Below are 56266 nucleotides of genomic sequence, written 5' to 3'. Positions count from 1 at the left end.
AAGTCGAAACTGGCCATGATCACGGCGTTGCCCTCGCTCGCCGTGGAGGTGACGCCGCTGATGCCGTCGACGGTCTTGATCGAGTTCTCGAGCGGTTCGACGACCTGCTTCTCGACCACATCGGGGGAGGCGCCCTGGTAGGGGGCGAGCACCGACACCATCGGGAGTTCGATGGAAGGCAGCAGCTGCTGCTTGAGCTGCGGTATCGCTATCGCTCCGAAGACGATCGCGATGATCGACATCAGCCCTATCAGGGCCCGTTGCGCGAGGCTGAATTTAGCCAGCCAGGACATGGGGTCTCTCTTCTGTGGTGTGCGCGGCAGGTGGACGCGGCGGCTCGGCCGTGGAGAGGCGGGATCGGCCGTCTCCAGCGGATGGGCACAACGGCCCCTCTACACGATCGGCCATGCGCGGGGGCCTGTGCGTAGACCGCAGGTCCAGTTCCCGGTCCGCCGCATACCGCGCCTGGAGTACACGAAAGAGGCCGCTCACTCCACCCTTGGGCGTACCAGGCCCGATTCGTACGCGATTACCACCAATTGGGCCCGGTCGCGGGCGCCGAGTTTCGCCATCGCGCGGTTCACATGTGTCTTCACGGTCAGCGGGCTGACCGCCAGGCGCTCGGCGATCTCGTCGTTGGAGTGGCCGCCCGCGACCAGGACCAGCACCTCGCGCTCGCGGACGGTGAGGGCCCTCAGCCGCTCGGAGTACGCCGCCGCGTCCTCGCTGTCGGCCTCGTTGCCGCCCTGCGCGAGGAAGGTGGCGATCAGGCCCTTGGTCGCCGCGGGCGACAGCAGCGCCTCGCCCGCCGCGGCGATCCGGATGGCGTTGAGCAGCTCGTCCGGCTCCGCGCCCTTGCCGAGGAAGCCGGAGGCCCCGGCACGCAGCGACTGCACCACGTACTCGTCGACCTCGAAGGTCGTCAGCATCACGACATGCACCCCGGCGAGATCCGGGTCGGCGCTGATCAGGCGGGTGGCGGCGAGGCCGTCGGTCCCTGGCATCCGGATGTCCATCAGGACGACATCGGCCCTGGTAGAGCGGGCGAGGGCCACGGCCTGGGCGCCGTCGGCGGCCTCCCCGACGACCTCCATGTCCGGCTCCGAGTCCACCAGCACCCGGAACGCGCTGCGCAGCAGCGCCTGGTCGTCGGCGAGCAGCACTCTGATCGTCATGCGTTCTCCCCCGTACGGGCCATGACCGGCAGTATCGCCTGGGCGCGGAAGCCGCCGCCGTAGCGGGGGCCCGCGGTGAGGGTGCCGCCCAGGGCGGTGACGCGCTCGCGCATCCCGATGAGGCCGTGGCCGCCTCCGTCGGCCGGCTCGGCCGGTTCCGTGCCCGCGCCGTTGTCCAGCACGGTGATCTCGACGGTGGAGCCGACCCGTACGACGCTGACCTCGGCCTTGGCGGCGGAGCCCGCGTGCTTCTGCACGTTGGTCAGGGCCTCCTGGATGATCCGGTACGCGGCGAGGTCCACGGCGGCGGGGAGGGGGGTGGGGCGGTGGTCCGTGCCCTGGGCGGCCGCGAACTCCACCGGCAGTCCCGCGTTACGGAAGGTGTCGAGGAGCCCGTCGAGATGCGCGAGGCCGGGGGCCGGCTCGGTGGGGGCCTCCGGGTCGCCGGACTGGCGGAGCAGCCCGACGGTGGCCCGCAGTTCGTTGAGCGCGGAGCGGCTGGCTTCCCGTACGTGCGCGAGGGCTTCCTTGGCCTGGTCGGGGCGCTTGTCCATGACGTGGGAGGCGACGCCGGCCTGCACGTTGACCAGGGCGATGTGGTGGGCGACGACGTCGTGCAGGTCGCGGGCGATGCGCAGGCGCTCCTCGGCGACGCGGCGGCGGGCCTCTTCCTCGCGGGTGCGTTCCGCGCGCTCCGCGCGTTCCCGTATGGCGTCGATGAAGGCGCGGCGGCTGCGTACGGCGTCGCCGGCGGCGCTCGCCATGCCGGTCCAGGCGAAGATCGCCAGGTTCTCCTGCGCGTACCAGCGCCCGGAGCTGAAGACCATCGCGACCGCGGTGGACACGGTCATGGTGGCGAAACCGACCCGCCAGGTGGTGGGGCGGTCGGTGCGGGCGGCGACGGTGAAGAGCGCGAGGACGAGGCTGAAGACCACCGGGGCGGGCGGATCGCCCGTGATGAGTTCGAGGACGGTCACCGCGCCGACGCAGACGAGTACGGGCACGGGCCTGCGGCGCCGGAAGACGAGCGCGGCCGCGGCGAGCACCATGAACAGGACGCTGAGGCCCCCGGGGGCGCGGCTGCCGAAGGTGGGGCCGCCGGGGCCGCCGTGCGAATCGGCGAACGATCCGACGACCATGCAGCCGAGGACGGCGGCGGCAAGGATGCCGTCGGGTGCGAGCGGATGCGCGCGCGCCCAGCACCGGGCACGGGCGAACGCGGTTCCGAGGGAGGTCACGTCGAGCAACGGTACGGCGTGCGGCGCCCTGGCCGGGTGTGAGAAGTCCCGCGCCGGCCGTGGGCACGGGCCTCCGCGCACGCGCAGGTGCCCCGCACCGGTCGGTGCGGGGCACGTGTGCGTGCGGCTGGAGTGCGCGGACGCGTCACGCCGAGGGGATCAGACCCTCGTCGTTCAGCAACGCGCGGACCTCTTCCAGGGTGGCGCCCGGAGCGGGCAGGATCAGTTCCGACGGCTCCAGGGAGTCGTCGGGGAGCGGCTCGCCGAGCTCGCGCACCTTGGCCAGGAGGGCGTGGAAGGTACGGCGGAAGCCGTCCCCGTCATCGTTCCTGACCTCGGCCAGCAGCTCGTCGTCGAGCGTGTTCAGTTCGGCGAAGTGGCTGTCCGCCAGCTTCACCTGGCCCTCCCCCATGATCCGTACGATCATGACGCGCCCCTACTGCTTGTCGAATTTGTGCCGGCTCGGCGGAGCGTCCTGCTGGTCGGCGGCGCCGCCCTCGATCGCCTGCTGCGGCGAACCGCCCGCGAGCTCCGCCTTCATGCGCTGGAGCTCCAGCTCGACGTCCGTACCGCCGGAGATCCGGTCCAGCTCGGCCGCGATGTCGTCCTTGGCCATCCCGGACTGGTCGTCCAGGGCGCCGGAGGCGAGCAGCTCGTCGATCGCGCCGGCCCTGGCCTGCAGCTGCGCGGTCTTGTCCTCCGCCCGCTGGATCGCCATGCCCACATCGCCCATCTCCTCGGAGATGCCCGAGAAGGCCTCCCCGATCCGGGTCTGCGCCTGCGCGGCGGTGTAGGTGGCCTTGATGGTCTCCTTCTTCGTACGGAAGGCGTCCACCTTGGCCTGGAGGCGCTGCGCGGCGAGCGTGAGCTTCTCCTCCTCGCCCTGCAGCGTGGTGTGCTGTGTCTCCAGGTCGGTGACCTGCTGCTGAAGCGCGGCGCGGCGGGACAGGGCTTCGCGCGCCAGGTCCTCCCGGCCGAGCGCCAGCGCCTTGCGGCCCTGGTCCTCCAGCTTGGTCGACTGGCCCTGCAGCTGGTTCAGCTGCAACTCCAGCCGCTTGCGCGACGTCGCCACGTCGGCGACACCGCGGCGTACCTTCTGTAGCAGTTCGAGCTGCTTCTGGTACGAGTAATCGAGGGTCTCGCGCGGATCCTCGGCCCGGTCAAGGGCCTTGTTCGCCTTCGCGCGGAAGATCATCCCCATACGCTTCATCACACCGCTCATGGGCTTCGCGCGCCCCCTTCTGACGGATCCAGCTCCAGCAACGCAACAGAACCCACAGTACGGGCCCTGCCTCTATTACCGCACTGTTCGAGCGCGGATGCGCTCCTCCCCAAGGACGACTGCGCCCGGCTCCCACTCCCGCGCAGGGAGTAGATGACCATCAGGGAAAGCCGGGACAAAGTCTCCACTGTCCCCGGTGGAGACGCAGGCCGTTGCGGGATCGTTCCCCGCGGGGGTGGGGTCGAACCACGACACCCCGTACCCTTGGCAATTGTGTTCCGTAGCCGCTCCAACGAAGAGAAGGCCCCCGCCACCCAGGTGACGGAGGACCTCTCCACGCAGACCCGCAACCCGCAGGCCCCCAAGGGCCGCCCGACCCCCAAGCGCAGTGAGGCGCAGTCGCAGCGACGCCGCGCCTCCACGACGCCGACCGACCGCAAGACGGCCATGAAGCGCCAGCGCGAGGCCCGTCGCATGGACCTGGCCAAGCAGCGCGAGGCGCTGGCGAGTGGTGACGAGCGCTATCTGCCCGTCCGTGACAAGGGCCCGGTGCGCCGGTTCGTCCGCGATTACGTCGACTCGCGCTTCTGCATGGCGGAGTTCTTCCTGCCGCTCGCGGTGGTGATCCTGATTCTGAGCATGGTCAGGGTCGGCCCGCTGCAGAACATCGCGCTGCTGCTCTGGCTCGGTGTCATCGTGCTGATCGTCATCGACTCGATCGGTCTCTGGTTCCGGCTGAAGAAGCAGCTCGCCGAGCGCTTCCCCGACACCCCCAAGCGGGGCGCCGTGGCCTACGGCCTCATGCGTACGCTCCAGATGCGCCGCCTTCGTCTGCCCAAGCCGCAGGTCAAGCGCGGAGAGCGGCCCTGAGCACTGAGGTATCCGGCTTCGCGGCAGCCTCGGCCAACTGGCTGGCAGGGCTCGGCGGGCTGCGCAACGTGGTCCGGCAGGAACTGGTCGCGCGCCAGCTCGACGAGCAGATAACCGGCCGGTTCCCGGTCGGGAAGCGGCTGCGCGTCCTCGACGTCGGTATGGGGCAGGGCACCCAGGCCCTGCGGCTGGCGCGCGCCGGGCACACGGTGACCGGTCTGGAGTCCGACGCCGCGATGCTGTCGACGGCCCGTGAGGCGCTCGCCACCGAGCCGGCCGGGATACGCGAGCGGGTCCGGCTGATCGAGGGCGACGGCCTGGAGACCGGGGTGCACTTCCTGCCCGGCAGCTTCGACGTGGTCCTCTGCCACGGCGTGCTGATGTACGTCAGAGAGCCGGACGCGATGCTCGCGGGCCTGGCCAGGATGCTGGCGCCCGGCGGCCTGCTGTCCCTGCTCGTACGGAACGCGGACACGCTGGCCCTGCGGCCAGGACTGACCGGGGACTGGGCGGGGGCCATGGACGCCTTCGAGACGGACACCTACACCAACCGGCTGGGTCTGCGGGTGCGCGCGGACCGGCTGGACGCGCTCACCGCCACCCTGGCCGGGATCGCCGCGCCGCTGCACGCCTGGTACGGCGTACGGCTCTTCACGGACGGCGCCGCCGACGACGCGCGGCCGCCGTCCGGGGAGGACCTGGAACGGCTGCTGGCCGCGGAGGACCGGGCGGGACGCACCGATCCGTACCGCAGGGTCGCGGCGCTGCTGCATCTGTGCGGGGTCCGCGGCTGAGCGGGCCGCTCAAGGACCGCTCAAGACCGCTCGATCCCCGTCAGGCACCGGGCCGCACGGCGCGTCCTCACGGGAGTGAGCAGCATAGAAACCGGCGGCAGACCCGACGGCACCCCTGAGACGCCCAAACTGTCCGCCCGCGAGACCTGGCGGGCCCTCTACCGGCATTTCCGGCCGCATCGCAGGATCGTCGCCCTCGGCGCCTTCCTCGCGCTGATCGGAGCGGCGAGCGGACTGGCCCAGCCGCTCGCCGCCAAGGCGCTCGTCGACCGGCTCGGCGAGGACGGTTCGATCACCGGGATCCTGCTGCTGCTCACCGGTCTGGTGGTGCTCGGCACGGCGATCGAGTCGGTCGGCGCGTATCTCCTGGAGCGGACGGCCGAATCCGTCGTCCTGGCCGCCCGCCGCACGCTGATCGGGCGGCTGCTGCGGCTGCGGCTGCCGGAGGTGGAGCGGACCCAGCCGGGCGATCTGATGTCCCGGGTCACCTCGGACACCACCCTGCTGCGCGCGGTGACGACCCAGTCGATCGTCTCGGCGGCCACCGGCGGTCTCGCGTTCCTGGCGACGATCGTGCTGATGGGCCTGATGGACGCGGTGCTGCTCGGTGTCACCCTCGGGGTGATCGTGCTGATCGGCGGCGCCGTCGCCCTGGTGATGCCCAAGATCGCGCAGGCGACGAAGCGCTCCCAGGAGGCGGTCGGCCGGATATCCACCGTGCTGGAGCGGGCCTTCGGCGCGTTCCGTACGGTCAAGGCCTCCGGGGCGGAGGAGCGGGAGACCGCCGTGGTCGAGGCGGCGGCCCAGGAGGCGTGGCGGCACGGCGTCCAGTCCGCGAAGTGGCAGTCGGTGGCCTGGTCCTCGGTCGGACTCGCCGTACAGGTGTCGTTCCTGGCGGTGCTGGGGATCGGCGGGGCGCGGGTGGCCTCGGGGGCCATCTCCGTCTCGACGCTCGTCGCCTTCCTGCTGTTCCTCTTCTATCTGATCGATCCGGTCTCGCGGCTGGTGGAGGCGGCGTCGCAGTACCAGGTGGGGACGGCGGCCATCGCCCGGATCGCGGAGGCGGAGGGGCTGGAGACCGAGACGCTGGAGGCGGTGACGCCGGGGACCGCGGGCAGTGGTCCCGCCTCGGTGGTGTTCGAGGACGTCACCTTCCGCTACCGCGACGATCTTCCGTATGTCCATCACGGCGTCTCCTTCGAGGTGCCCGGCCCCGGCATGACGGCCTTCGTCGGTCCGTCGGGCGCGGGCAAGACGACCGTCTTCGGGCTGGTGGAGCGGTTCTACGAGGCGACCGGCGGCCGGGTCCTGGTCGACGGCAAGGACGTACACGACTGGCCGCTCGCCGACCTGCGAGCCGCCATCGGCTATGTCGAGCAGGATGCGCCGGTGCTGGCGGGGACGCTTCGCGAGAATCTGGTCTTCGCCGCCCCCGGCGCTTCGGAGGAGGCGATCAGGGAGGTCCTCGTACGCGCGCGACTCGACGGCCTCGTGGAGCGGCTGCCGGACGGTCTGGAGACGCTGGTCGGGCACCGCGGCTCCAAGCTGTCGGGCGGGGAGCGGCAGCGGGTGGCCATCGCGCGGGCGCTGCTACGCAAACCCAGGCTGCTGCTGCTGGACGAGGCGACCTCCCAGCTGGACGCGGTCAACGAGATGGCGCTGCGCGATGCGGTCGCGGAGGCGGCGCGGGAGGTGACCGTACTGGTGGTGGCCCACCGGCTGTCGACGGTGACGCTCGCGGACCGGATCGTGGTGATGGACGCGGGCCAGGTGCGGGCGGTGGGCACGCACGACGAGCTGGTGGCGAACGATCCGCTGTACGGGGAGCTCGCGGCCACCCAGTTCCTGGCGGCCGCCCGCTGACCCCCTGATCGGCGGCGCACCGCAGGCACCCCCAGTAGGACAAAAGGGATACTCCGGTCATGGATTCTCTCCGCCGCGGCCCCGCGCGCCGACTGCTGCCGTCCCTGACCGCCGGCGTCTGCGTGGTCGCCCTGGCCGGCGGCTGTTCCGGCAGCGGCGCGCCGGGGTCCGGCACCTTGTCGGCCGGCACCACCCAGGCCGCCGCGCAGCGCTCCACCAACGATCTGCAGACCGACTACGAGACCGTGATCAAGAATGTGCTGCCGTCGGTCGTCCAGATCGACGCCGGGAGCAGTCTGGGCTCGGGCATCGTCTACGACCCGCAGGGCCATATCGTCACCAACGCCCATGTGGTCGGCAAGCAGAAGACGTTCTCGGTCACCGTGGCCACCGGCGACCAGCCGGTGGCGGCCCGGCTGGTCTCCAGCTTCCCGCAGCAGGATCTCGCCGTCATCAAGCTCGACAAGGTCCCCAAGGGGCTGCGGGCCGCGGAGTTCGGCCAGACGTCCAAGGTGGCGGTCGGTCAGATCGTGCTGGCCATGGGCTCTCCGCTGGGCCTGTCGGGCAGTGTCACCCAGGGCATCGTCTCGGCGGTCGGACGGACCGTCAGCGAGGGCCAGGAGGGCGGCGGGACCGGCGCCACCATCGCCAACATGGTGCAGACCTCGGCCGCGATCAATCCGGGCAACAGCGGTGGCGCGCTGGTCAATCTGGACAGCGAGGTGATCGGTATCCCGACGCTGGCCGCGACCGACCCGCAGCTGGGCAACAGCGCGGCGCCCGGCATCGGCTTCGCGATCCCCGTGTCGCTGGTGAAGACCATCGCCGACCAGATCATCAAGAACGGCAAGGTCACCAACTCGGGCCGGGCGGCCCTGGGCATCACCGGCCGTACCGTCCTCGGCGACAACCTCCAGCCGGCCGGTGTCGCGGTCGTCACGGCGACGAAGGGCGGCGCCGCGGCGGGCGCGGGGATCAGGACGGGGGACATCATCACCAAGGTCGGCAGCGCCCGGGTCACCACGATCACCTCGCTGTCCGAGGCCATCGCGTCGGACAGGCCGGGACAGAAGGTCAAGGTGACCTATCTCCGCGACGACGAGACGATGACCGTGGAGGTCAAGCTCGGCGAGATGTAGGACGTACGGACATGAAGGCGCCCGCGGACCCACCGGTCCGCGGGCGCCTTCGCGCGTCCCGTCAGCTCTCGTCGGCCCGCAGGCTCATCGGGCCGTAGATCTTGGTGCTGTCCTCGAACAGCTGGACCTGTTCCGCGCCCCCGTCCAGGAGCTCCTTCCAGGCCTCGCCGATCCAGGACTCGGCGTCCCCCTGCGTGGTGAACTCCTCCGGCTCCACCGCCGGCGGGACCTCCGTCCCGTCGGACTTCTCGAACCGCCACGTCCACGCCATGTGCGCCTCCCGGTTCCCCGCCGAACTGATCAGTTTCCTGCCCGCAGCGTAGCCGGGCGCGCACCGTAAGCGGTGACACGGGAGGATCATCTCCGTGGAACTGACTCTGCTCGGCACCGGCGCCCCCGCCGGGCTCCCCCGCCCCCACTGCCCCTGCGCCGGCTGCGCGACCGCCCGCGGTGAGCTGGCCCGCGCCGCGACCGCGCTGCTGGTGGACGGCGTACTGCTGCTCGACCTGACCCCCGGCGCCCCGCTCGCCGCGGCCCGCGCCGGGCACTCGCTCGCCGGCGTACGGCAGGTGCTGCTCACCCATCCGCACGACGGCCCCGCGGTGGAGCTGCCGGCGGGGCTGCCCCCGGCGGGACGGGTGGCGGACGGACGGGTGCTGACGATGCTCAGCGGGCACCGGGTGCGGGCGGTGGCGATGGACGCGCCGGGTACGGGGTACGAGGTCACGTCACCCGGCGGCGAGCGGCTGCTCTATCTGCCGCCGGGCGGCGCCCCCGCCGGCCTGCGCGACGGGGGCGCCGCCCCGTACGACCTGGTGGCCGCCGATGTCGTCGGGCGGCCCGAAGCGGTGGCCCGGCTGCGGGCGGCCGGCGCGATCGGCCCGGCCACCGATGTCGTCGCCGTCCACCTCGACCACGACGTACCGCCCGGCGCCGAACTGGACCGGCGGCTCGCGGCCGCGGGCGCGCGTGCCGTACCCGACGGGACGACGCTGACGGTCGGCGCGTACCTCCCCGCGCCGCGGGTGCCGCGGCGCACGCTGGTGACGGGCGGGGCGCGCTCGGGCAAGTCCTGGGAGGCCGAACGGCGGCTGGCCACGTTCCCGGGGGTGCTGTACGTGGCGACCGGCGGCAGCCGCGACGGCGACCAGGAGTGGGACGCCCGGGTCCGCGCGCACCGCGAACGCCGGCCCGGCTCCTGGCGCACCACCGAGACCTGCGACCTCGTACCGCTGCTCGCGGACGAGGGGCCGCCGCTGCTGATCGACTGCCTGTCGCTGTGGCTGACGGACGCGATGGACCGGGCCAACGCGTGGGACGACACGGCCTGGGCGGCGGGCGGCGAGAAGGCGCTGCGGGAGCGGACGGCGGAGCTGGTGACGGCGGTACGGCGGACCCGGCGCACGCTGGTGGCGGTGACGAACGAGGTGGGCTCGGGGGTGGTCCCGGCGACGGCCTCGGGACGGCGGTTCCGGGATGAGCTGGGGCGGCTGAACGGGGCGGTGGCGGGGGAGTGCGAGGAGGTACTCCTGGTGGTGACGGGCCAGGCGCTGCGGTTGCGGTGACGGGTGTGTGGGGGCGTGGCGGCGGGGTGCGGGGCCGCTCGTCGTGGTACGGGTGCCGGGGGTTCCGGAGGTCCGTGTCCGGACTGCATGATTTACGGCGCCCTGCGGGCCGGATGAACGGTGCGGCCCGTCGTGCGCCACAAATCACGCTTTACGTCCGGACACGCACCTCCTGCACCCCCGACCCCCTCCCGCCGGCGGCCCCCCGCCAAGCGACTCGTGGGCCTGGGGCCCGGGGGGTCTGTGCGGGCGGTAAGGGGGACGGGTAGGGGTGGTGTCCAGGACGTAAAGCGTGATTTGTGGCGCACGACAACCTGTCACCCGGCATCCGGTCCGCACGTGCCGTAAATCATGCAGTCCAGGACACCACCCCTGCCCGGCCACCGGCGACAACCCGCACCCGAACAACCGGCTCCGCCCAAGACCACCCGCAAACGATACTGTCGCCGGATGAGCTCGTTGAATCTCGATGACTTCTCCGATCTGATCGAGCGCCCCGACAGCGGTATGCGGCGTGACGCCGAGGAGCGCAGGGCGCGGCTGGCCGTGCCGTCCGGGGCTCTCGGACGCCTCGATGAGCTGGGCGAGTGGTTCGCCGCCGCGCAGGGGTCCGTGCCGGTCAAGGCCGTCCGGCAGCCCCGCGTGGTGCTGTTCGCCGGTGATCACGGAGTGGCCGGCCTCGATGTCTCGGGGCGCCCGGCGGGCAGCGCGCACGAGCTGGTCCGTGCCGTGCTGGAGGGCGGGACGCCCGTCGCCGTACTGGCCCGCCGGGCGGATGTGCCGGTACGGATCATCGACGCGGGGCTCGACTGCGATCCCGAGCTGCTGCCCGAGGAGGTCGTACGCCACCGGGTGCGACGCGGCAGCGGGCGTATCGACATCGAGGACGCGCTGACCGCCGAGGAGGCCGAAGAGGCCGTACGGCTCGGCATGCGGATCGCCGACGAGGAGGCGGACTCCGGCACGGACCTCGTCGTCCTCGGGGATCTGAGCGTCGGCGGCACCACCCCCGCGTCCACCCTGATCGCCGCGCTGTGCGGCACGGACGCGTCCGTGGTGACGGGACGCGGCGGCGCCGGTATCGACGACCTGGCGTGGATGCGCAAGTGCGCGGCCGTCCGGGACGCGCTGCGCCGGGCGCGGCCGGTCCTCGGCGATCAGCTGGAGCTGCTGGCGGCCGTGGGTGGCGCGGATCTCGCCGCGATGACGGGCTTTCTGTTGCAGAGCGCGGTACGGCGGATGCCGGTGATCCTGGACGGTGTGGTCTCGGCGGCCTGTGCGCTGGTCGGCCAGCGCGCGGCGTTCCGGGCTCCCGACTGGTGGCTCGCGGGCCAGGTGAGCGGGGAGCCGGCCCAGGCGAAGGCGCTGGACCGGATGGCGCTCACTCCGCTGCTGGACCACGGTGTCACGGTGGGCGAAGGGGCGGGGGCGCTGCTGGCGTTGCCGCTCGTCCAGGCCGCGGCCGCGCTCGCGGCGGAGCTGCCGGAGCGCCAGGAACCGGAGGCGGCCGAGGAGACGGCGGACGCGGAGAGCGTTACGGGCTGATGCGTCGCGGCCGCCGCGACGGGCGGCCGCTTCCACCCGCCATGAGCGCGATGCCCCATATGATCGCGTTTCATGGGAGAAGTCCGTTTGGCTGTCGATCGATTGAGCAAGGGCACCGGCCGCTCGCGGCGCGGTGCGGCGTTCGCCGTCTGGTATCTGCGTGCCGTCGCCTTCATCAATTTCCTGAGCGCCGTCTGGGTCTCTCTCGGACAGGATCTGCGGCGTCACAACACCGACAACTACTTCACTCCGTATCTGCTCACCGCGGGCTTCGCCTCCGGCGCCTTCACGCTCTTCCTGGCGATCACGATGCGCCGCCGCAAACGCGCCGCCTGGATTCTCAACCTCGTCCTCGCCGGGCTCTTCCTGCTGCTGTTCGCCTTCATGATGGTCTTCCCGGAGATCAGGCGGTATCCGCAGAACTGGCTCTCGCTGGCCGTCACCGCGGGGTTCGTCTGCGCGCTGCTGCTGGGCCGGCGGGAGTTCTACGCCAAGGGGGACCGCGCCAACCCGAAGCTCGCCGCGGCCGTGGCGGTCAGCGGACTGCTCGTCACGTCCCTGCTGGCCGCTCTGCTCGTCACCGTCACCAACACCGCGCGGGGCGGCTCGGCCTTTCCCGAGCGCTGGCGCTACGGCGTGATGCGGCTGGTCTCACTGACCGCCGACGGGGCCCGCTCCCCCGGGATCGCCACGCCCGGCTGGGTCAATGTCACCATCAACGTCCTCTCCACCCTGCTGCTGCTCGCGGTGTTGTACGCGGCCTTCCGCTCACGGCGCGCCGTCGACCCGCTCAGCGCGCAGGACGAGGCGAAGCTGCGCGTCCTTCTCGACAGGAACGGCGAGCGCGACTCCCTCGGCTACTTCGCGCTGCGCCGCGAGAAGAGCGTCGTGTGGTCCCCGACCGGGAAGGCGGCCGTCGTCTACCGGGTCGTCGGCGGAGTCTCCCTCGCCTCCGGCGATCCGATCGGCGATCCGGAGGCCTGGCCGGGCGCGATCGGGCCCTGGCTGGCCGAGGCCCGCGAGCACGGCTGGATCCCGGCCGTCATGGGGGCGGGTGAGGAGGCCGGCACGATCTACGCCCGGCACGGCCTCGACGCGCTGGAACTGGGCGACGAGGCGATCGTCGAGACGGCCGAATTCACCCTGGAGGGGCGGGCGATGCGGACCGTGCGCCAGGCCTACAACCGGGTCGCGCGGGCCGGCTACCGGGTCCGGGTCCGGCGCCACGAGGACATTCCCGCCGACGAGATGGCGGAGTTGCTGCGCCGCGCGGACGACTGGCGCGACGGCGCGACCGAGCGCGGCTTCTCGATGGCGCTCGGCCGGCTCGGCGAGCCGGGCGACGGCCGCTGCGTCATGCTCGAATGCCGCAACGGCGGGGATCCCGGAGGCGACGAGGGCGCGGGCGAGTTGCGGGCGGTCCTGAGCTTCGTGCCCTGGGGGCCCAAGGGGCTCTCGCTCGATCTGATGCGCCGTGACCGGAACGCCGAGAACGGGCTGATGGAGTTCATGGTGATCGAACTCCTCCAGCGCGCCGGGGAGATCGGTATCACTCAGGTCTCGCTCAACTTCGCGATGTTCCGGTCGGTCTTCGAACGCGGCTCGAAACTGGGCGCGGGGCCGGTGCTCCGGCTGTGGCGCTCGCTGCTCAGCTTCTTCTCACGCTGGTGGCAGATCGAGTCGCTCTACCGCGCCAACGCCAAGTACCGGCCGATCTGGGAGCCCCGCTTCCTGCTCTTCGAGAAGAGCGCCGACCTGCTGCGCATCGGGCTGGCGGCGGGCCGCGCCGAAGGCTTCCTGGAGGCGCCGGGACTGCCCAGGTGGCTGCACCGCAGAAGGCTGGAGAGCGGGCGATGACCCAGGCGGCCGGGGAGCGCGGGTTCGCCCGCCGCGAAGCGGGAGCGGCGTTCACGGCCGTACGGACGGCGCTGGCCGCGCGGGGCCGGCGGGCGGTTCCCCTGACGCTCGCGGCGGTGTGTCTGACGGCGCTCGTCCAGGTCGTACAGAACCGGCCGTGGGGGTACGGCCCGGTGCAGGAACTCGGCGCCGTACGGGCGGTGGACCCGTTCTGGCAGGTCCTGCTGCGTACCCCGCTGTCGCTGTTCGTCCCGGCGCTCGATCTTCCGGTGTGGGGCGCGCTGGGGCAGATCCTGCTGGTCTTCGGGATCGCGGAGATCTGTCTGGGCCGGTGGCGCACGCTGGTGATCGCGTACGTGGCGACGCTGGCCGGGACGGTGTACGCGCGGATCGGCGTCGCGCTGGGCCCCGGCGCCTTTCTCGGGCTGCCCGCCTCGGACGCCGAGCTCGTCGACACCGGCCCGTCGGCCGCGGTCGTGGGGCTCGCGCTCTATGTGTGCTGGCGCTACCACGCGTGGCGGACGGCCGTGCTGATGATCGCGGCGCTGCTCTGCGAGGTGGTCCTGAAGGACAATCTGGCGGGCCGGGAACATCTGGCGGCGACCGTCGCGGTCCTGGCCGCGTGCGCCGCGCTGTCCGCGGTTCAGCGCGGGGACCGGTCGGGGTCGTCGTCGGGGGTGCCGCCGATCCAGTCCTGAATCCGGCGGCGCGGCCCGGCCCAGCGGGCGTCGCGGCGGTCGGCGCGCAGCGCGGACTTCGCCCGCGCCCTGGGCCGCCCGCGGTAGAAGCGCCGGGCCCACGGGGACTCAGGCCGGCCCAGCCTGAGCGCGCCGACGAGTGCCACGAAGGGCACCAGGGTGCCGACGAGCGCCATGCGGAGCTTCCCCTTGAAGAGCGCGATCAGCACGAAGAGGAAGTTGGCCAGGAGGGTGATGATCGCCGTGGCGCGGTCCTCCTCCTCGTCCGGCGTCAGGGAGTTGACGTCCAGCGGCGAGAACCCGATGAGCACCAGCAGCGCCAGGGCGGCGGCCAGGATCACGACCTCCACGCTCTGCCGGCCCTGTTCGGTCCAGTAGACGTCGTTGAGGTGGAGGATCAGCGCGAACTCGTCGAGCACGAGCCCGGCGCCCAGACCGAAGATCACCGCGCAGACCGAGGCCGTGACGCCGTGTCTGCCGCTGCCGACCGCGCCGAAGCCGCCGATCACGGTCAGCACCACGCCCGGCACCACATGGTGGATGTGCATGCCGCCCGGTGAGATGTTCCGGAACGGGCCCTTCCCGGCCCGGATGAGCCGGGTGACCGTACGGGTCAGCAGAAAGGTCAGCACGAAGGCCGCGAGGGCGAGCAGGGTGGGGAGTTTGCCCGGCTCGACGATGTTCCGGTGGAACCAGTGACCCATGCCACCCGCTTCCGAATGATGAGGTATGCGCAATTTAGCGTTCTTTGCCGCCTGTTCCGCGCCGCCGCCCGGGCTACCCTTCACGCGGTGACCCCCATGGACGGCATACGTTTCGCCTTCGGCACCCTCACCGTGCTCCCGGTCCGCGTGACGCGCTGGGACCGCGAAGCCGCCCGTACGGGAATGCTGTGCGCGCCGCTCGCCGGACTGGTCGTGGGCCTGTGCGCGGCGGCCGCCGGCGGTCTGCTGCTCCTCGCCGGCTCCGCGCCCCTGCTCGCGGCGGTGGCCTCGGTGGCCGTGCCCGCCGTCCTCACCCGCGGTCTGCACCTCGACGGTCTCGCCGATACCGCGGACGGCCTCGGCAGCGGCAAACCGGCCGAAGACGCACTGCGCGTCATGAAGCAGTCGGACATCGGCCCGTTCGGAGTGATCACGCTGCTGCTGGTGCTGCTGGCTCAGATCGCGGCGGTGTCCGAGCTGTACGGAGCGGGCTGGGCGCACGGCGCGGTGGCCGTGGCGGTGGCCGGGGTCACAGCACGGCTCTCGCTCACCCTCGCCTGCCGGACCGGCGTACCACCGGCGCGTCCTGACGGACTGGGAGCGGCCGTCGCGGGCACGGTGCCGGTGCGGGCCGCGGCGCTCGCGACGCTGCTCGTCACGGCCGCCTGCGCGGCGGCCGGCGCGCTCTTCGGGCTCTCCGGCGCCGTCCACCACGCGCTGGCGGTCCTGGCCGCCCTGGGCGGGGCGCAGTTGCTCCTGCGTCACTGCGTACGCCGCTTCCACGGGGTCACCGGCGATGTCTTCGGCGCCCTCGCGGAGACGTCGGCGACCGTGGCGCTGGTCGCGCTGACGCTGGGCTAGAAGGGGGCGCGTCCCCCGGCGGCCGCAAACGTGAAAAAGTCACCCACGGATGTGTGAACCGCCGCCGCTGTAAACGACCGACATTACCGAGCGTAGGCTCATTCCCGCCGCTCCCGGGGCCGGAATACGATGCGGCGGGCACGGTCGGCCCACCCCTCGACCGCCAAGAACCTCAACGGAAGCGAGATTTCACCACCGTGACTGCTCTCACTCTCAGTACTGCCGGCACGGCGACCCTGCGCGCCGACGCGATCGTCGTCGGGGTCGCGAAGGGCGCCAGGGGCCCGGTCGTCGCGCCCGGCGCCGAGGCCGTGGACAAGGCGTTCGGCGGAAAGCTCGCCGCCGTCCTGGAGACTCTCGGCGCCTCGGGCTCCGAGGGCGAGGTGACCAAACTGCCCGCGCCGTCCGGCCTGAAGACCCCCGTCGTCCTCGCGGTCGGGCTCGGCTCCTCCCCGGACAAGAAGGAGGGGTACGACCCCGAGGCCCTGCGCCGCGCCGCCGGCGTCGCCGCGCGTGCGCTGTCCGGCACCAAGAAGGCCGGCTTCGCGCTGCCCGTCGCGACGGCCGAGGACATCGAGGCCGTCGCCGAGGGCGCCCTCCTCGGCGCGTACGCCTTCACCGTGTACCAGGGCGGCGAGAAGACCACCAAGAAGGGCGGCAACGGCCCGAAGCTGCCGCTCGCCGAGATCGCGCTCCTCGGCACCAAGCCGCGTGACAAGGCCCACAAGGCCGCGGCCGACCGCGCCATCGCGCTGACCGAGGAGATCAACCGCGCCCGCGACCTCGTCAACACCCCGCCGAACGACCTCACCCCCGAGGCCTTCGCCGCCGTGGCCACCGCCGCCGGCAAGGAGAACGGCATCAAGGTGCAGGTCCTCGACGAGAAGGCGCTCGCCAAGGGCGGCTACGGCGGCATCCTCGGCGTCGGCCAGGGCTCGGCCAACCCGCCCCGTCTGGTGAAGCTCGCCTACACCCACCCCAAGGCGGAGAAGACCCTCGCCCTCGTGGGCAAGGGCATCACCTACGACTCGGGCGGCATCTCGCTGAAGCCGGCCGGTCACAACGAGACGATGAAGTGCGACATGAGCGGCGCCGCCGCCGTGTTCGCCGCCGTCGTCGCGGCCGCCCGTCTCGGTCTGCCCGTCAACGTCACCGGCTGGCTGGCCCTCGCCGAGAACATGCCGTCCGGCTCGGCCACCCGCCCCGGTGACGTGCTGCGCATGTACAGCGGCAAGACCGTCGAGGTGCTCAACACCGACGCCGAGGGCCGGCTCGTCCTGGCGGACGCGCTGACCCGCGCCTGCGAGGAGGCCCCGGACGCGATCATCGACGTGGCGACCCTGACCGGCGCCATGGTGCTGGCGCTGGGCAACCGCACCTTCGGCATCATGTCGAACGACGACGCGTTCCGTACGTCCCTGCACGAGATCGCCGAGGAGGTCGGCGAGGCGTCCTGGCCGATGCCGCTCCCCGCCGACCTGCGCAAGGGCATGGACTCCCCCACCGCGGACATCGCCAACATGGGCGAGCGGATGGGCGGCGGGCTGGTCGCGGGACTCTTCCTGAAGGAGTTCGTCGGCGAGGGCATCACCTGGGCCCACCTGGACATCGCGGGCCCGGCCTTCCACGAGGGCGCGCCGTACGGCTACACCCCCAAGGGCGGCACCGGCTCGTCGATCCGCACGCTCGTGAAGCTGGCGGAGCGCACCGCGGCCGGCGACCTGGGCTGACCGTCTCCGACGGTGGGGGTGCCGGCGCCCGGTCCCGGCCGGCACCCCCACCCACCCCGGGCCCTGGGGCCCGCGCCGGGCCCCCGTACCCCACCCCCGTACCCCGCCCCCCGCCAGGCCGCGCACCGTGCGAAGATGGGTTCTCGGCAGGACAGGGCCCTCATCACAGGGCCGAAGACATAGCGGCCGAAGACCAGCCGCCGCCCGGTCACCGGACCGCGCCCGGCGCACATGCATGGAGGACGTGACGTGGCGAACGACGCCAGCACCGTTTTCGACCTAGTGATCCTCGGCGGCGGTAGCGGCGGTTACGCCGCGGCGCTGCGCGGAGCGCAGCTGGGCCTGGACGTCGCCCTGATCGAGAAGAACAAGCTCGGCGGCACCTGCCTGCACAACGGCTGCATCCCCACGAAGGCCCTGCTGCACGCCGGCGAGATCGCCGACCAAGCGCGCGAGGCCGACCAGTTCGGTGTCAAGACCACCTTCCAGGGCATCGACATGGCGGGCGTCCACAAGTACAAGGACGACGTCATCTCGGGCCTCTACAAGGGCCTGCAGGGGCTCGTCGCCTCCCGCAAGGTGACGTACATCGAGGGCGAGGGCCGGCTCTCGTCCCCCACCTCCGTCGACGTGAACGGCCAGCGTGTCCAGGGCCGCCACGTCCTTCTGGCGACCGGCTCCGTGCCGAAGTCGCTGCCGGGCCTGGAGATCGACGGCAACCGCATCGTCTCCTCGGACCACGCGCTGAAGCTGGACCGCGTCCCGCAGTCCGCGATCATCCTGGGCGGCGGCGTCATCGGCGTCGAGTTCGCCTCGGCGTGGAAGTCCTTCGGCACCGACGTCACGGTCATCGAGGGCCTCAAGCACCTCGTCCCGGCCGAGGACGAGAACAGCTCCAAGCTCCTGGAGCGCGCCTTCCGCAAGCGCGGGATCAAGTTCAACCTCGGCACGTTCTTCGACAAGGCCGAGTACACGCAGGACGGCGTCCGCGTCACCCTGGCCGACGGCAAGACCTTCGAGGCGGAGGTGCTGCTGGTCGCGATCGGCCGCGGCCCGGTCTCGCAGGGCCTCGGCTACGAGGAGCAGGGCGTCACGCTGAACCGCGGCTATGTCCTCGTCGACGAGTACATGCGCACGAACGTGGAGACCATCTCGGCGGTCGGTGACCTCGTCCCGACCCTCCAGCTCGCGCATGTCGGCTTCGCCGAGGGCATCCTCGTCGCCGAGCGTCTGGCCGGTCTCAAGACCGTGCCGATCGACTACGACGGCGTGCCCCGGGTGACGTACTGCCACCCCGAGGTCGCCTCCGTCGGTATCACCGAGGCCAAGGCCAAGGAGATCTACGGCGCGGACAAGGTCGTCGCTCTCAAGTACAACCTCGCGGGCAACGGCAAGAGCAAGATCCTCAAGACCGCGGGCGAGATCAAGCTCGTCCAGGTCAAGGACGGTGCCGTGGTCGGCGTCCACATGGTCGGTGACCGTATGGGCGAGCAGGTCGGCGAAGCTCAGCTGATCTACAACTGGGAAGCTCTGCCGGCCGAGGTCGCGCAGCTCATCCACGCCCACCCGACCCAGAGCGAGGCGCTCGGCGAGGCCCACCTGGCCCTGGCCGGCAAGCCCCTCCACTCGCACGACTGATGCAGTCCGGGCGCGACGACCACTACCGCACATTCGTTAGGAGCAACTGAAACCATGGCGGTTTCCGTAACCCTGCCGGCGCTCGGCGAGAGCGTCACCGAGGGCACTGTCACCCGCTGGCTGAAGGCCGAGGGGGAGCGCGTCGAGGCCGACGAGCCGCTGCTCGAGGTCTCCACCGACAAGGTCGACACCGAGATCCCGGCTCCGGCCGCCGGTGTGCTGGCCTCCATCAAGGTCGCCGAGGACGAGACCGTCGAGGTCGGCGCCGAGCTGGCCGTCATCGACGACGGTACGGGCGCGCCCGCTGCCGAGCAGGCCCCGGCGCAGGAGGCCCCGCAGCAGCAGGCTCCCGCCCCGGCGCCCGCCGCCACCCCGTCCGCCGAGTCCGCGGCCCCGGCCCCGGCTCCCACCGCCGAGGCGGCGTCCGGCGGCGGTTCCGCCCAGGGCACCGACGTGGTCCTGCCGGCGCTCGGCGAGAGCGTCACCGAGGGCACCGTCACCCGCTGGCTGAAGGAGGTCGGCGAGTCGGTCGAGGAGGACGAGCCGCTGCTCGAGGTCTCCACCGACAAGGTCGACACCGAGATCCCCGCCCCGGCCGCCGGTGTGCTGCTGGAGATCGTGGTCGGCGAGGACGAGACCGCCGAGGTCGGCGCCAAGCTCGCCGTCATCGGTGCCGCCGGCGCCGTTCCGGCCCAGGCTGCCGCCCCGGCCGCTCCCGCGTCCGTCCCGGCGCAGGAGACCCCGAAGGCCGAGGCTCCGAAGGCCGAGGCTCCCGCCCCGCAGGCCCCGAGCGCCCCGGCTCCGCAGAAGCAGACCGCTCCGGCGCCGGACCCGGTTCCGTCGGCTCCCGCCCCGGCGCCGGCCCCCGCGCCCGCTCCGGTCCAGCCCGCCGCCCCGGCCCCGGCTCCCGCCGCGACCTCCGGTGACGACGGTGCGTACGTGACCCCGCTGGTCCGCAAGCTCGCCGCCGAGAACGGTGTCGCGCTGGGCTCGGTCAAGGGCACCGGCGTCGGCGGCCGTATCCGCAAGCAGGACGTCATCGCCGCCGCCGAGGCGGCGGCGGAGGCCGCCAAGGCCGCCGCCGTGCCGGCTCCGGCCGCCGCTCCCGCGGCCGCCGCCCGGGCGCCGAAGCTGGAGACGTCCCCGCTGCGTGGCCAGACCGTCAAGATGACCCGTATGCGCAAGGTCATCGGCGACAACATGATGAAGGCGCTGCACACGCAGGCCCAGCTGACCTCCGTGGTCGAGGTGGACATCACCAAGCTGATGCGGCTGCGGGCCCAGGCCAAGGAGTCCTTCGCCGCCCGTGAGGGCGTCAAGCTCTCCCCGATGCCGTTCTTCGTCAAGGCGGCGGCCCAGGCGCTGAAGGCCCACCCGGTCATCAACGCCCGGATCAACGAGGACGAGGGCACGATCACGTACTTCGACTCGGAGAACATCGGCATCGCCGTGGACTCCGAGAAGGGTCTGATGACCCCGGTCATCAAGGGCGCCGGCGATCTGAACCTCGCCGGTATCTCCAAGAAGACCGCGGAGCTGGCCGGCGCGGTCCGCGCCAGCAAGATCACCCCGGACGACCTGGCCGGTGCGACCTTCACCATCAGCAACACCGGTTCGCGCGGCGCGCTGTTCGACACGATCATCGTGCCTCCGAACCAGGCCGCGATCCTGGGCATCGGTGCCACCGTCAAGCGCCCGGTGGTCATCAACCACCCGGATCTCGGCGAGACCATCGCGATCCGCGACATGACGTACGTCGCGCTCTCCTACGACCACCGGCTGGTGGACGGCGCCGACGCCGCCCGCTACCTGACGGCGGTCAAGGCGATCCTGGAGGCCGGCGAGTTCGAGGTCGAGCTCGGCCTGTGAGGAAGCGGAGCCTCTGAAGCACCCTGTACGGCAACGGCGCCCCCGTCCGGATCTCTCTCCGGGCGGGGGCGCCGCCGTATCGTCTACCCATCGACCGCTGCCCCCGAGGAGCGCTTCATGACCCCGCCCGTCATCCACTCGCTGCGCGAACAGATCCGCGAGCACATCGTGGAGGGGATCGTCAGCGGCCGCTGGAAGCCCGGTGAGCGGATCGTCGAGCGGCGGATCGCGACCGAACTCCAGGTCAGCCAGACCCCCGTGCGCGAGGCGCTGCGCGAGCTGGAGAGCCTGCGGCTGATCGAGTCGGCGCCCAACAAGGGCGTACGGGTGCGGAATCTCTCCGCGGCCGATCTGGAGGAGAGCTATCCGGTACGGGCCGGCCTGGAGCAGATCGCCGCGGAGCTGGCCGCCGAGCGGCTGGCCGTGGACTGCTCCGCGCTCGAACCGCATGTGACCGCGCTGTACGAGGCGGACAGCAGAGCCGACGGCACGGCCCAGGTGCGGCACACGGTGGGCTTCCACCGGGAGCTGGTGCGGGCCGCCGGGAACGGCGTGCTGCTGCACACCTGGGAGGGCCTGGGCATCGAGGTCTTCACCGCCCTGTCGATCCGCTGGCTGGGGACCGTACAGAAGTCGTACGCCGAGGAGCACCAGGACCTGGTCGAGGCGTTCCGCCGGCGGGATCCGCGCATCGGCGCACTGGTGAAGGATCATGTGCTCGGATGTGCGCCGCGTGCCTGATTCGCCCCTTCTGTCATGACGTACCGGCCGTCACTCGGTGCCCTATATCGCGGCACGGAATGCCAATTCCTTGATATCGAGAAGTTTTACCCTTCAACCCTTTGATCGATCATCGATCAGAGCCTTACAGTCAAAGGCGGGCTGCACCCAGCCCATCGCCCTGTCCTGCCAGACAAGGCCTCTTCTCCACCCCCCTCCTGTCCGGAAGGCGGCGATCATGCCCGACCCCGTAGGCAAACTTCCGAGCGAGCTCGATCAGCTCCCGGACCGTGATGCCGAGGAGACCGCCGAGTGGGCGGCCTCGCTCGACGCCGTCACCGAGCACGCAGGACCGCACCGTGCCGCGTACCTGATGCGCCGTACCCTCCAGCACGCCGGATCGGCCGGGGTTCCCGTACCGGCGCTGCTGGAGACCGACTATGTGAACACCATCCCGACCGCCGCCGAGCCCGCCTTCGACGGCGACGAGGCGATGGAGTCCCGGATCACCGCCTGGAACCGCTGGAACGCGGCCGCGATGGTCACGCGCGGCGCCCGCTACGGCGTCGGCGGCCATATCGCCACCTTCGCCTCCGCGGCCTGGCTGTACGAGACCGGCTTCAACCACTTCTTCCGCGGCAAGGAGGGGGACGGCTCCGGCGACCAGCTCTACATCCAGGGCCACGCCTCCCCCGGCATCTACGCCCGCGCCTTCCTCGACGGACGGCTGACCGAGACGGACCTGGACCACTTCCGCCAGGAGGCGGGCGGCAAGGGACTGCCTTCGTACCCGCACCCGCGGCGGCTGCCCTGGCTCTGGGAGTTCCCCACCGTCTCGATGGGCCTCGGCCCGCTCTCCGCGATCTACCAGGCGCGGTTCAACCGCTATCTGACCAACCGCGGCATCAAGGACACCTCCGCCTCGCACGTGTGGGCGTTCCTCGGTGACGGCGAGATGGACGAGCCCGAGTCGACGGCCGCCCTCGCCCTCGCGTCCCGTGAGCGGCTGGACAATCTGACCTTCGTCATCAACTGCAACCTGCAGCGTCTCGACGGTCCCGTCCGCGCCAACTTCAAGATCGTGCAGGAGCTGGAGGCCCAGTTCCGCGGCGCCGGCTGGAATGTCATCAAGTCGCTGTGGGGCTCCGCCTGGGACGAGCTGTTCGCCCTGGACACCACGGGCGCGCTGGTACGCCGGCTGCGCCAGGTCCCCGACGCGCAGTTCCAGACGTACGCGACCCGCGATGTCGCCTATATCCGCGAGCACTTCTTCGGCGCCGAGCCGGCCCTCGCCGAACTGGCGAAGCTGCTGACCGACGCGAAGATCGCCGAGTGTTTCTTCACCTCACGCGGCGGCCACGAGGCCCGCAAGGTGTACGCGGCCTACCGCGCGGCCCTGGCCCACGAGGGCGCCCCGACCGTGATCCTCGCGCAGACCGTGAAGGGCTACACGCTCGGCTCGGGCTTCGAGTCACGCAACGCCAACCACCAGATGAAGAAGCTCTCGGGCGAACAGTTCCGCACCATGCGGGACCTGCTCGGCCTGCCCATCCCGGACGCGAAGCTCGACGACAGTCTGGTGCCGTACGGCCACCCCGGCGCCGACTCCCCCGAGGTGCGCTACCTCCAGGAGCGCCGCGCGGAGCTCGGCGGGCCCGCCCCGGCCCGCCGGGTGCACGCCGTCGCGCTGCCCGACCCGTCCGAGAAGCCGTTCCAGGCGGTCTACAAGGGCTCGGGCAAGCAGTCGGTGGCGACCACCATGGCGTTCGTCCGGCTGATGAAGGACCTGATGCGGGACAAGGAGACCGGCAGGCGCTGGGTTCCGATCGTCCCGGACGAGGCCCGCACCTTCGGTATGGAGGCGCTCTTCCCCTCCGCCGGCATCTACTCGCCGCTCGGCCAGACGTACGACCCGGTCGACCGCGACCAGATCATGTACTACAAGGAAGCCAAGGACGGCCAGATCCTCAACGAGGGGATCACCGAGGCCGGTTCGATGGCGGACTTCATCGCCGCCGCGACGTCGTACGCGACGCACGGCGAGACGATGATCCCGTTCTACATCTTCTACTCGATGTTCGGCTGGCAGCGCACGGGCGACCAGATGTGGCAGCTCGCCGACCAGCTGGGCAAGGGCTTCATCGTCGGCGCCACCGCGGGCCGTACGACCCTGACGGGCGAGGGTCTCCAGCACGCGGACGGCCACTCGCACCTGATCGCGTCCACCAACCCGGCCTCGCTGAACTACGATCCGGCCTTCGCGTACGAGATCGCGGTCATCGTCAAGGACGGCCTGCGCCGGATGTACGGCCCGGACGCGGAGGACGTCTTCTACTACCTGACGGTCTACAACGAGCCGATGCCGCAGCCCGCGATGCCGGAAGGCGTCGAGGAGGGCATCCTCAAGGGCCTGTACCGCTTCAAGGAGGGCACCCCGGCCGCGGCCGACGCCCCCCGCGCGCAGCTGCTGGCGTCCGGTACGGCGATCCACTGGGCCCTGGAGGCGCAGGAACTGCTCGCCGCCGACTGGGGAGTCACCGCCGACGTCTGGTCCGCCACGTCCTGGGGCGAGCTGCGCCGCGACGCGCTGGCGGCCGACGAGGCACTGCTGCGCGGCGAGGAGCGGGTGCCGTACGTGACGCGTGCGCTGTCCGGTGCGCCGGGCCCGGTCCTCGCGGTCAGCGACTGGATGCGCCAGGTCCCCGACCAGATCAGCCAGTGGGTCGAGCAGGACTACTCCTCGCTCGGCACGGACGGCTTCGGGCTGTCCGACACCCGCGAGGCGGCCCGCCGCCACTTCGGGGTCGACGCCCGGTCGATCGTGGTCGCCGCGCTGGCGCAGCTCGCCCGCCGGGGCGAGGTCAAGCCGGAGCGGATCGTCGAGGCCCGCGAGCGCTACGGCCTCTGAGCCGTCGCCTCTGACCCGTCGCCACGGATCCTTCGCCTCGGGATCCTTGGCCTCGGATCCCTTCGACCACTGCCTGTTCGCATCGTGGGAGCCCCTGTCGCCGGACGACAGGGGCTCCCCTGCATGATGGGGGCATGCGCGCTGCCCGGCTGATCAAGATGGTGCTCCTGCTCCAGTCAAGGCCGTCCATGACCGCGGCCGAGCTGGCCCGTGAGCTCGCCGTCTCCGAGCGGACCATCACCCGGGACGCCCAGGCGCTCTCCGAGGCCGGGGTTCCGGTGTACGCGGACCGGGGCAGGTGCGGCGGCTACCGGCTCGTGGGCGGCTATCGCACCCGGCTGACCGGTCTCGCACGCGGCGAGGCCGAGGCGCTGTTCCTCTCCGGAGTGCCGGGCGCCCTGCGCGAGATGGGGCTCGACGATCTCTCGTCCGCGGCCCGGCTGAAGGTGTCCGCGGCGCTGCTGCCGTCCCTGCGGGACGCCTCGGACTCGGCGGCGCAGCGTTTCCATCTGGACGCGCCGGGCTGGTACCAGGAGCCGGAGACGCCCGAGCTGCTGCCGGCGATCGCCGAGGCGGTGTGGGGCGACCGGCTGCTCTCGGCGCGCTATCGGCGCCAGGACACCGAGGTGGAGCGGGAGCTCGCCCCGTACGGTCTGGTGCTCAAGGCGGGGGTCTGGTACCTCTGCGCCGGTGCCCAGGGGGCGTTCCGGGTCTACCGGATCGACCGGTTCACCGCCGCGGAGCCCATGCAGGAACGTTTCGTCCGGGATGAGTCATTCGATCTGCCCGGGTTCTGGGAGGAGCGGGCCGCGCAGTTCGCGCGCTCCCTGCTGCGTACGGAGATCGTGGTGCGGCTCTCGGCGGAGGGCGTCCGGCGGCTGCCGTACGTCGTGGACCGCGCGGCCGCCCGCGAGGCGATCGAGGCGGCGGGCCCGCCGGACGGCCGGGGGCTGCTGACCGTCACCCTGCCGGTGGAGGCGGAGGAGGTCGCGTACACCCAGCTGATCACGCTGGGCCCTGAGGCGGAAGTCCTGGAACCGGCCGCGCTGCGCGGCCGGTTCGCGGAGACGGCGGAACGGATGCGCGCGCTCTACGGGTGACGGCGCGCGTCCGCACGGCGCGCACCCGGGCCCCAATGGCAGGAACTTGGCAGAGCCGGGGCGACCTTCTCCGGCAACCCTCCCCCATTGGCAGGCTGTTGTAGAGTTCGGCTGTGCCTGGAGACAGCGCCTTGACCGACGGACAACGGCGTCCGCGGGATGTGGTGGCGGACGCGCTGCGCGACCACATCTCCGAAGGAGGGCTGCGTGTCGGCGATCGGATTCCCACCCAGGCGGAGCTGAGCGAGCGGTACGGCGTCCCGCGCGGAGCCGTCCGCAGGGCGCTGGAGATCCTGGAGCACGAGGGCCTGATCAAGCGGGCCCAGCAGGGCACCCCGCCGACCGTCGCGCGGACCACCCCTGCCCCGGCCACTCATCCCCAGCAGCCGGCCGGCGCCGCCGCTGTCCCCACGCCACGGCGCCATCCGCCGCGGCCCGCCGGGGTGTTCCTGGGGGAACGGGTCGCCCACTGCTTCCGGCAGCGGCAGGTGACCATCGACGCGTACTGCCTCAACGGCGAGACCCTCGCCTCCGCGCTCGCGGGTCCGCTGGTCGCCCTCGGCACCGCCGGCGTACGCAGCCCGGAGCGGATCACCGTACGGATCCTGCTGCCGAACGCCGACGACCCGCTGGCACTGCCCCAGGTCGTCGGGGAGCCGGAGAACACCCGCCCGCGCGAGCGGCTCAGGGAGACCACCGGCCATATCTACGGCTCGCTGCGCCACTCCCTGCGCATGCTCAAGGTCCGCGGTCTGGTCCCCGAGGTCACGGTCGAGGCCAGGAAGGTGTCGATCGTGCCGACCCAGAAGGTCTACATCCTCAATGGCGAAGAGGTGCTGGCCGGCCATTACCAGGTGCAGTCACGCCGGGTGGACCTCGACCGGGAGGACCCGATCGAGATCTACGACATGCTCGGTGTGGAGGGCATGCTCTTCCGGCACACGGCGGTCGCCGACGACCATGTCACCACGGCCTATGTCGACCAGACCCAGCAGTGGTTCGACTCGCTGTGGGACACCGTCGCGGTGCCGTGGGACTCACCCTGAGGCGATGAGCAGCAGCACCAGCAGCACCGAGGCCGCGCAGAGCAGATTGGCGGTCAGGGCCTCGTCCTGCCGTGCGGTCCCGGCGGCACGGGCCGCCCGGACCAGCAGGACACAGAGCAGCACGCCCAGTGTCCCTTCGGGACCGACGGCCGCCGCCAACCGCGCGGTCTGGAATATCAGTTCTATGAGCGACTCCGTACGTGTCAGTGCCCCCATGGCATCTCCTCCGGTTCGGTTTCGGCCCTGCGTGGACGGGACACCCTGCGGTTGGCACCCTGTTGGCAGGAGAATGCTGCGGAGAGAAGGCCAATGGTCGGGTATCTGTTCTCCTTCTCTTACCCCCCGGTAATGGCAGCCATTGGGCTGCAACGCGGGCAGCCTGACCGGCCGACCGGTCATCTCGCCGACCAGCGGGGCCGGTTGACCGGCGGATGCAGCTATCTGTCGCATGGTGAACGGGAGTTGTAGCCTCGCCCCTGTGATGCCCAGCGATCAGAGAGACGGCGAGGATCCCCCTCAATACCGCTCCATCGCGGACGATCTCCGCAGACAGATCCTGGAGGGGCAGCTGTCGGCAGGCGACGCGCTGCCCAAGCAGCACCAGCTCCAGCGCCGTTACGGAGTGGGACGGGGCACCATCCAGAGCGCCCAGCAGATGCTGCGCGACGAAGGGCTCCTGGAGGACGGGGCGCCCGGCCGGGCCGCCCGGGTTGCCAATCGGACGACCAACCTCCAGCCATTGGCGCACCACATCACCCGGGCCTTCGCCGCCCGGCATGTCACCCTCGATGTCTGGTCGCTGACCACGGAACAGCTCAGCAAGGCGGTCCAGAACCAGGTCGAGGCCATCAGGGAGGGCCACCAGCGCCCGCCGGAGTCGATCACCGTACGGGTCCTGCTGCCGGATCTGGTGACCGGCCATCCGTATCCCCGTCATGTCGACGACCCCCACGACCCCCGGCCGCTGCTGAGGCTGCGGCATGTCATCCGGACGTACGCGGGGGCCCTGGAGCACTCCCTGACCCTGCTGGCCGAACGGGGGCTGGTCGAGCAGGTCTCCGTGGCCATCCGGGGGCTGCCGACGATCCCCGGGGAGAAGCGCTATCTGATCAACGGTACGGAGATGCTGACCGGCTACTACTGGCTGGAGCGGGGCCAGATGCAGAACAACCCGGACGGCGCCTCGCTCGATGTGCTGGAACTTCGCAGCGGTGACCTGTTCGCGTCCTCACTGGCCGCCGAGGGGACCAGTGCGCTGGAGCGGGCGCGGTTCGCGCAGGTCAAGCTCTGGTTCGAGTCCCGCTGGGAACAGGTCGCCCAGCCCCTGGCGCTCGGCGACTGAGGAGGCATGACAGCCACGTCGGGCTCGTAGCCACGTCCGGCACGGCCACTCACCGCGGCGTGTCAGGCGCGGCGTGTCAGGCGCGGCGGCTCACCGGTAGTCGCTCACCCGCACGTCCTTCCCGCCGGTCGCGACCTCCGCGAAATACGCCCAGGCGTCCGGGCTGCTGCCGTCCGCGTCGGTGAACCCGTACTCCTTCGCGAGCCGGCCGCTGGAGAGCGACCGCCCGTTCCAGCGCCGCTTGTCCGGGTCCGCGGCGAGCCGCGCGACCGCCAGACCGACCAGGAGCGGTGACTCGGAGATCGCGAAGTGCGGGCTCTTCGCGACGGCGTCGCGCCAGTTCTCCTCGCTCACGCCGAAGTGATCGAGCATCTGCTCGGAGCGGAGGAAGCCGGGGGAGACCGAGACCGCCGTACCGCCGACGTCCTTGAGGTCCTCGCCGAGGGTGAAGGCCATTCTGATCGGGGCGTTCTTGGCGAGGTCGTAGTAGAAGTTCTCGCGGAATCCCTTGTTCGACTCGGCCGTGCCGTCGGTCACCTCGACGACCAGGCCGCCCGGCCGGCGGACCAGCAGCGGGAGGGCGCAGCTGCTGGTGATGGCGTGGCTCTTGACGCCCAGCTCCAGCATCCGCAGTCCGCGGTCGAGCTCCGTCTCCCACATCTTCTTGCCGAACTCGACGAGGTGCTCCCCGCCCCAGACGTCGTTGACCAGCACATCCAGCCGGTCGTGATCCCGCTCGATGCGCGCGACCAGCGCCCGGACCTGCTCCGGCACCAGATGGTCGGTCGGTACGGCGATCCCCTCGCCGCCCGCCGCCGTGACCAGCTCCGCCGTCTCCTCGATGGTCTCCGTGGCCCGGCCGACCTCGCTGATCCTGTCCCGGGTCGTCCGCCCGGTCGCGTACACCGTGGCGCCGGCCGCGCCCAGCTGTACGGCGATGGCCCGGCCCGCGCCCCGGGTCGCTCCCGCGACGAGTGCGATCTTCCCCGTCAATGGCTTGGCTGCCATCCGTCACCTCCGTTGTGTGTTCGTGCGTTCACGCGTTCATGCGTTCCTGTGGACCCGCCGACCGTCGCACGAAAAGGCGACATCTTCTGTCCGGCTTACGAAACGCCGGGCATTTCGGCGGCTCCGCGTGCGCGGCCCTCCGCCAAGCACGATGCTGTACCCGTGATGGACGAGACGGAGTTCTGGGAGATCATCGACAGCACCCGAGAGGCCGCCGACGGCGACCCCGAGGACCATGCCGATCTGCTGGTCGAGCGGCTGCTGCAGCTCGACCCCGACTCCGTACTGGACTTCGCGCGGCACTTCGAGTCGCGCTACAGCCGCGCGTACCACTGGGATCTGTGGGGCGCGGCCGCCGTGCTGCTCGGCGGGGCGAGCGACGACGCCTTCGACTACTTCCGGTGCTGGCTCATCGGGCAGGGCCGCGAGATCTTCGAGGGCGCGCTGCACGACCCGGACAGCCTGGCCGAGCTGCTGGACGAGTTCGACGAGGATCTCGACGGGGACGGCGAGGAGCTCGGGTACGCGGCGGACGAGGCGTACGAACAGCTGACGGGGGTGGTGGCACCCGATCTGGGGATCGCGGCTCAGCCGGCGGAGCCGGAGGGCACTCCGCTCGACTTCGAGGACGAAGCGGCGCTGGCGGAGCGGTTCCCCCGGCTCTCGGAGCGCTTCGGGAACGAGTAGGGCGCACTCACCGCGTCAGCGTGAGCGCCATGAGCACGTCGTCGACGAACGCGCCGTCCAGACAGAACTCCCCCGGCAGCACGCCCTCGACGACGTACCCCTCCGCCTCGTAGAGCGCGCGGGCCGGGGCGTTGTGCCCCAGCACGCGCAGCGTCAGCCGCGACGCCCCCTGGTTGCGCGCGTGCAGGGCGGCGGCTCGCAGCAGGGCGCGGCCCACGCCACGGCCGCGTGCCCACTCGTGCACCGCCAGTCCCTGTATCTGCCGCACATGCGCGTTGCTCGCGAGCGGTGTGGGCCGCACCACCCGGATGTAGCCGGCGATCCGGTCGTCGGCCCCGCCCGCCTCGGCGACCAGGAAGTCCTCGGGCCGGTGCTGGGCGTCGAAGAACGGGCCGAAGGGCGGCTGCGGCCTCGGCGTCACGGCGTGCAGCGGCGACCAGGTCTCCCGGTCGAGTTCGGCCAGGGCTCCGTCGTCCGAGCGGACGGCCGGGCGTATCTGCGGTTCGGACATGGCGCAACTGTGCCACGGCGCGGTCCGGGGGCAGGATGGACGCCATGAAGATCGCGGTCACCGGTTCCACCGGGCTCATCGGTACGGCTCTTGTACGTTCCCTGCGCGCGGACGCCCATGAGGTGCTCCGCCTGGTGAGGCATCCCGCGCGGGCCGCCGACGAGGTCGAGTGGGATCCCGTACGGCAGCGGGTCGACGCGCGCGGCCTCAGCGGCTGCGACGCCGTCGTCCACCTCGCGGGCGCGGGGATCGGCGACCGCCGCTGGACCGAGGCGTACAAGAAGGAGCTCCGGGACAGCAGGCGCCTCGGTACGGCCACGATCGCCGAGGCCGTCGCCTCGCTCGACGAGCCGCCCCGGGTGCTGGTGAGCGGGTCCGCCGTCGGCTTCTACGGCGACACCGGGGACCGGAAGGTGGACGAGAACGCACCTCCGGGCGGTGACTTCCTCGCCTCGCTCTGTGTGGACTGGGAGGAGGCGGCCGCGCCGGCGGAGGAGGCGGGCGTACGAACAGTGTTCGCGCGTACCGGTCTCGTGGTCTCCCGTCAGGGCGGTGCCTGGGGGCGGCTCTTCCCGATCTTCCGGGCCGGTCTGGGCGGGCGGCTCGGTTCGGGACGGCAGTACTGGAGCTTCATCTCGCTGCACGACGAGGTGGCGGCGCTGCGGCATCTGATCGATACGGAGACGCTGGAGGGTCCGGTGAACCTCACGGCGCCGGAACCGGTCACGAACCGCGAGGTCACGGCGGCGATGGGGCGGGTCCTGCGCCGGCCCACGCCGTTCCCGGTCCCGGCGGTGGCGCTGCGGGCGGCGCTCGGCGACTTCGCGTCGGACGTCCTGGGCAGCCAACGGGTCGTACCGGCACGCCTGTTGGAGTCGGGCTTCGCCTTCGCGTTCCCGACGATCGACGAGTCGATCCGCGCGGCGGCCCGCTGACGTCGTCAGGTGGGGGGCCGGTGGTCCCCCAGGCCCGGCCGCCCCGGCCGTACGGCGCCCCCGTGCACCCCCGATGCCTCAGTGACCCCTCCCACGCGCGCCCGCCCCGCCCTCGTTCCCTTTCTACGCTCGACCCGGACTTGGGCATCGCGGGAGCCTGATGCGGGCATCAGCTCCCCACCAGCCGCGCCGACCTCGGGGAGGGGCACGTGCTCAGCAGCGCACATGACGGGACCGCACATCACGCGACCGCGCACCACGCGACCACATCTCACACGACCGCACCTCACGTGACCGCGGACCACATAGCCGCAGACCACACGGCCGCGGACCACACGACCGCGGACCACGCCGACGTCGTCATCATCGGCGCCGGAATCGCCGGCCTGTCCGCGGCTCATCAGCTGACCAGCGCCGGTGTCACCGTCAGCGTCCTGGAGGCCGCCCCTTACGTGGGCGGTCGTATGACCACCGACCAGGTCGACGGTTTCCTGCTCGACCGCGGCGGACCGCTGCTCAACACCGCCTATCCGGAGCTGCTCCGCATCCCGGGCCTGGAGGGCGCCGCCCTGCGGATGTTCTCGCCGGGCGTGCTCGTGCACAGCGAAGGACGGAACTACCGGACCGGTGCGACAGGGAGCGCACGGAGCGCACTCACAGCGGCACGCGCCCTGGCGAGCGCCCCCCGGCCACCGCTCGGCGGGGCGCTCGATCAGGCCCGGCTCGGCGCGACCCTGGGCCGCCTCGCCGCGACGCCGACGCCACGCCTCATGTCCCGCCCGGAACGCACCGCGTCCGAGGCCCTGTCCGCCCGCGGTCTGCCCGCCCGTACCGTCAGCGGCTTTGTCCGCCCGCTGCTGTCCGCGCTGCTCTGCGACCCGGACCTCACCACGTCCAGCCGCTGCGCGGACCTGGCGCTGCGCGCCTTCGCCCGCGGCCGGCTGTGCGTCACCACGGGTGGCGCGTCCGCGCTGCCCGAGCTGCTGGCCCGGACGCTGCCGGAAGGCACCGTACGGACAGATGTCTGTGTGACGGACGCGTCGATCAACTGCGTGACGACCAAGGAGCACGGCGAGATCACCTGCCGCTCACTGGTCCTGGCGACCGGCGCGCGCGCCGCGGCCGAGCTGCTGCCGGGGCTGCGGGTGCCGGACTTCCACCCCGTGACGGTCCTCCATCACACCGCGCCCGCCGCCCCGTTGACCGATCCGGCGCTGCTGCTGGACGCCGACCCGGGCGGACCGGTCGCGCACACCGCCGTGATGAGCGCGGTCGACGCCTCGCGCGCCCCGGACGGCCGCGTACTGATCTCCTCGACGGTGCTCGGCACCCCTCCCCCGGCGGACGAGCTGGACCGTACGGTCCGCGCGCATCTCGCCAGGCTGTACGGGACGCCGACCGACGACTGGGAGCTGCTGGCCGTCCACCACGACGCGGAGGCGGTGCCCGCGATGCCCCCGCCGCACGATCTGCGCCGCCCGGTCCGGCTGCTGTCCGGTCTGTACGTGTGCGGTGACCACCGCGACATGAACACGGTCCAGGGCGCGCTGTTCTCGGGCCGCAGGGCCGCGCACGCGATCCTGCGCGACCTGGGCGTGAAGCCCGCGTACGGGACGGTGCCGCTGCCCGCGGTGGCGTAGGGCGGCCCACGCCCGGGTCCGGCTGAGCCGTGGCCACGGCCACGGCCACGACCCACGGCTCAGCCGAAGGACGCGACCCGGTCGCGATAGTTCCGTACGGCCGCCGCGTCCCGGTACGGCTCAAGGCGCCGCTCGAACTCCCGTACGTACTCCACCGCCCGCGCCGACCTCATCTCGCCGGCCTGCTGGGCCGCCTCGGCTCCCAGCAGGCACGCCTGGTCCAGCTCGCCGAGTCCCAGCCGGGCGGAGGCGAGTACCACCCGGCAGAAGAGGCGGCTGCGGGCGTACGCCGGAGCGCGCAGCTGGAGGGAGCGCTCGGCGTACTGCACGGCGGTGCGGTACTGCTGGAGGTCGAGGTGGCAGTGGCCGAACTCGTCCGCGAGCTGTGCCTCGTCGAAGAAGCGGGCCCAGTGCGGTACGTCGTCGCCGGGCCTGGCCGTCTCCAGGGCCCGTTCGGCCCGTACGAGCGAGGCGGTGCACGCGCGTACCTCGCCGAGCACGCCGTGCCCGCGGGCCTCGGCGGAGTGCAGCAGCGCCTGTACGACCGGGGGCGCGGAGGCGCCGATCCCCTGCTGCGCGACGCGGGTCAGCTGGACCGCTTCGCGGCCGTGGCCGAGATAGACGGCCTGCCGGCTCATGGTGACCAGGACGTACGAGCCGTAGGCCCGGTCCCCGGACGCCTGGGCGAGCCGCAGGGCCTGGACGAAGTAGCGCTGGGCGAGGCCGTGCGCCGCGATGTCGTACGAGGTCCAGCCCGCCAGCCGGGTCAGATCGGCGGCCACGGCGAAGAGGCGGCGCCCGGTGGCCTCCCCGTACCGGCCGCGGAGCATCGGCTCGGCCTCGTGTTCGAGATAGCGGACCAGCGCCTGACGGGCGTGGCCGCCGCCGTAGGCGTGGTCGAGGGTGCGGAAGAGGTCACCCACCGAGCGCAGGGCGGAGACGTCGCCGGCCGTGACCTTCTGGCCGGTCGTGCGCTCGGTGCGCGGCCGGGGGACGCCGGGGGCCGGGGTTCGCACCTGGACGGGCACCCGGGCGCCGGTCTGCGGCGCGAGATCGGGGTGGCCGACCCGCTCGTCGGCGCGTCCGATCAGCCAGTCGCGGCTGGGGACCACCAGGCCCGCCGGGGTGAACGCAATCTTGCGCAGTTCGGCGTGGCTGCCGGAGTCCTTGCGCCACAGCCCGGCGACGATGTCGACGGCCTCCTCGGGCGTGGAGGCGAATTCGAGGCCCGCGTAGACCGGGGCGCAGGCGTCCAGGCCCAGGTCCTGTGCGGAGAGCCGGCGGCCGAGCCGGCGGGTGAAGACCTCGGCGATCAGTGCCGGGGTGGTGCCGCGGGGCTGCTGTCCGCGCAGCCAGCGCGTCACCGAGGTTTTGTCGTACCGCAGATCGAGGCCGTGTTCGAGGCCGAGCTGATCCACCCGGCGGGCGAGACCTGCGTTGGAGAATCCGGCTTCTGCGATGAGCGCGGCGAGCTGGCGGTTGGGGCTGCGCTGCGGAGGTCGTTCCGACATCAGCTGTACGGTCTCCTGCCTTCCGGGCCCCGGGAGCAGCCCTCATGGAACGGCGCGAATTTAGCGGCCGAAATGACTCCCACCGGCACGTTCGCGCCACATTTCATCCGATCGTGTGAGGATCGATGGCGCCGCTGACGGAGACGGACGGGAGCCGACGGGGGCGGGGGCGGATGCAGGGCGGAGGCGGGAGCGGGGGCGCCGTGGAGCACCTGCCCGGCTGTCCCTCCGGGAGCCGCCGTACAGTGGCGGGGCGTGATAAGTGCACGGTGAAGGTTCTAAGGAGGCAGTGCCGTGAGCGAGCTGCGGTACGTCCATCTGGGGTTCGGCGAGGAATCCGTCGACTACCTGGAGGCATGGCAGGAGCAGCGCCGGGTCCACGCGGCCCGCTTCGCGGACGAGATTCCCGACACCTGTCTGCTGCTGGAGCACCCGCCGGTCTACACCGCCGGGCGGCGTACGGCGGACAGTGAGCGCCCCTTGGACGGCACCCCTGTCGTCGATGTGGACCGCGGCGGGAAGATCACCTGGCACGGTCCCGGCCAGCTCGTGGGCTACCCGATCCTCAAACTGCCGCGTCCGGTGGATGTCGTGGCCCATGTCCGCCGGCTCGAAGAGGCCCTGATCCGTACGGTCGCGGACTTCGGTCTGGAGACGACCCGGATCGAGGGGCGCAGCGGTGTGTGGGTGCTCGGGGATCCGGTGGAGCGGCGCCCGAAGGTGGGCGGTCTCGCCCTGGACTTCGACCCCCGGCTGGCGGACGAGGAGTTCGACGCGCGGCTGAACGGCCCCGAGTACGCCCCGTCCAACGCCGGCCAGCGCCGGGAGGACCGCAAGCTCGCGGCGATCGGCATCCGGGTCGCCAAGGGCGTGACGATGCACGGCTTCGCGCTGAACGTGAACCCGGACAACACCGGGTTCGACCGGATCGTGCCGTGCGGGATCCGGGACGCGGGCGTGACCTCGCTCTCGTACGAGCTGGGCCGTGAGATCACGATCGCGGAGGTCCTCCCCGTACTGGAGGGGCATCTGCGGGAGGTGCTGGAGCACGCGGAGCCGAAGCCGCGCGAGACCGAAGGCGCGAGCGCCTAGGAGCCGTTGGCGGACCCCGTAGCGGATCCGGCGGACCCCTTGGCGGGCCCTTGCGCCACATGGGGGAATGCGCCTCTCTGGCCACTGGTTGGCCAGACGTAATGCCACGCAAATAACGGGCGTAACCTGGTGTTCGCCGAAGAATCGAATGCCGCGCCAGCACAGAGAGGGGCCGGACGTGTCCGCTGTCGCACCCGACGGACGCAAGATGCTGCGTCTGGAGGTCCGGAACAGCCAGACCCCCATCGAGCGCAAGCCCGAGTGGATCAAGACCCGGGCGAAAATGGGGCCTGAGTACAACCAGTTGCAGAAGCTCGTGAAGAGCGAGGGGCTGCACACGGTCTGCCAGGAGGCCGGCTGTCCGAACATCTTCGAGTGCTGGGAAGACCGCGAGGCGACCTTCCTCATCGGTGGTGACCAGTGCACCCGGCGCTGTGACTTCTGCCAGATCGACACGGGCAAGCCGCAGGCGCTGGACCGTGACGAGCCGCGCCGGGTGGGCGAGTCGGTCGTCACGATGGACCTGAACTACGCCACGATCACCGGTGTCGCCCGCGACGACCTGGAGGACGGCGGCGCCTGGCTGTACGCGGAGACGGTGCGCCAGATCCACACCCAAACGGCGGAGCGGGCGGCCGGCGGTACCAAGGTCGAGCTGCTGATCCCCGACTTCAACGCCGTGCCGGAGCAGCTGGCCGAGGTGTTCTCGTCCCGTCCAGAGGTGCTCGCGCACAATGTCGAGACGGTGCCGCGGATCTTCAAGCGGATCCGTCCCGGCTTCCGGTACGAGCGCTCGCTCGAAGTGATCACGCGCGCCCGTGAGGCGGGCATGATCACCAAGTCCAATCTCATCCTGGGCATGGGCGAGACCCGGGAAGAGGTCAGCGAGGCGCTGCGGGACCTGCACAGCGCGGGCTGCGAGCTGATCACGATCACCCAGTACCTGCGTCCGTCCGTACGGCACCACCCGGTCGAGCGCTGGGTGAAGCCGCACGAGTTCGTGGAGCTGAAGGACGAGGCCGACGAGATCGGCTTCTCGGGTGTGATGTCGGGTCCGCTGGTGCGTTCCTCGTACCGCGCGGGCCGGCTGTTCCAGCAGGCGATGGAGCGGCGCGGCGCGGCGGTCGCCGGCCACACGCCGTAAGTCACGGCCTGAGTCACGGCATGAGTCACGGCCTGAGCCACGGCCTGAGCCACGGCGCGAGTCACGGCGTGTGAATCCGAGCACAAGCGGCTACTCGACGGTAGAGGCCGGTCGTGACGCGGTCCGTACGTCCCCCCAGGTAGGGGCGGCGTACGGGCCGCGTCCGCTTTTGCGGGGCCCGAATCAAGGTTTCATTCGCGTTTGACCAGCAGGTCATGCCCTGGTAACACCAGTCAGTGACGCTGGTTCAACGCACCGCACACCCGTCACACCTCACTCGTCACACGCTCAGAGGGGACCGCCATGCAGGTCGCGCCGGTACGACCCATCACCGAAGCAAGGGCGGCAGCCACCCGCACCACCCCTGCCCCGACCGCCGTCACCGCCCTGTCCTCGGTCTCCGGCGCGCTGCGCGCCGTGGAGTCCCTGCTCCTGAGCGGCGGCCAGCGCACGGCCCGCCGCAACGCCTGGACGGCCGTCCTCGAGGACCGCCGCCGGGCCAAGGACCGGGTCGAGGCACAGCACGTACTGGAGGCGGTGTCGGAGCGCACCTCCCACGCCACGTAAACTCCTGGGCATGGCGAGGAAGGAAAACGCAGACACTACTGCGAACCCAGGGCGACTGAAGCAGATCGCCCTTACCTACAAGATGACCCGGCGGGCCGACTCGAAGGTCGGTCTTGTCGTCGCGGGTGTGGGAATCGTCACCTTCGGTGTCTTCCTCGCGATCGGCTTCTTGATCAACCACCCCATCTATCTGGGCATCCTGGGCTTCATCCTGGCGTTCCTCGCGATGGCGATCATCTTCGGCCGGCGTGCCGAGCGTGCCGCCTTCGGGCAGATGGAGGGCCAGCCGGGCGCGGCCGCGGCCGTCCTGCAGAACGTGGGCCGTGGCTGGACCACGACGCCCGCCGTGGCGATGAACCGCAGCCAGGACGTCGTCCACCGGGCCGTCGGCAAGGCGGGCATCGTGCTGGTGGCCGAGGGCAACCCGAACCGGCTGAAGGGCCTGCTGGCGGCCGAGAAGAGGAAGATGGCGCGCATCGTCGTGGATGTGCCGGTGCACGACATCATGGTCGGCGACGGCGACGGCCAGGTGCCGCTGAAGAAGGTCCGTACGACCATGCTGAAGCTGCCCCGGGTCCTGACGGGCCCGCAGGTGACGGCGGCCAACGACCGGCTGCGGGCGATGGGTGACCTGATGAGCAACATGCCGCTGCCGAAGGGTCCGATGCCCAAGGGCATGCGGATGCCGCGCGGCGGAAAGATGCGCTGACCGCACATACACATAAAGAGGGCGGTCCGGAACGCGCGTTCCGGACCGCCCTCTCCACGTCCTACGGCTTCGACTGGATACGTACCTGTACGGCGCGGGCGAGGCGGTCGTGCAGTCCACGCCCGTCGCGGTCCCAGATCAGCGCCGGGATGGCCAGGCAGAGCAGCAGGCTGCGCACGAGCACCCGGCCCATGCCGAGCCTGCCGCCGTCCTCGGCGACGACCCGCAGGCCGAACAGGCGCTTGCCGGGGGTGGAGCCGACCGTACCGACGGTCAGCACGCTCAGTACGAAAAGGACGCCGAGCGCCCAGTTGCCCGATGCCTGCCAGTCACCCCGGGCGAGCAGCCCGTATGCGATCAGCAGGCACAGCGCCCAGTCGACGGCGAGGGCGCCGAGGCGCCGTCCTGGCCTCGCGACCGAGCCAGGTCCCTGCTCCGGCAGACCGAGCCGTTCACCCCGGTAGCCGAAGTCGACACCCATGTCCTCGGCGGCCGCACGCGGTCCCGACAGCCACGATCCGATTGCTTGCCTGTTGTCCACCCGTCCACGGTACTGGGGGCGCGTTCGCGTCCCCGGACGGGGGGCGCGAAGCCGTTCTCCGCCCCCGCGCACACCCGGGCTGGTTAACTTCAGCGAAACAAATGGGTCATGCTTGAGAAATCCTGGAAACCTATGGTCGGGTCCAGCGTGTGCCACCGCACTGGCCGCACGACCGAGCGATAACCCCCGTCCCTCCCCGGGTCGGGAGGAGGAGGAGCTGGATGTTCCAGAACGCCGACGACGCCAAGAAGTTCATCGCGGACGAGGACGTCAAGTTCGTCGACGTCCGCTTCTGCGATCTGCCTGGCGTGATGCAGCACTTCACGATCCCGGCGAAGGCGTTCGACCCGAATGAGGAGCTGGCTTTCGACGGCTCGTCGATCCGCGGCTTCCAGGCCATCCACGAGTCGGACATGGCGCTGCGCGCGGACCTGTCGACGGCCCGGGTCGACGCGTTCCGCCGCGACAAGACGCTGAACATCAACTTCTTCATCCACGACCCGATCACGGGCGAGCAGTACAGCCGCGACCCGCGCAACATCGCCAAGAAGGCCGAGGCCTACCTCGCCTCCACCGGCGTCGCGGACACCGCCTACTTCGGCCCCGAGGCCGAGTTCTACGTCTTCGACAGCGTGCGCTTCAACACCACCGCGAACGAGGGCTTCTACCACATCGACTCCGAGGCCGGCGCCTGGAACACCGGCGCGGTCGAGGACAACCGTGGCTACAAGGTCCGCTACAAGGGCGGTTACTTCCCGGCCCCGCCGGTCGACCACTTCGCCGACCTGCGCGCCGAGATCTCCCTGGAGCTGGAGGCTTCCGGCCTCCAGGTCGAGCGCCAGCACCACGAGGTGGGCACCGCCGGCCAGGCCGAGATCAACTACAAGTTCAACACGCTGCTCGCCGCGGCCGACGACCTGATGCTCTTCAAGTACATCGTGAAGAACGTCGCCTGGCGCAACGGCAAGACCGCGACCTTCATGCCCAAGCCGATCTTCGGTGACAACGGCTCCGGCATGCACGTCCACCAGTCCCTGTGGCAGGGCGGCACCCCGCTCTTCTACGACGAGCAGGGCTACGCGGGCCTGTCGGACACCGCCCGCTACTACATCGGCGGCATCCTCAAGCACGCCCCGTCGCTGCTGGCCTTCACCAACCCGACGGTGAACTCGTACCACCGCCTGGTCCCCGGCTTCGAGGCCCCGGTCAACCTGGTCTACTCGCAGCGCAACCGCTCCGCCGCGATGCGCATCCCGATCACGGGCTCGAACCCGAAGGCCAAGCGCGTCGAATTCCGCGCCCCGGACCCGTCCTCGAACCCGTACCTGGCCTTCTCCGCCCTCCTCCTCGCGGGCCTGGACGGCATCAAGAACAAGATCGAGCCGGCCGAGCCGATCGACAAGGACCTCTACGAACTCGCCCCCGAAGAGCACGCGGGCGTCCCCCAGGTCCCCACCTCCCTCCCGGCAGTCCTCGAAGCCCTGGAAGCGGACAACGAGTACCTCCAGGCGGGCGGCGTCTTCACGTCGGACCTGATCGAGACGTGGATCGACTACAAGCGCACCAAGGAAATCGCCCCCATCCAGCTCCGCCCCCACCCGCACGAGTTCGAGCTCTACTTCGACATCTAGGAAGGCCCCAGGTCGGAGCGGCTTTCCGCTCCCCTGGGCCGTCCATGGGTCGTCGACCGCGTTCCTCACTCGCTGAGGAACGCGGCCGACGGCCCTTTTTCGCGCTGCGATCACCCCGACGCAGATGGAGCGAGGCATACCGTAGGTTGTCGGTTCGAACCCGGCAGGGCTTCCCAGGGACTCCATCTCGGACCTGGTCCGAGCTGGGGTGATCCCCTTGCTGGCCTAGCAAGGGGACCACTCTCGCGGGCTACTGGGCCAGCGACGCTCCTACGGACGAGGCAGGAGCGGACTTGCTCGGTGGCTCACTTTTGCGCTCTGTCGCGTTCACCCAGAACAGAGCGACTGCGACGCAGCAAACGCAAAGGAATGCCAGGAACACGAGGCGCTGCTTCTGTACTTGCGCCACGCGTCCTTTCGCGTCGCGGGCGATGATCTCGTCAAAACTGCACGCCTCGCAAACGGCGGGATCTTGGCCTCAGTTGCTCCCCCGCCCGTGGCAGTGCGTACCGTCGCGAAGTCGCTCTGACCAGCGACTGAGGAGTTCCATGGACGCTCACGAGCACGCGCGGAACTCTCTGACTTTGTGTCAGCAAGGGTGAGGGCCGCCACCCCACTCGGTTGGCGGCCCTCGGCCGTGCCCCTGGCCATGCGTGCCGAGCCGTCGCCCACGTTCTCGTTGAACAGCTGTCGCAACAAGCCTTGTCGGGCCGGTCAGCGCAGGTCGTCCACCAACAGGTCGCGTGTGGCCTCTTCGTGGAGGGCGGTGCTCAGCGACTCCGTGGCCAGCGCGAGGTCGGCGTCCCAGCCCGCCTCGATCGGCTCGCCTGAGGGGGGAAGCGGGGGATGCGCTGAGCCTGTGTGCGGGCGGCGTCGGGTGCGCCTCACGGCTTGCTTGCGTGCGTCACAGATGGTCCTCAGGGGGTTACCAGCCGTGCTCTGCCAGAGCGCCGGAACCCTCCAGGTATCCGAGCAGTCCTTCCTCTGGGTACTCGATGATGTCCTCGGGCAGTTCGTGCACGCTGAACCACTGAAGACCCAGGCACTTGGCAGGTTCTTTGTTGACGGGCTCTCCGATCCAGTCGGTGGCCTCGAAGAAGAATCCGATCCGTTCCACGGTCTCGCTCTGCCTGTGGTGCACGACATGCACCAGCCGCAGATGAGCTGGGTCGACCTCGACGCCGGTTTCCTCCAGCAGCTCCCGGGCGGCTCCGGCGCTCACGGGTTCGCCCTGGTCGAGCTTGCCCGAGGGCATGTGCCAGCGGCCGTAGCCGTAGGGCCCCCCGCGCTGTGAGAAGAGGAGTTTGTCTCCGTCGCGGAGGATGACGTGCGTGTCGATGACGGGTTGTGCGGGTTGCGGATTCATGGTTCCTGGGGGGTGGTTGGTGGCGTTGGGGCGGCTGACGTTACCGACGAATGAGGGATCACGTCGGCGATTGAGGCCGCGATCTCCGTTGGCGCGGCGTCGCTGGTGTTCACGACCAGCACCTTCACGTTCGCCGTCATGAGGGTCTGGGCCGTCTCGTCGTACAGGTCGACTTCGCGGCGGGGCGCGGTGGGGTCGAGGTGGAAGCGGTTGCGGGGTCCGCGTGCGGCTATCCGTTCTGCGATGAGCCCGGGGGATGCGGTCAGGATGACTGCCAGGTCCGGCATCAGGACGTGCGCGTTCAAGTCCAGCAAGAATTGCAGTGGTACGCCGTCGAGCTGCTGCATGACGAGCGTCGAGGCGAGGTACCGGTCGCAGAGCACGATGTCGCCGGCGTTCAGTCGGGGCTCGATCTCGTGCTCGATGTGCTCGTACCGGTCCGCCGCGACCAGGCAGGCCAGGGCGTGCCGGCGGATGTGACTGAAATGCTCCCTGATAAAGGCACCGAGTTCACTGGTGGTGGGTTCCACGGTCTGGTGGACAATCCGGCCGCGTCTGGCTAATTCCCTGGTCAGGGCCCGGACAGTGGTGGTCTTCCCGACTCCGCTCGGGCCGTCGAGGGTGATGAAGTGCCCGCGTTTCGACCTCATGCCGCGGCCTCCCCGGTCGCCTGGTTGCGCTCGTGCTGCTCGCGGGTGAGCGTGGCCAGGGTGGAGCGGACTTCGCCCAGCGGGACGTCGCCGAACTGGATGCCGACGGAGAAATTGAACTCGTCGCGCTGGCGCATCGACTCGTCGGCCCCGTCAGCGGTCAGGTCGACGTCTCCGTACGCGAGGAGCTTGTCGGGGTCGTGGCCGGCGTCGATGAGTTTCTTCCACACGGGTGTTCCGGGATAAGGGCGGAACTCGAACACGCTGGCCCGCACGTCGCCGGGGTTGCTGTCGGCGATGCTCCAGAGGTTGCGGATGTGCCGTACGGTCGCCTGGATGTCCTCGTGGGTCTCGCCGGGGAAGCCGAGGATGAAGTACCCCTTCACACCGATGCCGTGTTCGACAAGGCGGCGAGCGACGCGTTCGGTCATCTCGGCGTCGATCCGTTTGTCCATCGCGCTCAGGATGCGGTCGCTTCCGGACTCGATTCCGAGGGCGACTTCCCGCAGGCCGTTGTCGACGAGCAGTTCGAGTTCGGTGTTGTCCAGCCGGTCCAGGACGTTGATGCGTCCGGTGGCGTCCCACACGTACCGTTCGCCGATGTCGTGTTGCGTGAATGCCGCCATCTGCGTCTTGATCACGCGGGAGGCGCCGAGGAACAGGTCATCGACGAACCGGAACGCGGTGACGCCGTACTCGCCGTGCAGCATGTCGAGTTCGCCGATGATGTCCTCAGGGTCGCGAACTCGGATCTTGACGTCGGGGTTGGCGCTGACGGCTGCGCCGCAGAATGTGCAGTTGTAGGGGCAGCCCCTGGAGCCGACGATGTTGACTTCCAGGTGCCCGGTGCGGGCGGCCCGGGTCAGCAGGGCGGTGCCGCGGCTTACCGCGAGGCGGCGGTCTGTCTCGGTGGGTGCGGCCCGGTAGGGATCCTGGGGCAGGAAGGCGCGGTTGACGTAGGGGAGGGCGTTGATGTCGGGGCCGAGCATCTGTGCGCTCGTCCTGGGGTCGCCGACGCCCGCTGCCCGGGTGCCGAGCAGGCGGTCACGCCACAGGACTCCTGGCAGTTCACGCCGGCGTTGCTCGTCCTCCAGGAGGGCGGCGACGCGCAGCTCACCCTCGCCGAGCACGAGGGCCCGTAAGTTGCTCATGCGCGGGTCGGTGAGAACACGGTCCGGCATGGCCTTGGCGTGGTGGCCGCCGACCATGAGGGCGATGTCCGGGGAGAGGCCGGCCGCGATGCGGGCGGACATCTCGTAGGTGGGGGCGAGCAGGTTCATGGCCGCCCACCGGGGCTGTGCTTCGTTGACGAGATTCACTGTCTCCGCGATGCCGAGACCGTGGGCTTCGGCGTCGAGGAGGCCTACGTTGAAGCCGCCGACCTCCTTCGCGTACGTGGCGATGTACGCCATGCCCAGCACGGGGAGCGTGTAGTCGTTGGTCCGTGGCCGTTGGTCGTAGTCGCGCAGCGGCGCGTTCACGAACAGCGCGTCGAGTGTGCGGGTCGGATCGGCGCCCGTGATCAGCGATAACTGCGGCATGGATCCTCCAGGTCAACGGGCATGGGAGCCCCAGGTGAGGGTGGCGAGGGTCAGGGTGTGCAGGGCGGTGCGGTTGGGACCGGCCATGCCGATCCACATCGGGCCGAATGCCTTGTCCTTCCTGCCGGGCCAGGCGTGGGCGGGCGCGATCTGTGCGGCCCAGGTACGCACGGCGAGATCGTCGTGCGGGTAGATGCTGAAGTCGCCGGTGTAGTCGGCGGCTGCGGCGGCCGCGGTCCACGGGCCGATGCGTGGGACGCTCGTGAGCGCGGCGACCAGGTCGCGGGGGTCCATACGCTGCCAGTGGAGGTAGTGCCGCTCGTAGTGGGTGGCGGCGGCCTGCAGGACACTGCGGTGGAACTTGGCCCCGACGTCCGTGAACCGTTCGTCATCCAGTTCCAGGACCTGGGCGGCGGTAGGGGCGACGGACAGTTCCCCCGTGGGGCTGAGAACGGTGGTGCCGAATGTCCGGCACCACGCCCTGTACAGCTTGCGGGCCTGCCCGGCGCGTACGACCTGCCGCAGGATCGCGGTGGTGATGGCGTCCCACAGCCAGGGATTGGCCAGACGCTGCGTGGGGCCGAGGTCATCGAGCCCGGCCTTGAGTTCGGCAGGGACACTTTCGGGCAGGCACGAGGGGTCCGTGGCGACGAACGCCGGCTTCGCATCCTCAGCGCCCTGCACACACGTCATGTGCGGGCCTTCCTGGTCCCACGACACAACCCAGACACCAGAGGCCGTGCGCACGGCTCGTGCGCGAGCGCCTGCCCCCGCCTCGGTCCAGGCGGGGTGATCAGTCGTCAGAACGCCGGGCATTGATGCTCCTCGTGTTGCGCGGTTGCTGCGCCGTAGCCTCTCGCGTTCCGGGGGTCTGCGCGGGCGGGCGCGGGAAGGATCGGCCTCATTGGTGCTCGCTGGGACCAGCCATCGGCGTACACCGGGACTACTCATGAAATCCACTTGATCTACTGGCTTACGGTTTTGGCATGACGATGAATCTCCGGCTGGCAGAGGTCACTGCGGCCAACTTCGATGCCGCGATCGGCCTGAAAGTTCGCCCTGACCAGGAGCATCTGGTCGCGCCGGTCGTGAAGTCACTCGCGGAGGCATACGTGTACCCCGGCGTAGCCTGGCCCCGCCTCATCCTCGACGGAGACCGGCCGGTCGGTTTCCTGATGGCCTTCTTCGACATCGACTTCGCGGGTGACGGCACAGGCACTGATATCCGCTCGGGTCTGTGGCGGCTCAACATCGCGGCCGGCGAACAAGGCTGCGGCTACGGTCGCTTCGCAGTCGGGTCCGTGGCCACTGAGATCCGCCGCCGGGGCGGCACGCGTCTGACCACCACCTGGCACCCGGGCAAGGACGGCCCCGAGGGCTTTTACCTCGGGCTCGGGTTCCGGCCGACAGGGGAGATGAGCGGGAATCAAAAGGTCGGGGAATTGGAGCTGGGCTAAGGGCTGTCCGGCGGATCTTCGCGGTTCGCATGGCCGTGTGGAGGAGTCCTCCCGGTAGAGGATGGCGACGCGGCAAGCGGTCCTTCTGTTCACGTGGGCCACCGGTGTGTGGACGGCGCATGCGGCGCTCGGCGACGGAGCGGTTGCGGGGGCACGGGGCGCCCATGGATCTCATGGCGTGCGTAACGACTGTCGTGTGGGGGCGCCCGCCTCCTGGCTCGGGGCCCTTGCCGAGGGGTGCCGAGCAGGTGGACGATCTTGGGGAAACTGCTGGTGAGAGGGGGTTTCTGGGGGTTCAAGATGCTTGGAGTGGTGGGGGGCGCTTACCCTGATGGCGGTGGCTTGATCGATCAGTAGCGTCGATGCGGTGCCGGGCGGGTGGGGTGTCCCCGGGCGGTGTCGCGGTCACCCCAGGCGTGGCGGAGTCAGGCCGCCACCGATCGTTCCAGGCCCGGATCCCCGGGCACTTCCCCCACAGGAAGAGGAATCGAAACATGAAGTCCTCCCGCTTCTGCACCTCCGCTGTGGCCGTTGCCGCCGCGGTCGCCCTGCCCGTTTCGCTGGGGGTCATGGCACCGCAGGCGTTCGCCGAGAACGCTGCGCCGAGCCCGTCCACGTCTCCCAGCACCTCGCCGGCGCCGAGTACGTCCAAACCGTTCGGTCCTGGGTGCGCGTCGTTGGCGAAGAGTGGCGCCGGCAGCGTCGCCGCCATGGCCAAGGAGCGGCTGGCGAACGCCGCGGCGACGAACCCGAACCTCGCCACCCTGGTCAGCGCGGTAAAGAAGGCCGGACTGACCGACACACTGAACAAGATCAAGGACGGCACTCTCTTCGCGCCGACCAACGCGGCCTTCGCCAAGGTGCCCAAGGCGCAGCTCGACAAGCTGCTGAGCGACAAGGCCGCGCTCAAGAAGCTTCTGACCTACCACGTGGTGGGGAAGAAGGAGATCACCCGGGCCGAGCTCCCGAACGGCAGCTTCAAGACCCTGGAGGGTGCCGCGCTCAAGACCACGGGTTCGGGTACATCGTTCAAGGTCAACAAGACCGCGAACATCGTCTGTGGCGACATCAAGACGTCGAACGCCGTGATCTACCTCGTCGATGGCGTGCTGATGCCTCCGAGCTGATGCCGTCGGGCCCAGGCTGAGGCCAAGGTTGAGGCCGAGGCCCGGACATCCGTGGCTCGCGCCGCCGGTTCCGGCCGATACCGAGTGATCGATGTCGGCGGGCCGGCGGCGCAAGTCGTCCCGGAAGGTCTCGGGAGGTCTCGGGAAGTGCGCGTGGCGGGCGAACCGGTCGATGATGTCCGCCGGACTCGGCGAGGTGAACGATGGCGACACCCGGATCGGACCGTGCCCGGGGAACGGGCGCGGGCCCGCCGGCGTCCGGTCCGGAGGCTGTCATCCGTACGACCGGTCTCACGAAGGTCTACCCCAAGACCGACTTCGCGGCCGTGGACGGGATCGATCTGCTGGTGCGACGGGGCGAGATCTTCGGGCTGCTGGGCCCCAACGGCGCCGGCAAGACCACCACGGTCGGAATGCTGACCGCGCGGGTGGTGCCCACCTCGGGCTCCGCGTACATCGGGGACATCGACGTGGTCAGCCATCCGACCCTGGCCAAGCAGGTCATCGCCGTGGTCACCCAGCAGAACACCCTGGACCGCTCGCTGACGGTCTGGGAGAACCTCTACTTCCACGGGCTCCTGTTCGGCATCTCCCGCCGCGAGTCGCGGCGGACGGCGGACGAACTCCTCGACCGGTTCCGCCTGTCACGGTGGCGGGCCTCCTCCGTGTACGCGCTGTCCGGCGGGATGGCGCAGCGTCTCCTGGTCGCGCGGGCGATCTTCCACCGTCCGGCCGTGCTCTTTCTCGACGAGCCGACCGCCGGCCTGGATCCGCAGAGCCGACTGGCGCTCTGGGAGGTGCTGGACCGTCTGATCGCCGATGGCCAGACCGTTCTGCTCACCACGCACAACATGGAGGAGGCCGACCATCTCTGCGACCGGGTGGCGATCATCGATCACGGCCGGATCCTCGCCCTGGACACGCCTGCCGCGCTCAAGCAGGGGCTCGGAGCCGACACCATCGTCACGGTGGTCACCACCGGCAGCCCGGACGAGCTGGCGGCCCGGCTGCGCCGCGACATCGCGGGAGTCGTCCGCACCCGCCTGGTCGACGGCGGGGTCGAGCTTCAAGTCAAGGACAACGACCGGCTGCTGCCCCGCGTCGTGACGAGCGCCGAGTCCGGCGGCTTCGACCTGGTCGACCTCTCGATCGCCGAAAGCACCCTGGAGACGGTGTTCATCAGCCTCACCGGAAAAGAACTGAGGGAATGATGACCGCATACGGTATGCCCCCGCCGCCCACCGGACCGGCCGCGCCCCGGATCGGTGTGCTGCCGACGCGGTCCGTGGCAGCCGCCAGCCGTTCGGCGCTGGCGGCGCTCGTCCGGCGGGATCTGACCGTACTGCGGAAGAACTTCGGTGAGTTCGTGGGCCGGACCGTGATGCAGCCGTTCCTGCTCGTCTTCGTATTCCTGTACGTCTTTCCCATCATCGGACAGGGCATCGGATCCGGCGGCGGCACGGCCGGGGAATCCGCGTTCGCCACCGTTCTGGTGCCGGGGGTGGTGTCCATCGCCATCATGTTCCAGGGAATCCAGTCCGTCGCGATCCAGATGTCCCAGGAATTCGGGTACACGCGCGAGATCGAGGACCGGGTGCAGGCGCCCTGCCCGCTCTGGCTGGTGGCGGTGGCGAAAGTGCTGTCGGGCGCCGCCCAGGGGCTGATCTCGGCGGTCATCGTGCTGCCGATCGCGGCCGTGGTGCACGCACCGGGCGTACATCCCCATCTGACGGTCCACTGGTGGATCGTGGTCACGCTGATTCCGCTGTCCTGCATCGCGATGACCTCCCTCGGGCTGCTCCTGGGCACCACCTTCGAGCCCAGGAACATCGGGGTCATGTTCGGTTTCGTGGTGCTGCCGCTCGTCTTCCTCGGAGGCACGTACTACCAGTGGACCAAGCTGGGCCTGGTGGAGCTGGGCGGGTTCCACTGGCTTCAAGTCGTCGTCCTCGTGAACCCCTTGATCTACATCAGCGAGGGTATGCGGGCCGGATTCACCGATCTCTCGCACATGCACCTGTACATCGTCTATCCGGTGCTCGTGGCGTTCTGCGTGCTCTTCCTCGGCCTGGGTCTGCGGAACTTCCGCCGCCGGGTGCTGTCCTGACCGCGCGGGTGTCCGTTGTCAGCGGGCGCTGGCACGATGAGGGGATGAAGATCTACAACTGGCGGCCCTTCCTTGAGCGGTGGAGCGCGGACTGGGTCGAGTCGATCGGTGCGCTGGGGCTCAGGGACGGGGACGAGGAGGCCCTGCGGGAGCGGTGGCTCGGGTTCCCGGCGGCAGGGGAAGAGCGGATCCGGGCGCTGGAGGAGCGGCTCGGGGTGACGCTGCCGCCGACCTACCGGTCCTTTCTGGCGACCACCGACGGGTGGCGGCCGGCCGGGACGGGCCTTTCTCCGCTGGGGGCGGCGGACGGCGTTCGCCGGCACGCGGACCCCGGCGGGCGTCAGGAGATCTCCGGGGACGGGGCGGACGCGGTGGACGCGGTGGACATATGGGCCGGGGCGCTGGAGCTGTCGCCCGGCTCGGACGTGGCCGGTGTCCTGCTCGACCCCGGCGATGTGAACGCCGACGGGGAGTGGGCCGCCTTTCTCCACCGGGGCCGGCCGGACGAGAACCCGGACCGTTACGAGTCGTTCATGGAGCTCATGCAGGCCCTGTTCCGGGAATTCCACCGCGCCAATCAGGCCACCCCCGGGTTTGTGAACGAGACGACGCGCGAGCTCGACGCCGATGTCGAGGAGGCGCGGACGGCCTGTCTGCGCGGCGACGACATCGATGCGCAGCTGGAGTTGCTCATCGAGGCGGACGAGCACGGACGGCCCCGCGCGCGGGGGCTGCGGGCCCAGGTGGAAGCGATGCTGGACGGCGGGCCGGTGCACTCCCCCGTCGTCGCGGACCTGGGCGATCCGCTGCGGGAAACCGATGGAAGTACGGTCCGGTACGAGCCTCCCGGGCCGTTCGGTACGGCGGTCGCCACGGCGCGTGAACAGGCGCGATGGGGCGATACCGACGCCGCCTGGCACATCCTCGCCCCTGCCCTGGGCGACTGGGAGCCGTACGGCGCTGAGCACATAGCCCCCGTCGGGCTGCTCGCCGATCCGGTCCTCGGGCCGGTGATCACTCCGGAGCGCGGCCGGTACATCCTGGAAACGCCCCGGGGCAGCGGACGGGGGCGGACCCGTGACCGTGCGGAGGAAGCGCCCGAGCCCGTGGTGGACGGGCTCGCCTGGCTCGCCGATCAGGAGGAGCAGCAGGGTTCCTATCGCTTCGTGCTGGCCCAGGGCCTCTCGCCGGAGGACCTCGCCGGGCACATCGGCCATGGTCCGCTGCTGCCGCCGTCCAGCGAAGAGGAGACCAGCGTCCTGTTCGGACAGGAAGGGCGCAGGACCGCTCGTGTCGGCCTGTGCGGAGGCGGCTGGAGCTTCGCCTTCGAGAGCCGTACAGAGCCGTTCCGGCCGGAGCCGCTGAGCAGTCCGGGCGGGGTGAGCGGTCCGGACGGGGTGAGCGGTCCGCTCGGTACGGTGCCGGGGGCAGCCAAGTCCGTCCTGGTGTGGGTCGAACGGCCGGGCCAGGGTGCGGCGTCGCCCGGCACCTTCCACTTCTCCTGCGCCGAGGACGGGGAGCCCCGGTACGGATTCACAGTGCGCGGCGAGGAGACCGGGACCGAACACTGGGGGGAGGTTCCCGAATCCCTCGACCCGAAGCGTCTCTTTCCCGACTCCGGCGACCGGGCCCTGGACCTCGATGACGAGTACGAGGGACTCACCGCCGTCGCCGAAGAGTTCGGGGTCTCCTTGCCGCACTTCGCGATCCGGTACGGACGGCTGCACGCGGTCGCGACGCAGCCGGAGCCGGAGCCTGAGCGGCAGCCGGAGCCTGAGCCGGGGCAGCCTTCGTGACAGCGCTGCTCGCCGAGGTCATCGCCACCGAGCGGCTGACGCTCGTGCCGCTCCGTGTCGAGCACGCGCAGGAGATGGCCGTCGTCCTGTCCGATCCGGCGCTGCACACCTTTATCGGCGGGGCGCCGGCGACGGCGGAGGAGCTGCGCACGCGCTACGCCCGTATGGTCGCGGGCTCTCCCGACCCGGACGTCTCCTGGTGCAACTGGGTGATCGGCGTCCGCGAGGACCAGCGGGACGGCGCGGGAGAACGCGAGCGGGACGGCGAGCGGTTGGCGGGTACGGTCCAGGCGACCGTCAGCCTGGACCCCGAAGACCACGAGGACCCCGAGGACCACAGGGGCCACAAAGACCCCGGACGCCACGGGGATCTCGTCGCCGAGATCGCCTGGGTGGTGGGCACGCCGTGGCAAGGACGCGGGATCGCCACGGAGGCCGCGCGGGCGCTCGTACGGTGGCTGGACGAGCAGGGCGTACGGACGCTCATCGCCCATGTCCATCCGGACCACGGGGCGTCGGCGGCGGTCGCCGCGGCCGTCGGGCTGACGCCCACCGACGTATGGCACGACGGCGAGGTCCGCTGGCGGCGGCGCCTCGGAAGGTGAGCTCACCGGCCCCCCGTCCCGGATCGGGGCGGGAGGCCGGCGTCGTGGCCCTGCCTCAGCGGCCGTCGTGGATCAGGGTGCGCACCATGCGGCAGGTGACGTCGGACGGCGGGTGGATCCCGATGCGGGCCGCCGTGCGCCGTATCCTGCGGTTGTTCGCGTTCGCCGGGTGGTACACGCCCGAGTCGAGCAGGGCGATGGCGAGGCGCATGGCCTTCAGTCGGCGGTTATGGGTCTCGTACCACTCACGGGGCTGTCCCGCGGGCAGTGGCTTGCGCTTGATCGGTGGCAGGGTCTCGAAGGATTTCGTCGTGATTGTGGCAACGGCCATCGGCGACCTCCCGGCACGGTGGTTGGACCCTCACGAACTACCTCCATTTTACTGCCTCCCACTGACAATCGCCCCTGGCCAGACGTTGTTTGAGGGGTGGCCGACGGTACTGTTGGGGCCATGGAGATCTGGATCAATCCCGCATGCTCCAAGTGCCGCGGCGCGATGACGCTGCTCGATGAGGAGGGTGCCTCGTACACCGTCCGGCGCTATCTGGAGGACGTACCGACCGAGGACGAGATCCGGGCGGTGCTCGGCCGGCTGGGCCTTGAGCCCTGGGACATCACCAGGACCGAGGAAGCGGCCGCGAAGGAGCTGGGCGTCAAGGACTGGGCGCGGGAGGCCGGTTCGCGGAACCGCTGGATCGCGGCGCTCGCCACGCATCCGAAGCTGATCCAGCGGCCGATCATCACAGCGGACGACGGCACGGCGGTGGTGGCGCGTACGGACGAGGCGGTACGGGACGCCCTCGGCCGTTCGTCGTAACCCCAGCCGCGGCGAGGCCACCGGCCCCCGCACGGCAGGCCGACCGCGCCGAGGCTCCCGGCCCCCGCACGGCGCACCGGTCGGGGTGTGCGCCACCAGTCCCCCGCAGCGCACACCCCGCGAGGCCGCCGCTACTGCGTGGCGCCCGCCGCCGCGCGTTCCTCGGCTTCCGTCAGGATCTCCGTCAGCCGCAGCCCGAACCGTACGTCGCACGGGTGCGGCCGGCCCGTACGGACCGACTCCAGCAGCGCGTCGACCGCCGCCACGAACGAGTCGACCGGATCGCCCCAGCCCTCCGGCAGCACCGCCGTCCCGTGCTCGCCCCGGAGTTCGAGCCCGGTACCCGCGCCCGCCTTCGGCGCGCTCAGGCTCAGCGCCGCCGAACTGGCCACCCCGGACGTATGCCGGAACACCAGGTGGGTGAGGTCCGGCTCGGTCCGTACGGCCGTCACCTCCGTCACATCGCCGAGCAGCGGGATCAGAGCGGACAGCGCGTGCGGGCCGACGTCCCACAGTCCGCCCTTCTCGCGGCGCCAGGGCGATTCGGCGTACGGGCTGTCGGCGCCCGGCCCGTAGAGGGCGCCGAGCCAGTACGCGTGGGCTGTGAACCAGCCGCCCTTCGCCGCCTGTTCGTCGATCCAGCTCGCCGTGCCGGCGGCGAAGCGCAGCGTGCAGAAGACCACGGACGCCACCCCGGCGCTCGCGGCCGCGTCCGCCACCTCGCGGGCCCCGGCCACGGTCGTGGCGACCGGCTTGTCCAGGAGGAGATGGCATCCGGCGGCCGCGGCCCGTGCCGCCAGTGGCGCCTGGATGTCCGGCGGCAGGGCGAAGGCGACGGCGTCGCTCTCGGCGAAGAGCGCGTCGAGCCCGACCTCGCCGGAGTGGGCGGTGGTGCCATGGGCGGCGGCGAGGGCGGCGGCCGCCTCGGGGCGCCGCCCCCAGACGCCGCTGAATTCGAGTCCGGGATGGCCGGCGAGCGCGGGGGCGTGCGTGCGCTCCGCCCAGGGGCCGGTGCCGAGGAGTCCGATACGTGGCTTGCTCATGACCATCAGTGTGCCGCGTCCGGGCGGCGCGGGGGTGTCCGGGAGGCGTAAACGGGAGGCGTAAAAGCGGGTGCGGCGCCGGCCACGGCCGGTGTTACGTTGCACGAGCCGGCGAACTCGGCGACTTCCTCTTCGAGCCCGGCCGGCGCAAGCGCTACGAGCACCCGCTGCTGGACGCGCATCGCCGCGCCCGCTTCGAGCAGGGCGCGCTCTACGAGCTGCCGTTCACCGCCGCCGAGGGGTTCGCAGCGGGGCACGGCATCACCCGTGACGTGTTCCTGGAGCGGATGGCTCCACGGCTGACCCGGCTGGAGCGGCTGCGGACCCAGCGGTCGGCGGGGGTCAGGGCCGACGGCCGGACCGATCTGGCCGGCATGCCGCCGACCCGCCTCGCGCCGCCCTGTCGTTGGCTCCGGACGAGCGCGTACGGCGCCGGGCGGAGCTGACCCGTGCCCTGCGCGCGGCAGCGCGCCGCGTGGCGGGTCCGCACACCGGGACGTGGGAGCGGGTCGCCGCCGTACTGGACGGCAGCTACTCCTCGTCCGGCTCGGGCGAGAAGCGCCGTCGTCCGCTCGCGGTGGCCCTGGCCTGCCATTTTCTGCTGGAGGCGCCGGCCGCTCCGGGGGAGTACAGCGCGCTGTGGATCTCAGGGAGCACGGACCACTTGCCTCGTACGCCCCTGGGGGCCGACACCGCTCGGGGACGCGGATCATCGACGCTCTGGAGCACGCGCCCGACCGGCTCGTCATCGTCTCGGACGGCTGGGACAACGCCCCTCCGGGGCTGGCGGGCGAGGTGCTGCGGGTGTGGCGTACCCGGCGCGCAGGACGAGTGCCGTTCATCTGAACCCCGTATACGACGCGGACGGTTTTGACGTACGCCGGCTGGCACCGGGCGTGCCGACGGCGGGGATACGGGACGCCGAGGATCTGCCGGCGCTGGTGGAGATCGCGCAGTTCGCGGAGGGCCGTACGGGACTGGCGGAGCTGCGGGCGTATCTGGACCGGCGTGTGCGGCGCCTTCTGGACGACGACCCGTTCTGCCACTTCCCCGGCGAGGCCCCGCCACGGGAGACGGCCACGCACGGGACGACGGCCCCAGCCACGCACGATACGGCCCCTCCGTCTCGTACCGCTGGTGCGCGAGGAGCCGATGGACGGGCTGCGGCGGCACCGCGAGATCTACGACGGGTTCGGCGAGGTCCGGGTGAACCCGGGCACCCAGTACGTCTCGTACATCCCGCACGGCTTCGTCGCCGACTGGTCGGGCGACGGCCGGCAGGGCACGTCGCCCGGTGGGCAGGGGGCGGCGCACGGCACGCAGTTGGGCGAGGGCCGGCCGCAGACCGTGCCCGTACACCGCCACCACCGGATGGTGAAGCGCGCGAAGGCCGGGAAGGGGCTGTCCAGGGCCGCCGCAGCGACGTGCTGCCGGTTCCTCCCGCTGCATCTCGCCCTGGAGGGCTATCTCGCGCTGCACTTCGGCGGCCCGTCCACCGCCTGGGACGAGTGGTCCCGGCAGGCGGTACGGCAGGGGCTCTCGCCGCGCGCCGAGGACACCTGTCTGGGGCTGACCGTCCGTGGACTCGCCGACGCGCTGCGGATCTTCGAGATCCATCCCGGCCAGTGCGGCGTGATGGTGTACGCGGCGGACGCGCTCGCCGCGGCCTTCGTCGTGCCCCATCCCGCCGACTACCGCGCTCTGCACCCGACCCTGTTGCAGGACATGTACGGCGAGCTGGTGCACCAGTACGCGTTCTTCGGCGGCCCGGTGCCCGAGTTCGAGGCGCGGATCCGCGACGGCGGGCACCTGAGGACGCTCGCCGATCTGCGGGCCGCGGCGTGTGCGCGGGAACGCGCGTGGAGCGACGCGCACGAGAGCAGCACATCGGCGAACTGATCACCGATCACCAGGGGCGCACCGCGTACCTCAAGACGTTCCGGCTGTCCGACGCGCAGATCAGGCACGGTCAGCTGCTGAGCCGACTGGCCGAGCACGACTGGCACCTGGGCCGTACGGCGGAGACTCTGGGCACCAGTGACGACGAGCTGGTCCGCCGGATCCGCGGCGCCGGATTCGCGTCGCTGCTCAACGCGCACGCGGTCGCCCGGCACGCCGCCGAAACAAAAGAAGCCTGAGTAACACGCGGTTCATCAATGGGCAATGGACGGGAAACCGCACATTGCGAGGCTTTCCCGTCATAGCTGCTGCACCCGCAAAGGATGAGGCCACGTGACCTTCAAGGCTGAGTACATCTGGATCGACGGCACCGAGCCGACCGCGAAGCTGCGCTCGAAGACGAAGATCCTTGATGCCGGCGCCGAGCTGCCCATCTGGGGCTTCGACGGGTCGAGCACCAACCAGGCCGAGGGCCACGCCTCCGACCGCGTGCTCAAGCCGGTCTTCTCGTGCCCCGACCCGATCCGCGGCGGGAACCACGTCCTCGTCATGTGCGAGGTCCTGAACATCGACATGACGCCGCACGAGTCCAACACGCGTGCGCAACTGACCGAGGTCGCCGAGAAGTTCGCGGGCCAGGAGCCGATCTTCGGCATCGAGCAGGAGTACACGTTCTTCAAGGGCACCCGTCCGCTGGGCTTCCCCGAGGGCGGCTTCCCGGCCGCGCAGGGCGGCTACTACTGCGGTGTCGGCTCGGACGAGATCTTCGGCCGTGACATCGTCGAGGCGCACCTCGACAACTGTCTCAAGGCGGGTCTGGGCATCTCCGGCATCAACGCCGAGGTCATGCCGGGTCAGTGGGAGTTCCAGGTCGGCCCGCTGGCGCCGCTGGACGTCGCGGACCAGCTGTGGATCGCCCGCTGGCTGCTCTACCGCACCGCCGAGGACTTCGAGGTCTCCGCGACGCTCGACCCGAAGCCGGTGAAGGGCGACTGGAACGGCGCGGGCGCGCACACCAACTTCTCGACCAGGGCGATGCGCGAGGGATACGACGCGATCATCACCGCGTGCGAGTCGCTGGGTGAGGGCTCCAAGCCGCTCGACCACGTCAAGAACTACGGCGCGGGCATCGACGACCGGCTGACCGGTCTGCACGAGACCGCTCCGTGGAACGAGTACAGCTACGGCGTCTCGAACCGCGGCGCCTCGGTCCGTATCCCCTGGCAGGTCGAGCAGGAGGGCATGGGCTACATCGAGGACCGCCGCCCGAACGCCAACGTGGACCCGTATGTGGTGACGCGGCTGATCGTCGACACCTGCTGCACCGCGCTGGAGAAGGCCGGCCAGGTCTGATCCGGCCCGCCCCGCCCGCCCCGACAGGCTCTGAGGGGGCGGCCGCCGTAGGTCCTGTCGACCGGACGGGGCCTGGGCGGCCGCCCCCTCGTCGTCGTGGTGCGTACCGACGGGTGGAAAGGGGCTCCTGCCCCGCCCCCGTATCTGCTTCAATGGGGTCATGGCCAGCTTCCAGCACACCGCGACGGGTCGCATCGACCTGGAGCCGTTCTGGCCGTCCCGGCAGCATCACGACTTCGACCGGGTGTGTTGCCGCGCGAGGAACGCGCCGGCCCTCTAAAGCCTTCTTTCAGGCCTTCGGCCGCCGCGCATGACGTACGTCCCGTCCGACCTGTCGACTCGACGACTCCTTCGCGCGAAAGAGCTGACCCCTCATGGCGAACCCCCGTTCCTTCTCCGCCGCGGCCGCCGCCGCGGCTCTCAACCAGAAACCGGCCGTGCCCGGCCGCCACCGGCTCCGGGCCGTCGACCGTGACGAGACCGCCCCGGCCGCCGTTCCGAGCGCTGTCACGGCCGGTCAGGTCGTGGACTTCCTGCCGCCGGGCGCCACCTGGCTGCCCGCGCCCCAGCACACGCTGCCCTCGCTGCCGGGACAGCCGCCGATGGTCGGCTATCTCGTGCTCGTACCGGCCGATCAGCACGCAG

The 56266-nt window shown here is 70.9% G+C and carries 53 protein-coding genes and 2 pseudogenes (2 of these 55 running past the window's edge); 36 read left to right on the top strand and 19 right to left on the bottom strand.

Annotation, left to right across the window (positions count from 1 at the left end):
- The 5 genes from ACFVWW_RS26260 to ACFVWW_RS26240 all read right to left on the bottom strand — a co-directional run.
- Positions 1-293, bottom strand: the start of a protein-coding gene (locus ACFVWW_RS26260; protein ID WP_384181678.1) for an efflux RND transporter permease subunit. 2857 nt of this gene lie to the left of the window's left edge; 293 of the gene's 3150 nt are visible here — the first part of the coding sequence; the start codon lies at positions 291-293; the stop codon falls past the left edge of the window.
- A gap of 195 nt (positions 294-488) precedes the next feature.
- Entirely contained in the window at positions 489-1175 is a 687-nt protein-coding gene (locus ACFVWW_RS26255) for a response regulator (protein WP_386877864.1), read from the bottom strand.
- On the bottom strand, positions 1172-2422 hold the full coding sequence (locus ACFVWW_RS26250) for a sensor histidine kinase (RefSeq protein ID WP_384181682.1): 1251 nt from the start codon (positions 2420-2422) through the stop codon (positions 1172-1174). The genes ACFVWW_RS26255 and ACFVWW_RS26250 overlap by 4 nt, the downstream gene beginning before the upstream one ends.
- A 136-nt stretch (positions 2423-2558) precedes the next feature.
- Positions 2559-2840 carry a hypothetical protein gene (locus tag ACFVWW_RS26245; RefSeq protein WP_384181684.1) on the bottom strand — a complete coding sequence of 94 codons (282 nt, stop codon included), beginning with the start codon at positions 2838-2840 and terminating at the stop codon, positions 2559-2561.
- A 9-nt stretch (positions 2841-2849) separates the two neighbouring features.
- The gene (locus ACFVWW_RS26240; protein WP_384181686.1) at positions 2850-3623 is read right to left on the bottom strand and encodes a PspA/IM30 family protein; all 774 of its coding nucleotides are present in this window, start codon (positions 3621-3623) and stop codon (positions 2850-2852) included.
- Between the two features lie 285 nt (positions 3624-3908).
- Between ACFVWW_RS26240 and ACFVWW_RS26235 the strand changes: the two genes are divergently transcribed.
- The 4 genes from ACFVWW_RS26235 (at position 3909) to ACFVWW_RS26220 (ending at position 8301) form a co-directional block, all read left to right on the top strand.
- Positions 3909-4505 (top strand): DUF3043 domain-containing protein, encoded by a 597-nt coding sequence (locus ACFVWW_RS26235; protein WP_384181688.1) that lies wholly within the window; start codon positions 3909-3911, stop codon positions 4503-4505.
- 68 nt (positions 4506-4573) lie between these two features.
- Positions 4574-5299, top strand: a complete 726-nt coding sequence (locus ACFVWW_RS26230) for a class I SAM-dependent methyltransferase (RefSeq protein WP_384181690.1) — start codon at positions 4574-4576, stop codon at positions 5297-5299.
- Positions 5300-5374: 75 nt separating this feature from the next.
- Positions 5375-7162 (top strand): ABC transporter ATP-binding protein, encoded by a 1788-nt coding sequence (locus tag ACFVWW_RS26225; protein ID WP_386877865.1) that lies wholly within the window; start codon positions 5375-5377, stop codon positions 7160-7162.
- Positions 7163-7221: 59 nt separating this feature from the next.
- Positions 7222-8301: a S1C family serine protease gene (locus ACFVWW_RS26220; RefSeq protein ID WP_384334184.1), complete on the top strand. Its 1080-nt coding sequence runs from the start codon at positions 7222-7224 to the stop codon at positions 8299-8301.
- A 61-nt stretch (positions 8302-8362) separates the two neighbouring features.
- Here the strand turns inward: ACFVWW_RS26220 and ACFVWW_RS26215 are convergent, their stop codons facing one another.
- Positions 8363-8572 carry a hypothetical protein gene (locus ACFVWW_RS26215; RefSeq protein WP_384181696.1) on the bottom strand — a complete coding sequence of 70 codons (210 nt, stop codon included), beginning with the start codon at positions 8570-8572 and terminating at the stop codon, positions 8363-8365.
- A gap of 94 nt (positions 8573-8666) precedes the next feature.
- Between ACFVWW_RS26215 and ACFVWW_RS26210 the strand changes: the two genes are divergently transcribed.
- The 4 genes from ACFVWW_RS26210 to ACFVWW_RS26195 all read left to right on the top strand — a co-directional run bounded on the left by ACFVWW_RS26210 (position 8667) and on the right by ACFVWW_RS26195 (position 13966).
- Positions 8667-9866 (top strand): bifunctional adenosylcobinamide kinase/adenosylcobinamide-phosphate guanylyltransferase, encoded by a 1200-nt coding sequence (locus ACFVWW_RS26210; protein ID WP_386877866.1) that lies wholly within the window; start codon positions 8667-8669, stop codon positions 9864-9866.
- Positions 9867-10325: 459 nt separating this feature from the next.
- Positions 10326-11411 carry a nicotinate-nucleotide--dimethylbenzimidazole phosphoribosyltransferase gene (gene cobT / locus ACFVWW_RS26205; protein ID WP_384181770.1) on the top strand — a complete coding sequence of 362 codons (1086 nt, stop codon included), beginning with the start codon at positions 10326-10328 and terminating at the stop codon, positions 11409-11411.
- A gap of 72 nt (positions 11412-11483) precedes the next feature.
- Positions 11484-13268, top strand: coding sequence for a phosphatidylglycerol lysyltransferase domain-containing protein (locus tag ACFVWW_RS26200; RefSeq protein WP_384334189.1), 1785 nt, complete (start codon positions 11484-11486; stop codon positions 13266-13268).
- On the top strand, positions 13265-13966 hold the full coding sequence (locus ACFVWW_RS26195; RefSeq protein WP_384334192.1) for a hypothetical protein: 702 nt from the start codon (positions 13265-13267) through the stop codon (positions 13964-13966). Before ACFVWW_RS26200 ends, ACFVWW_RS26195 begins: the two co-directional genes overlap by 4 nt.
- Here ACFVWW_RS26195 and ACFVWW_RS26190 read toward each other — a convergent pair.
- A complete protein-coding gene (locus ACFVWW_RS26190) occupies positions 13912-14670 on the bottom strand; it encodes a hypothetical protein (protein WP_386877867.1) in 759 nt (252 codons plus the stop codon). The two genes, ACFVWW_RS26195 and ACFVWW_RS26190, sit on opposite strands and share 55 nt — an antisense overlap.
- Positions 14671-14766: 96 nt before the next feature.
- Between ACFVWW_RS26190 and ACFVWW_RS26185 the strand changes: the two genes are divergently transcribed.
- The 8 genes from ACFVWW_RS26185 to ACFVWW_RS26150 all read left to right on the top strand — a co-directional run bounded on the left by ACFVWW_RS26185 (position 14767) and on the right by ACFVWW_RS26150 (position 26542).
- The gene (locus ACFVWW_RS26185; protein WP_386877868.1) at positions 14767-15531 is read left to right on the top strand and encodes an adenosylcobinamide-GDP ribazoletransferase; all 765 of its coding nucleotides are present in this window, start codon (positions 14767-14769) and stop codon (positions 15529-15531) included.
- A 197-nt stretch (positions 15532-15728) separates the two neighbouring features.
- Complete coding sequence (locus ACFVWW_RS26180; RefSeq protein ID WP_384334197.1) at positions 15729-17261, top strand: leucyl aminopeptidase; 1533 nt, start codon at positions 15729-15731, stop codon at positions 17259-17261.
- A 249-nt stretch (positions 17262-17510) separates the two neighbouring features.
- Entirely contained in the window at positions 17511-18899 is a 1389-nt protein-coding gene (gene lpdA, locus ACFVWW_RS26175; protein WP_384334200.1) for a dihydrolipoyl dehydrogenase, read from the top strand.
- A 54-nt stretch (positions 18900-18953) separates the two neighbouring features.
- Entirely contained in the window at positions 18954-20768 is a 1815-nt protein-coding gene (gene sucB, locus ACFVWW_RS26170) for a 2-oxoglutarate dehydrogenase, E2 component, dihydrolipoamide succinyltransferase (protein WP_384334203.1), read from the top strand.
- Positions 20769-20885: 117 nt separating this feature from the next.
- Entirely contained in the window at positions 20886-21509 is a 624-nt protein-coding gene (locus tag ACFVWW_RS26165; protein ID WP_384181713.1) for a GntR family transcriptional regulator, read from the top strand.
- A 217-nt stretch (positions 21510-21726) separates the two neighbouring features.
- Positions 21727-24396 (top strand): pyruvate dehydrogenase (acetyl-transferring), homodimeric type, encoded by a 2670-nt coding sequence (aceE, locus tag ACFVWW_RS26160; RefSeq protein WP_386877869.1) that lies wholly within the window; start codon positions 21727-21729, stop codon positions 24394-24396.
- Positions 24397-24530: 134 nt separating this feature from the next.
- Positions 24531-25496: a helix-turn-helix transcriptional regulator gene (locus tag ACFVWW_RS26155; protein WP_386877870.1), complete on the top strand. Its 966-nt coding sequence runs from the start codon at positions 24531-24533 to the stop codon at positions 25494-25496.
- A gap of 131 nt (positions 25497-25627) precedes the next feature.
- Entirely contained in the window at positions 25628-26542 is a 915-nt protein-coding gene (locus ACFVWW_RS26150; protein WP_384334215.1) for a FadR/GntR family transcriptional regulator, read from the top strand.
- Here the strand turns inward: ACFVWW_RS26150 and ACFVWW_RS26145 are convergent.
- Positions 26534-26758, bottom strand: a complete 225-nt coding sequence (locus ACFVWW_RS26145) for a hypothetical protein (protein WP_386877871.1) — start codon at positions 26756-26758, stop codon at positions 26534-26536. The genes ACFVWW_RS26150 and ACFVWW_RS26145 overlap by 9 nt on opposite strands.
- 265 nt (positions 26759-27023) lie before the next feature.
- On the opposite strand from ACFVWW_RS26145, the gene ACFVWW_RS26140 reads away from it, so the two are divergent.
- Positions 27024-27884 carry a GntR family transcriptional regulator gene (locus ACFVWW_RS26140; protein WP_384334218.1) on the top strand — a complete coding sequence of 287 codons (861 nt, stop codon included), beginning with the start codon at positions 27024-27026 and terminating at the stop codon, positions 27882-27884.
- Between the two features lie 90 nt (positions 27885-27974).
- Here the strand turns inward: ACFVWW_RS26140 and ACFVWW_RS26135 are convergent, their stop codons facing one another.
- Positions 27975-28892, bottom strand: coding sequence for an SDR family oxidoreductase (locus tag ACFVWW_RS26135; RefSeq protein WP_386877872.1), 918 nt, complete (start codon positions 28890-28892; stop codon positions 27975-27977).
- 165 nt (positions 28893-29057) lie between these two features.
- Here ACFVWW_RS26135 and ACFVWW_RS26130 point away from each other — a divergent pair, with 165 nt between their 5' ends.
- Positions 29058-29579 (top strand): DUF4240 domain-containing protein, encoded by a 522-nt coding sequence (locus tag ACFVWW_RS26130; RefSeq protein ID WP_384181772.1) that lies wholly within the window; start codon positions 29058-29060, stop codon positions 29577-29579.
- A 7-nt stretch (positions 29580-29586) separates the two neighbouring features.
- Here ACFVWW_RS26130 and ACFVWW_RS26125 read toward each other — a convergent pair whose 3' ends face one another.
- Positions 29587-30090 (bottom strand): GNAT family N-acetyltransferase, encoded by a 504-nt coding sequence (locus ACFVWW_RS26125; RefSeq protein ID WP_384181727.1) that lies wholly within the window; start codon positions 30088-30090, stop codon positions 29587-29589.
- A gap of 35 nt (positions 30091-30125) precedes the next feature.
- On the opposite strand from ACFVWW_RS26125, the gene ACFVWW_RS26120 reads away from it, so the two are divergent.
- Together ACFVWW_RS26120 and ACFVWW_RS26115 are read left to right on the top strand one after the other, a co-directional pair.
- Complete coding sequence (locus ACFVWW_RS26120) at positions 30126-31025, top strand: TIGR01777 family oxidoreductase (protein ID WP_384334221.1); 900 nt, start codon at positions 30126-30128, stop codon at positions 31023-31025.
- Between the two features lie 290 nt (positions 31026-31315).
- On the top strand, positions 31316-32665 hold the full coding sequence (locus ACFVWW_RS26115) for an NAD(P)/FAD-dependent oxidoreductase (protein ID WP_384334224.1): 1350 nt from the start codon (positions 31316-31318) through the stop codon (positions 32663-32665).
- A gap of 59 nt (positions 32666-32724) precedes the next feature.
- Here the strand turns inward: ACFVWW_RS26115 and ACFVWW_RS26110 are convergent, their stop codons facing one another.
- Positions 32725-34176, bottom strand: a complete 1452-nt coding sequence (locus ACFVWW_RS26110; protein WP_384181733.1) for a regulator — start codon at positions 34174-34176, stop codon at positions 32725-32727.
- Between the two features lie 294 nt (positions 34177-34470).
- On the opposite strand from ACFVWW_RS26110, the gene lipB reads away from it, so the two are divergent.
- From lipB to ACFVWW_RS26090, 4 genes are all read left to right on the top strand, one after another.
- Positions 34471-35268: a lipoyl(octanoyl) transferase LipB gene (gene lipB / locus ACFVWW_RS26105; protein ID WP_386877873.1), complete on the top strand. Its 798-nt coding sequence runs from the start codon at positions 34471-34473 to the stop codon at positions 35266-35268.
- A 178-nt stretch (positions 35269-35446) separates the two neighbouring features.
- Positions 35447-36412: a lipoyl synthase gene (lipA, locus tag ACFVWW_RS26100; RefSeq protein WP_384181737.1), complete on the top strand. Its 966-nt coding sequence runs from the start codon at positions 35447-35449 to the stop codon at positions 36410-36412.
- A 303-nt stretch (positions 36413-36715) separates the two neighbouring features.
- A complete protein-coding gene (locus ACFVWW_RS26095) occupies positions 36716-36979 on the top strand; it encodes a hypothetical protein (RefSeq protein ID WP_384181739.1) in 264 nt (87 codons plus the stop codon).
- Between the two features lie 10 nt (positions 36980-36989).
- Positions 36990-37688, top strand: coding sequence for a DUF4191 domain-containing protein (locus ACFVWW_RS26090; RefSeq protein WP_386877874.1), 699 nt, complete (start codon positions 36990-36992; stop codon positions 37686-37688).
- A 61-nt stretch (positions 37689-37749) separates the two neighbouring features.
- Here the strand turns inward: ACFVWW_RS26090 and ACFVWW_RS26085 are convergent, their stop codons facing one another.
- Positions 37750-38229 carry an RDD family protein gene (locus ACFVWW_RS26085; protein ID WP_384181743.1) on the bottom strand — a complete coding sequence of 160 codons (480 nt, stop codon included), beginning with the start codon at positions 38227-38229 and terminating at the stop codon, positions 37750-37752.
- Positions 38230-38450: 221 nt separating this feature from the next.
- Between ACFVWW_RS26085 and glnA the strand changes: the two genes are divergently transcribed.
- A complete protein-coding gene (glnA, locus tag ACFVWW_RS26080) occupies positions 38451-39860 on the top strand; it encodes a type I glutamate--ammonia ligase (protein ID WP_384181745.1) in 1410 nt (469 codons plus the stop codon).
- A gap of 714 nt (positions 39861-40574) precedes the next feature.
- Here the strand turns inward: glnA and ACFVWW_RS26075 are convergent.
- From ACFVWW_RS26075 to ACFVWW_RS26055, 5 genes are read right to left on the bottom strand one after another with little or no spacing between them, the layout of a single operon-like run.
- Positions 40575-40748, bottom strand: a complete 174-nt coding sequence (locus ACFVWW_RS26075) for a hypothetical protein (protein WP_384188670.1) — start codon at positions 40746-40748, stop codon at positions 40575-40577.
- 37 nt (positions 40749-40785) lie between these two features.
- The gene (locus ACFVWW_RS26070) at positions 40786-41226 is read right to left on the bottom strand and encodes an NUDIX domain-containing protein (RefSeq protein WP_386877875.1); all 441 of its coding nucleotides are present in this window, start codon (positions 41224-41226) and stop codon (positions 40786-40788) included.
- On the bottom strand, positions 41223-41876 hold the full coding sequence (tmk, locus tag ACFVWW_RS26065; protein ID WP_386877876.1) for a dTMP kinase: 654 nt from the start codon (positions 41874-41876) through the stop codon (positions 41223-41225). The genes ACFVWW_RS26070 and tmk overlap by 4 nt, the downstream gene beginning before the upstream one ends.
- Positions 41873-43417 carry a B12-binding domain-containing radical SAM protein gene (locus ACFVWW_RS26060; protein ID WP_386877877.1) on the bottom strand — a complete coding sequence of 515 codons (1545 nt, stop codon included), beginning with the start codon at positions 43415-43417 and terminating at the stop codon, positions 41873-41875. The genes tmk and ACFVWW_RS26060 overlap by 4 nt, the downstream gene beginning before the upstream one ends.
- Before the next feature lie 12 nt (positions 43418-43429).
- Positions 43430-44110 (bottom strand): hypothetical protein, encoded by a 681-nt coding sequence (locus ACFVWW_RS26055; protein WP_386877878.1) that lies wholly within the window; start codon positions 44108-44110, stop codon positions 43430-43432.
- Positions 44111-44403: 293 nt separating this feature from the next.
- Between ACFVWW_RS26055 and ACFVWW_RS26050 the strand changes: the two genes are divergently transcribed.
- The 6 genes from ACFVWW_RS26050 (at position 44404) to ACFVWW_RS26025 (ending at position 50509) form a co-directional block, all read left to right on the top strand.
- On the top strand, positions 44404-44874 hold the full coding sequence (locus ACFVWW_RS26050) for a GNAT family N-acetyltransferase (RefSeq protein ID WP_386877879.1): 471 nt from the start codon (positions 44404-44406) through the stop codon (positions 44872-44874).
- 494 nt (positions 44875-45368) lie between these two features.
- Positions 45369-46001: a fasciclin domain-containing protein gene (locus tag ACFVWW_RS26045; RefSeq protein ID WP_386877880.1), complete on the top strand. Its 633-nt coding sequence runs from the start codon at positions 45369-45371 to the stop codon at positions 45999-46001.
- A 203-nt stretch (positions 46002-46204) separates the two neighbouring features.
- Complete coding sequence (locus ACFVWW_RS26040; RefSeq protein ID WP_386877881.1) at positions 46205-47212, top strand: ATP-binding cassette domain-containing protein; 1008 nt, start codon at positions 46205-46207, stop codon at positions 47210-47212.
- Positions 47212-48108: an ABC transporter permease gene (locus tag ACFVWW_RS26035; RefSeq protein WP_389680108.1), complete on the top strand. Its 897-nt coding sequence runs from the start codon at positions 47212-47214 to the stop codon at positions 48106-48108. Before ACFVWW_RS26040 ends, ACFVWW_RS26035 begins: the two co-directional genes overlap by 1 nt.
- Before the next feature lie 44 nt (positions 48109-48152).
- Positions 48153-49904, top strand: coding sequence for an SMI1/KNR4 family protein (locus tag ACFVWW_RS26030; RefSeq protein WP_386877882.1), 1752 nt, complete (start codon positions 48153-48155; stop codon positions 49902-49904).
- Positions 49901-50509, top strand: a complete 609-nt coding sequence (locus ACFVWW_RS26025; RefSeq protein ID WP_386877883.1) for a GNAT family N-acetyltransferase — start codon at positions 49901-49903, stop codon at positions 50507-50509. Before ACFVWW_RS26030 ends, ACFVWW_RS26025 begins: the two co-directional genes overlap by 4 nt.
- 55 nt (positions 50510-50564) lie before the next feature.
- Here ACFVWW_RS26025 and ACFVWW_RS26020 read toward each other — a convergent pair whose 3' ends face one another.
- A complete protein-coding gene (locus ACFVWW_RS26020; RefSeq protein WP_384188651.1) occupies positions 50565-50840 on the bottom strand; it encodes a hypothetical protein in 276 nt (91 codons plus the stop codon).
- Between the two features lie 120 nt (positions 50841-50960).
- On the opposite strand from ACFVWW_RS26020, the gene ACFVWW_RS26015 reads away from it, so the two are divergent.
- A complete protein-coding gene (locus tag ACFVWW_RS26015) occupies positions 50961-51326 on the top strand; it encodes an arsenate reductase family protein (protein WP_386877884.1) in 366 nt (121 codons plus the stop codon).
- A 131-nt stretch (positions 51327-51457) separates the two neighbouring features.
- On the opposite strand, the gene ACFVWW_RS26010 is transcribed toward ACFVWW_RS26015, so the two are convergent.
- Positions 51458-52369: a Gfo/Idh/MocA family protein gene (locus ACFVWW_RS26010; RefSeq protein ID WP_384188648.1), complete on the bottom strand. Its 912-nt coding sequence runs from the start codon at positions 52367-52369 to the stop codon at positions 51458-51460.
- 113 nt (positions 52370-52482) lie between these two features.
- Between ACFVWW_RS26010 and ACFVWW_RS26005 the strand changes: the two are divergent.
- The 4 genes and pseudogenes from ACFVWW_RS26005 to ACFVWW_RS25990 form a co-directional block, all read left to right on the top strand.
- Positions 52483-53397: pseudogene (locus tag ACFVWW_RS26005) on the top strand (hypothetical protein); the annotation flags it as partial.
- An 82-nt stretch (positions 53398-53479) separates the two neighbouring features.
- Positions 53480-54507: pseudogene (locus ACFVWW_RS26000) on the top strand (hypothetical protein).
- 94 nt (positions 54508-54601) lie between these two features.
- The gene (glnII, locus tag ACFVWW_RS25995) at positions 54602-55621 is read left to right on the top strand and encodes a glutamine synthetase (protein ID WP_384188647.1); all 1020 of its coding nucleotides are present in this window, start codon (positions 54602-54604) and stop codon (positions 55619-55621) included.
- A 374-nt stretch (positions 55622-55995) separates the two neighbouring features.
- Positions 55996-56266, top strand: partial view of a winged helix-turn-helix domain-containing protein gene (locus tag ACFVWW_RS25990; protein WP_386877885.1) — the beginning only. The gene runs 356 nt beyond the window's last position; only the first 271 of its 627 coding nucleotides appear in the window; its start codon is at positions 55996-55998; the stop codon falls past the right edge of the window.

It is taken from the genome of Streptomyces sp. NPDC058198, from assembly GCF_042882605.1.
GTDB lineage: Bacteria > Actinomycetota > Actinomycetes > Streptomycetales > Streptomycetaceae > Streptomyces.
Note: the sequence above shows the minus strand (reverse complement) of the source record. Positions and strands in the feature narration are given on the sequence as shown.

Bases quoted from the DNA above. Each gene is read 5' to 3' on its own strand.
- aceE (WP_386877869.1), top strand. From the start codon at position 21,727: ATGCCCGACCCCGTAGGCAAACTTCCGAGCGAGCTCGATCAGCTCCCG.
- ACFVWW_RS26110 (WP_384181733.1), bottom strand. From the start codon at position 34,176: ATGTCGGAACGACCTCCGCAGCGCAGCCCCAACCGCCAGCTCGCCGCG.
- ACFVWW_RS26145 (WP_386877871.1), bottom strand. From the start codon at position 26,758: ATGGGGGCACTGACACGTACGGAGTCGCTCATAGAACTGATATTCCAG.
- ACFVWW_RS26245 (WP_384181684.1), bottom strand. From the start codon at position 2,840: ATGATCGTACGGATCATGGGGGAGGGCCAGGTGAAGCTGGCGGACAGC.
- ACFVWW_RS26190 (WP_386877867.1), bottom strand. From the start codon at position 14,670: ATGGGTCACTGGTTCCACCGGAACATCGTCGAGCCGGGCAAACTCCCC.
- ACFVWW_RS26220 (WP_384334184.1), top strand. From the start codon at position 7,222: ATGGATTCTCTCCGCCGCGGCCCCGCGCGCCGACTGCTGCCGTCCCTG.
- ACFVWW_RS26120 (WP_384334221.1), top strand. From the start codon at position 30,126: ATGGACGCCATGAAGATCGCGGTCACCGGTTCCACCGGGCTCATCGGT.
- glnA (WP_384181745.1), top strand. From the start codon at position 38,451: ATGTTCCAGAACGCCGACGACGCCAAGAAGTTCATCGCGGACGAGGAC.
- ACFVWW_RS26060 (WP_386877877.1), bottom strand. From the start codon at position 43,417: ATGCCGCAGTTATCGCTGATCACGGGCGCCGATCCGACCCGCACACTC.
- ACFVWW_RS26010 (WP_384188648.1), bottom strand. From the start codon at position 52,369: ATGAGCAAGCCACGTATCGGACTCCTCGGCACCGGCCCCTGGGCGGAG.
- ACFVWW_RS26030 (WP_386877882.1), top strand. From the start codon at position 48,153: ATGAAGATCTACAACTGGCGGCCCTTCCTTGAGCGGTGGAGCGCGGAC.
- ACFVWW_RS26040 (WP_386877881.1), top strand. From the start codon at position 46,205: ATGGCGACACCCGGATCGGACCGTGCCCGGGGAACGGGCGCGGGCCCG.
- ACFVWW_RS26165 (WP_384181713.1), top strand. From the start codon at position 20,886: ATGACCCCGCCCGTCATCCACTCGCTGCGCGAACAGATCCGCGAGCAC.
- ACFVWW_RS26055 (WP_386877878.1), bottom strand. From the start codon at position 44,110: ATGACGTGTGTGCAGGGCGCTGAGGATGCGAAGCCGGCGTTCGTCGCC.
- ACFVWW_RS26070 (WP_386877875.1), bottom strand. From the start codon at position 41,226: ATGAATCCGCAACCCGCACAACCCGTCATCGACACGCACGTCATCCTC.
- ACFVWW_RS26035 (WP_389680108.1), top strand. From the start codon at position 47,212: ATGACCGCATACGGTATGCCCCCGCCGCCCACCGGACCGGCCGCGCCC.
- ACFVWW_RS26045 (WP_386877880.1), top strand. From the start codon at position 45,369: ATGAAGTCCTCCCGCTTCTGCACCTCCGCTGTGGCCGTTGCCGCCGCG.
- ACFVWW_RS26155 (WP_386877870.1), top strand. From the start codon at position 24,531: ATGCGCGCTGCCCGGCTGATCAAGATGGTGCTCCTGCTCCAGTCAAGG.
- ACFVWW_RS26135 (WP_386877872.1), bottom strand. From the start codon at position 28,892: ATGGCAGCCAAGCCATTGACGGGGAAGATCGCACTCGTCGCGGGAGCG.
- ACFVWW_RS26050 (WP_386877879.1), top strand. From the start codon at position 44,404: ATGACGATGAATCTCCGGCTGGCAGAGGTCACTGCGGCCAACTTCGAT.
- ACFVWW_RS26095 (WP_384181739.1), top strand. From the start codon at position 36,716: ATGCAGGTCGCGCCGGTACGACCCATCACCGAAGCAAGGGCGGCAGCC.
- ACFVWW_RS26215 (WP_384181696.1), bottom strand. From the start codon at position 8,572: ATGGCGTGGACGTGGCGGTTCGAGAAGTCCGACGGGACGGAGGTCCCG.
- ACFVWW_RS26255 (WP_386877864.1), bottom strand. From the start codon at position 1,175: ATGACGATCAGAGTGCTGCTCGCCGACGACCAGGCGCTGCTGCGCAGC.
- ACFVWW_RS26125 (WP_384181727.1), bottom strand. From the start codon at position 30,090: ATGTCCGAACCGCAGATACGCCCGGCCGTCCGCTCGGACGACGGAGCC.
- ACFVWW_RS26185 (WP_386877868.1), top strand. From the start codon at position 14,767: ATGGACGGCATACGTTTCGCCTTCGGCACCCTCACCGTGCTCCCGGTC.
- ACFVWW_RS26195 (WP_384334192.1), top strand. From the start codon at position 13,265: ATGACCCAGGCGGCCGGGGAGCGCGGGTTCGCCCGCCGCGAAGCGGGA.
- ACFVWW_RS26090 (WP_386877874.1), top strand. From the start codon at position 36,990: ATGGCGAGGAAGGAAAACGCAGACACTACTGCGAACCCAGGGCGACTG.
- ACFVWW_RS26020 (WP_384188651.1), bottom strand. From the start codon at position 50,840: ATGGCCGTTGCCACAATCACGACGAAATCCTTCGAGACCCTGCCACCG.
- ACFVWW_RS26130 (WP_384181772.1), top strand. From the start codon at position 29,058: ATGGACGAGACGGAGTTCTGGGAGATCATCGACAGCACCCGAGAGGCC.
- ACFVWW_RS26240 (WP_384181686.1), bottom strand. From the start codon at position 3,623: ATGAAGCGTATGGGGATGATCTTCCGCGCGAAGGCGAACAAGGCCCTT.
- ACFVWW_RS26140 (WP_384334218.1), top strand. From the start codon at position 27,024: ATGCCCAGCGATCAGAGAGACGGCGAGGATCCCCCTCAATACCGCTCC.
- ACFVWW_RS26015 (WP_386877884.1), top strand. From the start codon at position 50,961: ATGGAGATCTGGATCAATCCCGCATGCTCCAAGTGCCGCGGCGCGATG.
- tmk (WP_386877876.1), bottom strand. From the start codon at position 41,876: ATGAGGTCGAAACGCGGGCACTTCATCACCCTCGACGGCCCGAGCGGA.
- ACFVWW_RS26200 (WP_384334189.1), top strand. From the start codon at position 11,484: ATGGGAGAAGTCCGTTTGGCTGTCGATCGATTGAGCAAGGGCACCGGC.
- sucB (WP_384334203.1), top strand. From the start codon at position 18,954: ATGGCGGTTTCCGTAACCCTGCCGGCGCTCGGCGAGAGCGTCACCGAG.